This window comes from Streptomyces sp. NPDC059852 (assembly GCF_042731455.1).
In the GTDB taxonomy this organism is placed as follows: domain Bacteria; phylum Actinomycetota; class Actinomycetes; order Streptomycetales; family Streptomycetaceae; genus Streptomyces.
Genome location: NZ_JBHWJK010000030.1, coordinates 1 through 54,391, shown reverse-complemented (window position 1 = coordinate 54,391; position 54,391 = coordinate 1). Strand labels below are relative to the sequence as shown.

Sequence of the window (54,391 nt, the reverse complement as noted above, 5' to 3'; positions counted from 1 at the left end):
CCGGGTCGCCCCCTACGCGACCTACGGCACCGAGGAGTTGGCCGAGAACATGCTGCGGGCCCTCACCGGCCGCACCGCCTGCCTCCTGCGCAACCACGGCACCGTCGCCCACGGCGCCACCCTGGACCAGGCGTACGACCGCACGGCCCAACTGGAATGGATGTGCCGCGTCTGGCTCACGGCGTCCTCGGTCCCGGGCCTGACCCCGGCCCTCCTGTCCGAGGAACAGGTCGCGGAGGTGGGGAACCGGCTGAAGGGGTACGGCCAGCGGGGCTGACGGCCCGTCGGCGGCACCCTGGGTCACCTCATGGCCACCCGGCCGCTTTCCCCTGCCCGGCTCCAGGCACCCCGCCGCCCGCCCGCGCCGTACGGGGTGCGGGCCGTGGCGGCGGGGACGCACGGCCGGGGGCTCCCCGCGCGGTGGCGCCCCCGTCACCCCGTCCCGCCCTCCCACTGGCCGTCGGGCCGGTCGTTCCGGACACTGGACGGGTGCGCACTGTCCGAACGACGGCCGCAGCCGTCTCCGTGGCCCTGGCCGCCGGCGCCGCGAGCGTCGCCGCCGGGCGGCTCGCCAGCGGCGCCGCCCTGACGGCGACCCCCGGCCGCCCGCTGCCCACCGAACCCCGGCTCACCGTGCACGCCACGGCCGCCGGGCAGATCACCCTCACCCGCGACCTGGCCTCACTGCGCCCCGGCACGTACGGCCTGGCCGGTGACGGCTCGCACGCCGTCGTCGGCCCGGTCCTCGACGACGCGCAGCACTCCGCCGACACCGTGGTCCGCCGCCTGGAGCGCGTCACCCACGGCACCCTGAAGCCCGGCGACAGCGTGTGGCTCACGCCCAACGTGTACGTCGGCAACCCGCGCGCCACCCTCGGCCTCGACCACGCCGACATCGACATCCCGGGCGAACTCGGCTCGCTGCCCGCCTGGTTCGTGCCCGGCGCCCGGGGCACCTGGCTCATCGCGGTGCACGGCCTGGGCACCACCCGCGAACACGCCATGAACCTCATGCGGCCCCTCAACGCCCGCCACGTCCCGGTGCTCGCCCTCGCCTACCGCGGCGACCTCGGCGCGCCCCGCCCGCCGGACGGCCTGCACCACTTCGGCGAGACCGAGTGGCGCGACGTCGACGCCGCGATGCGCTACGCCGTGCGCTACGGCGCCCGGAAGATCGTCCTGCTCGGCTGGTCCACCGGCGCCACCATGGCGCTGCGCGCCGCCGCCCGCTCCAGTCTGCGCGACCGGATCGCCGGGCTCGTCCTGGACTCCCCGGTGCTCAGCTGGGAGACCACGCTGCGCGCCCTCGCCGCGGCCCGCCACACCCCGAACGCCCTGCTGCCCCTCGCCGTCCGCGCCGCCCAGGGCCGCGCGAACCTGACCGCCGACCGCTCCGGCACCGACGCCTTCGAGGGCGTCACGGTCCCCACCGTCGTCTTCCACGGCCCCGGCGACCGGGTGGCCCCCTGGACCCTGTCCCGCCGCCTGGCCAGGGCCCACCCCGACCTCGTCACCCTGCACACCGTGCGGGACGCCCCGCACGCCGCCATGTGGAACGCCGACCCCGGCTTCTACGAGGAGTCGCTGCGCCGCTTCATGACGCCGCTGGTCTGAGACGTCCCCGCGGGACCGGCCCGCCCGGCCGGTCCCGTGCCATTCCGTTTAAGGCCGTACCGCTGGCCTGTTCCGGGTGCCCGGCACCCGTCGGGCCCCTCGCGCCGGCCCTCCCCGGAGCCCCTCGGGGCATTCCGTTTGGGTTTTCGGACCGTCAACCGGAAGACTGCACCCGTGACGTCCCGTATCCCGCGCGACTCCAGGCTTCGACTCGTCCGCCCGCGACCCCTGGCCGCCGCCCCCGGAGCAGTGAACCAGCGGCGCCCGCGCCGACCCGCGCCCCGGCCGCCGGAGGGCACACCGGCCCGGTCCGAGCTGGCCGGAATGGCACGCTCCCTCCTCGCCGGCGCGGTCCGCGTCGCCCTCTGGGCCGACACCGCCCTGCGCCCCGGCCGTACGAACGCGAACCCCGACGGCAAAGGCACCCTCTCCGACGAGACCGCCGAACACGCCTCCCGCGCCCTCGGCCTGAGCGTCGCTCAGGTCCGCGCCGACTGGGACACCGCCCGGCTCGCCGGCCTCGTCGAGGTGCACGGCGACAGCGCCCGCCCCAGCTGGCGGCTGCGTGCCTGGGACCGCGACGACAGCGCCGTCCTGCGCGGCTGGGTCGCCCTCTTCGACGCCTGGTCGCTGGCCCACCCCGAGCCCGCCCACCTCCACCACGCGGCCGTCGCCGACGTCGTCTCGGCCCTGCCCCAGGTGCTGTCCTTCCTCCAGCTGTCCGCCGGGCCGGTCCCCGTCGAGCAGCTCCTCGACCTGCTGGAGCAGCGCGTCACCGAGCTGCGCACCGAACGCTGCGAGATCGCGTACGGGCCGGGCCCCGAGCCGCTCCCCGACGCGAGACCCGTCGAGGACACCCCGCTCGCCCCGCTGCTCGACTGGGCCCTCACCGCCCTCGCCTCCGTCGGCGCCCTCACCTACGGCGACGGCCAGGCCACCCTGACCCCGCTCGGCAGCTGGGCGGTCTGGGTCAAGCTGGAGCAGATCTGCGTGGCCGCCCAGAGCCCCGCCGGGAACATCGAGCGGTCCGCCGAGGACATGCTGCGCGGCTGCGCCCAGCTGCGCCCCAACGCCGCCCGCGACGAGTACCGCGCCTGGCTCGCCGCCCGCCCCGTCGGCAGCGCCGTCACCGAGCTGCTGGCCGCCGCCCGCGGCGACGACGCCCTGCTGCGCGGCCTCGCCTTCGAGGCGCTGCGCGTGGTCGGCGCCCCCGCCGAACCCGACGTCCGCGCGATCGCCGACGAGCCGGCCCTGCGCCCCTACGCCCTGCTGTGGCTCGCCGAGCACGACGGCGCCGACCCCGAGGACGCCCACGAGGTGCTGACCCGCGAGGAGGCCACCTGGCTGTGGGTGGACACCGCCGCAGCCGTCGCCGACCACGGCGAGGCCCCCATGCTGGTGCGGCACCTGGAGTCCGCCGTCCAGCCGACCGTGCCCGCCCTCCTCGACGAGGTGCGTGCCGTCGGCCACCCCCGCACCGTGCAGGTCCTGGTCGCCCTCGCCGCGGCGCACCCGGACCCGGCCCTCGCCAGGGCCGTACGCCGGGCCGCCTTCCAGGTGCACACCGGCGGAAGCTGAGCCGGGCCCGCGCCCCTCAGCCGCCCGTGCCCGCCGGGGGGGGCGCGTCGACGTCGTCCACGACGGCGTACACCCCGGCCGGGCCCGCGCCCTCCATCACCCTTTCGTGCGCCGGCGACCCCGGGCGCTCGTCGCCGCCGCCGGTGTGATGCACGACCCGTCCCGGGTCGTCCGAAGCCGGAAAAACTGGTTGCACCGCCCCGTTAGACTGGCCCCATGGCCATTCTCCTCGCGCATTAGACGGCGGGACTGTCCTCAGCCGCCCATACCGCCACCTAGCCCCGCCCTGGAGTCTGACCGTGATCTCCGCCACCGGTATCGAGCTGCGCGCCGGCGCGCGCGTCCTCATCGAGTCCGCGACCTTCCGCGTCGCCAAGGGTGACCGCATCGGCCTCGTCGGCCGCAACGGCGCGGGCAAGACGACCCTCACCAAGTGCCTGGCCGGCGAGGGCATCCCGGCCGCCGGACAGATCACCCGCTCGGGCGAGGTCGGCTACCTCCCGCAGGACCCCCGCACCGGCGACCTCGACGTCCTCGCCCGCGACCGCATCCTCTCCGCGCGCGGCCTCGACGTGCTGATCCGCAAGATGCGCGACAACGAGCAGCGCATCGCCAACGGCCAGGGCGCCACCCGCGAGAAGGCCCTCAAGCAGTACGAGCGCCAGGAGACGGAGTTCCTCACCAAGGGCGGCTACTCGGCCGAGGCCGAGGCCGCCACCATCGCCGCCGCGCTCAACCTGCCCGACCGGGTGCTCGGCCAGCCGCTGCACACCCTCTCCGGCGGTCAGCGCCGCCGTATCGAGCTCGCCCGCATCCTCTTCTCCGACGCGGACACCCTGCTCCTCGACGAGCCGACCAACCACCTCGACGCCGACTCGATCGTCTGGCTGCGGGACTACCTGAAGACCTACCGCGGCGGCTTCATCGTGATCTCCCACGACGTCGACCTGGTCGAGACCGTCGTGAACAAGGTGTTCTACCTGGACGCCAACCGCGCCCAGATCGACGTCTACAACATGGGCTGGAAGCTCTACCAGCAGCAGCGCGAGGCCGACGAGAAGCGCCGCAAGCGCGAGCGCCAGAACGCCGAGAAGAAGGCCGCCGCGCTCAACGCCCAGGCCGACAAGATGCGCGCCAAGGCCACCAAGACGGTCGCCGCGCAGAACATGGCCCGCCGCGCCGAGCGTCTGCTGTCCGGTCTGGAGGAGGTCCGCCAGTCCGACAAGGTCGCCAAGCTGCGGTTCCCCGAGCCCGCCCCCTGCGGCAGGACCCCGCTCACCGCCGAGGGCCTGTCGAAGTCGTACGGCTCCCTGGAGATCTTCACCGACGTCGACCTGGCCATCGACAAGGGCTCCCGCGTCGTCATCCTCGGCCTCAACGGCGCCGGCAAGACCACACTGCTGCGCCTTCTCGCCGGAGTGGAGCAGCCGGACACCGGCGCGGTCATCCCCGGCCACGGCCTCAAGATCGGCTACTACGCCCAGGAGCACGAGACCCTGGACCCCGACCGCACCGTCCTGGAGAACATGCGCTCGGCGGCCCCCGACATGGACCTCGTCGAGGTCCGCAAGGTGCTCGGCTCGTTCCTGTTCTCCGGCGACGACGTCGACAAGCCGGCCGGCGTCCTCTCCGGCGGTGAGAAGACCCGGCTGGCCCTCGCCACCCTGGTCGTCTCCTCGGCGAACGTTCTGCTGCTCGACGAGCCCACCAACAACCTCGACCCGGCCAGCCGCGAGGAGATCCTCGGCGCGCTGCGCACCTACAAGGGCGCGGTCGTCCTCGTCACCCACGACGAGGGTGCCGTCGAGGCCCTGCAGCCGGAGCGGATCATCCTGCTGCCCGACGGTGTCGAGGACCTGTGGGGCGCCGGCTACGCGGATCTCGTCGCCCTCGCTTGATCGAATACGTGATCCACGGGCTATGGATCATTCGGCCCACGGGTGATCCACCATCTGTGTGAGATCTCCTCGTACCGAGGTGTGTAGTACATCGATTTCGCGCCCCCGTCGGTTATCGGCGGGGGCGCGCGTATGCCAGGACGCTGACCTGGGAATTCATAAATGAACCCGTTCGGCTGTACGGACGGGAGCGCTCGGAATTCGCTATTCCGCATGTGGGGACGCGCTCCTGTCGTCACAACCATGTCTCACGGACCTTGCCGAATGGGTGGCCATGTGGCCCCGGAGGGGTGATCATGAGGAGACCAGAGCGCACTTCCCATGAGGAGGCACGGGTGGCCGAGACTCTGAAGAAGGGCAGCCGGGTGACCGGCGCCGCGCGCGACAAGCTCGCGGCAGACCTGAAGAAAAAGTACGACTCCGGTGCGAGCATCCGGGCACTGGCCGAGGAGACCGGCCGCTCGTATGGCTTCGTCCACCGGATGCTCAGCGAATCGGGCGTCACGCTCCGTGGGCGTGGCGGGGCGACGCGAGGCAAGAAGGCCGCATCGTCCTGATCCCGGGCGGTCCATCGTCTTCGATGGTGACCACCCGGCCGGTCCGCCCCTGAGCCCTTGAGGGGCCCGGCGGGACTCCGGATCGACCGGGTGGTTACTGTGCAGTCACTTGGTGGGTGCCCCACGGCATCCGCAGGCTGACCGCACGCATCGGAGGCACCCCATGGCTTCGCCCGACCAGGACATCGCTCCCCTGCTCGACAAGGACCACGTCCGGCTCACCGTCGACGGCGCGATCGCGACGGTGACCCTGACCAACCCGGCCAAGCGCAACGCGCAGAGCCCCGCCATGTGGCGGACGCTCGCCGAGGCCGGTCGGGTCCTGCCGGGCAGCGTGCGCGTCGTCGTGCTGCGCGGAGAGGGCCAGTCCTTCTCCGCGGGACTCGACCGCAAGATGTTCACGCCCGAGGGGATCGAGGGCGAACCCTCCTTCATCGACCTCGCGCGCAGCAGTGACGGCGAGCTCGACTCCGCGATCGCGGGGTTCCAGGAGGCGTTCACCTGGTGGCGGCGCAACGACCTGGTGTCCATCGCCGCCGTGCAGGGCCATGCCATCGGGGCGGGCTTCCAGCTCGCGCTCGCCTGTGACGTGCGCGTCGTCGCCGACGACGTGCAGTTCGCCATGCGTGAGACCAGCCTCGGGCTGGTGCCCGACCTGACCGGCACGCATCCGCTCGTCGGGCTCGTCGGCTACGGCCGCGCGCTGGAGATCTGTGTGACGGGCCGCTCCGTGTCGGCCGAGGAGGCCGTGGCGAGCGGGCTCGCCAACCTCGCCGTGCCCGCGGACCAGCTCGACGACGCCGTACGGGACCTGGCCGGGGCGATCGTCGCCGCGCCGCGGGACGCCGTCGTGGAGACCAAGGCGCTGCTGCGCGGTGCCACCGACCGCACCTACGACGAGCAGCGCGGCGCCGAGCGGGCCGCGCAGGCACGCCGTCTGCGGGACCTGGCCGGCCTCGGCGAGTGAGCCGCGCGCCGGTCAGCCGACGGAGGTGACCACCACGGCCACCGTCGGCCGGTCCGCGAGGGCCCGGCCCACGCGCTCGCGCACCTCCCGGGCCACCTCCACGGCCCGGTGGTCCGCGGCGACCGCGAGCTCCACACGCACATGCCGGTGCGGCAGGGCGGCCCCGTCCTGCTGCGTCCCGACGTGCACCGAACGGCCCGGCCCGCCCAGCGCGCCGGTCAGCCCGCTCACCCCGGGCACCGCCAGGACGACGGCCGTGACGCGCTCCTCGTCGGGGTTCGCGGGCCGCGCCGGGGGCACCGGCTCGGCCGACCGGCCGGCCGCCGGGCTCTCGTCGCCGCCGTCCTCGTCGAACAGGGCCGTCACCCGCAGATCCACCTCGGTCACCGTCAGACCGAGGTGATCCGAGGCGGCCGACAGCGCCGCGCGCAGCCGGTCCGCCGTGACCGGCAGCGGCTCGGCGCCGGCCGCCGCGCACTCCGCCGTGATCCGCAGCGGCCCCGGCGGCAGGGCGCTCGGCGGGGGCGGCACGACCGGCTCGGCGGCGCCGCCCGGATCGGCCGGCCTGATCCGCAGCGCGCCCAGCCGGGCACCGCGCACCGGCTCCGCCGCGCGCCGCAGCACCGCCGCGGCCGCCGTTTCGAAGATCCACGCGCCGTCGCGCGCGCCGCCCAGCGGCAGCAGCCGTCCGAGCCCGATCTGCTGCCGTACCGCCCGCTGCCACCGGTCCGCCGTCGTCATTCCTCCAGACTGCCGTATCCGTGGCGCGGTATCCCGTAACCATGCTTACGGTGGTCGAGGGACGACCACCGAAAAGGACGGACGGCCATGACCGAGATGACGGAGCAGAAGATCCAGGGGCACGGGCGCGGCGGCACGGACACCGGGGCCCGGGGCAGGACCACCATCGCCGACGGCGTCGTGGAGAAGATCGCCGGAATGGCCACCCGCGACGTGGAAGGCGTGCACGCGATGGGCAGCGGCCTGTCGCGGACCTTCGGCGCCATGCGGGACCGGGTCCCCGGCGGCGGGACGGACAAGTCGGTCACCCGCGGGGTCAAGGCCGAGGTCGGCGAGAAGCAGGCCGCGCTCGACCTGGAGATCGTCGTCGAGTACGGGGTGTCCATCGCCGACGTCGCCGGCGACGTGCGCGAGAACGTGATCAACGCGGTGGAGCGGATGACCGGCCTCGAGGTCGTCGAGGTCAACATCGCGGTGAGCGACGTGAAGCTGCCGGACGAGGAGGAAGAGGAACCGGAGCGCCGCATCCAGTGAGCCACCGGGGCAGGGTCCGTGAAGGCGCCGAGAAGCTGAGGAGCGCAGCATGAGCATGGCCGTGGTCGGCATGATCGCCGGCATGGCACTGGCCTTCGCCGGGTACTTCGGCGGATTCGGCGCCTTTGTGCTGGTGGCGGCCCTGGGTGCCGTCGGGTTCGCCGTCGGCCGGTTCCTGGAGGGTGACTGGGAGCTCGGCGACTTCTTCCGCCCCCGCGACGAACGGCGGCGGTGACGGCCGTGAGCGGCGGGGCGGCGGAGGTCCGCAGACCCCCGGCCGAGATCGCGCCGGGGGAGCGGGGCTCCCTGCGGATCGCCGACCGGGTGGTCGCGAAGATCGCCTCGCAGTGCGCCCGGGAGGCCGTGGGACCGCCACCCCAGGGCGCCGAACGCCCCTACGCCAACGTCGTCGTCGCCCATGACACCGTCCGCGCCCGGGTCCACGTGGAGCTCGGCCACCCCACCGACATCGGCGCGCGCTGCGCGGCCGTGCGTCGCCATGTCACCGAACGGGTAGGCGCGTTGGTGGGCATGGAGGTGACCGAGGTCGCCGTGCACGTCGAGCGGCTGCACCCGGCGTCCGCGCGGGACACGGCACAGGGGAGGACGCGATGAGCGAGTCCCGGGGACAGGAGGGCGCCACCGAGCGGCTGCCGGTCCTGGAGAAGACGACCGGGTCCGGCGACGGGGCCGGCGACCACGGGCAGTCGACGTCCGCCGCCGACCACGAGCCCCCGCCCCCGGCCGGCCGCGCGGGCCGCTTCTGGTCGCCCCGCCGCGTCCCCGCCGCGCTCACCGCGCTGGTGCTCTTCGTGGGCGCCGGCTTCTTCCTGTACGACATCGCCTCCGTACGGGCCGGCCGGCCCGCCATGCGCTGGCGCCGCGAACTCGCCGACCAGCTGGCCCACCGCCCCCTCGACGACACCTGGGTGCTCGTCGGCGCCGGACTGGTCGCCGTCCTCGGTCTGTGGCTGCTGCTCCTCGCGCTCACCCCCGGTCTGCGGCGGATCCTGCCGATGCGGCGCACCCACGCCGACGTCCGCGCCGGGCTGCACCGCGACCTCGCCGCACTGGTCCTGCGCGACCGGGCGATGGAGGTCTCCGGCGTCCAGTCGGTGCGCGTGCGCGTGCGCCGGTCGAAGGCGGAGGTCCGGGCCGTCTCGCACTTCCGCGACCTGGACGACGTACGCGCCGAGCTGGACGCCACGCTCGCCGAGACCGTGCGGGGGCTGGGGCTGGCCCGGCGGCCCGCCCTGTCCGTGCGGGTGCGGCGCCTCGGACGGAAGGGGTGAGGGCCGTGCTCAGGACCGTGAACCGGGTGTTCGTCGGGCTCGCCGGACTGGTGCTGCTCGTGATCGGCGGCTCGGTGTTCGCCGTGGGTCTCGGCGCGCCCGCGCCCTCCTGGTGGATCCACGACGACCGGCACGACGTGCTGCTCAGCGACGCCGAACGGACCCGCTGGCGGGACGACGACTGGTGGTGGCCCGTCGTCATCGCCGTCCTCGCGGTGCTGGTCCTGCTCGCCCTGTGGTGGCTGACCGCGAACCTGCGCCGGCGCCGCCTCACCGAGGTCCTCGTCGACACCGGCGACGGCGAGGGCGCGCTGCTGCGGGGCCGCGCCCTCGCGGACGCCCTCGCGAGCGAGACCGCCGCCCAGGAGGGCGTGCAGCGCGCCCGCGTCCGTCTGCGGGGCAGGCGCACCGCGCCCGAGACCCGCGTACGGCTGCTGCTGGAGCCGCACGTGGACCCCGGGGCGGCGCTCGACGAGTTCACCGACGGGGCCCTGGCCCACGCCCGCACCTCGGCGGGGCTGGCGTCCCTGCCCGCGGAGGTCCGTATGAAGGGCGTCAAGCACGGTGCGGAGCGGGTGAGTTGACGGCCCGCGTCCGCACGGCGCTCAGAACCCGTGCCGCATCCCGCCGTCCACCGGCAGCATGACGCCCGTCAGATAGGACGCGGCCGGGGACAGCAGGAACGCCGCCGCCCGCCCGAACTCCTCCGGACGGCCGTAGCGGCGCAGCGGGATGCGCGACTCGTTCGCCGCCCGGGTGGCCTCCGGGTCGGCGGACAGCGCGTCCAGCTCCCGCACCCGGTCGGTGTCGATCCGCGCCGGCAGCAGTCCCACCACGCGGATGCCGCGCGGCCCCAGCTCGTCCGAGAGGGACTTGGCGAACCCGGCGAGCCCCGGCCGCAGTCCGTTGGAGATGGTCAGCCCCGGGATCGGCTCGTGCACCGAACCCGACAGCACGAACCCGATGACCCCGCCCTCGTCGAGCTCGGCCGCCGCCGTGCGCGCCAGCCGGACCGCGCCGAGGAACACCGACTCGAACGCGGCCTGCCACTGCTCGTCCGTGTTGTCCGCGACGAACCCGGCGGGCGGGCCGCCGACGCTCACGAGGACGCCGTCGAAGCGGCCGAACGCCTCGCGCGCGGCGGCGACGAGCCGTTCCGGCGCCCCGGGGTCGGCGTTGTCGACGGCCACGCCGACCGCGTCCGGCCCCAGGTCGGCGGCGGCCGCGGCGACCCGCTCCTCGTCCCTGCCGGTCAGGACGACCTTCGCCCCGTCGGCCACGAGTTCCCGTGCCGTCGCGTTGCCCAGGCCGCGCGTGGCACCCGTGACGACGTACACCCGGTCCTTCAGTCCAAGATCCATGGTCCCTATCCTGCCCCGCCGTCCCCGGACAGGGCGAGGGCGGTGTTCACCAGGCCGATGTGGCTGAAGGCCTGCGGGAAGTTGCCCAGCTGGTGCCCGGCGACCGGGTCGTACTCCTCGGCCAGCAGGCCCACGTCGTTGGCGAGGCCCACCAGGTGGTCGAACAGCTCGCGCGCCTCCTTGGCGCGGCCCGCCCTGTGCAGCGCCTCCGCCAGCCAGAACGAGCAGGCGAGGAAGGCGCCCTCGCCGCCGGGCAGCCCGTCGATCGACTGCCCCTCGGTGCTGTAGCGGCGCAGCAGCCCGTCATGGCTGAGCTCGGCGCGGACCGCGTCGATCGTGCCGATGACCCGAGGGTCGTCGGGCGGCAGGAAGCCCACGCGGGGGATGAGCAGCACGGCTGCGTCCAGCTCCCGCGAGCCGTAGGACTGCGTGAAGGTGTTGCGTTCGGGATCGTAGCCCCGTTCGCACACCTCCCGGTGCACCTCGTCGCGGAACGCGCGCCAGCCCTCCAGGTCGCCGTGGAGCTTCGGGTTGTGCTCCAGGGTGCGCACCGCCCGGTCCGCGGCCACCCACACCATCACCTTGGAGTGCACGAAGTGCCGGCGGCCGCCCCGGACCTCCCACAGACCCTCGTCGGGCTGGTGCCAGTGCGCGCGCAGCCACTCCACCAGGGCCACCTGGATCGCCCACATGTGCGGCTCGTTGGGCAGGCCGGCCTCACGGGCCAGCGCGAGGGTGTCCATGACCTCGCCGTACACGTCGAGCTGGAGCTGGTTGACGGCCTCGTTGCCGATGCGCACGGGCGCGGAGCCGTGGAAGCCGGACAGCCAGGGCACCTCGAACTCGGGCAGCCGCCGCTCACCGGCGAGCCCGTACATGATCTGCAGGTCGGCCGGGTCGCCGGCGACGGCCCGCAGCAGCCAGTCCCGCCAGGCCTCGGCCTCCTCCCGGTAGCCCGCCGACAGGCCGACGTTCAGGGTGAGGGTGGAGTCGCGCAGCCAGCAGTAGCGGTAGTCCCAGTTGCGCACCCCGCCCATCTCCTCGGGCAGCGAGGTCGTGGCGGCGGCGACGATCCCTCCGGTGGGCCGGTAGGTGAGGGCCTTCAACGTGATCAGGGAGCGGACCACGGCCTCCCGGTAGGGGCCGTCGTACCGGCACTGCCGCACCCAGGCCCGCCAGTCCCGGACGCTGACCTCCAGCGCCTCGTACGGGTCGATGAGCGCCGGACGGGGCCGGTGCGAGGGGTGCCAGGTCAGGACGAACGCGACCTTCTCGCCCTCCTCGACGGTGAACTCGGCGTGGGTGCCGAAGTTCTCGCCCCAGGTGTGCACCTGCGGTTCGCTGCGCAGCCAGGCCGAGTCGGGGCCGGCGACGGCCACCCGGTGCCCGTGCGACTCGCGCACCCAGGGCATCACGGCGCCGTAGTCGAAGCGCAGCCGCAGGACGCTGTGCACGGTGACCCGGCCGCGCAGCCCCTCGACGATGCGCACGAGGTCGGGGGCCTCGTCGCGCTGGGGCATCAGGTCGGTGACCCGGATCGCGCCGTCGGCGGTCTCCCACTCGGTGTCCAGCACCAGGGTGTCAGGGCGGTAGGCGCGGCGGGTGCAGGGCCCGTCGACGCCCTTCGGGGCGATCCGCCAGTGGCCGTTGTCCTCGTCGCCGAGCAGCTTGGCGAAGCAGGCGGCCGAGTCGAAGCGGGGCAGGCACAGCCAGTCGACCGAACCGTCCCTGCCGACCAGGGCCGCCGTCTGCTCGTCGCCGATCAGGGCGTAGTCCTCGATGCGGGGGTGCACGCAAGTGCGGATTCCCCGGGGGGTACACCGCCAATCAGGCGGGAGCCCCGGGAGTGACCGGTGCCACAGCCGACGTCAGGCCGTGGGTGCCGCGGCGACCGGCTCGGCGTCGGCCGGCTCCGAGGCGCCCGCCGCCCGTTCGCGGGCCTCGCGCCGGGCCAGGATGAACCAGCCCAGTGGGACGCCGGCCGCGAACAGCCACCACTGCAGGGCGTACGCGTAGTTCAGCGCGGCGTTCTCGTCGCCGGGCGGGCCGATCGGCTCGGGGCGGTCGCCCTTCGGCGCGGGGGCCGTCTGCACGATGTAACCGCCGAGCACCGGGGCGGCCAGGCGCCGGGCCTCCTGCCCGCTGCTGATCAGCATGACCTGGCGGTCGGGCAGGCCCTTGAGGTCCTTGATGCCGCTGGCCTCGGTCGTCTCGTCGGGCATCAGACGGCCCGAGACGGTGATCCGGCCGCTCGGCGGCGCGGGGATCTTCGGGAAGGCCGTCTGGCTGGGGCCGTCGGCCGGGATCCAGCCGCGGTTGACCAGCAGTACCCGGCCGTCGGTCAGCACGAACGGGGTGAGGACGTGGAAACCGACCTTGTCGTCGGAGTTGACGCGGCGCCGGACGACGACCTCGTGCTCGGGGTCGAAGCGGCCCTCGGCGGTCACGGTGCGGTAGCGCTGCCCGGTGGTCACGGAGTGCCCCGGAGAGGTCAGCCGCTCCACCGGCACCGGCTTCGCGTCGAGGGCGGCGGCGACCAGGTCGTTGCGGGCGGCGCGCTCCTCGTAGCGGTGCATCTGCCAGAAGCCCAGCCGGATCATCGTGGGGATGAGGAGCAGGGCGATCAGCGTGAGGATCACCCACTGCCGGGACAACAGGAAGCGGTACACCCCACGACCGTACAACTCGGTCGAGGGGTGCGTTCACGCGGGTACCGGGTCACACCTTGTCGACGATGCCCGCCTTTCCCTCCGCGCGGGCGCAGTGGGCACCGCAGTACCAGTTGCCGTCGGCCTCCACTCCCTGCCCGATGATCTGCACACGACAGTGCTCGCAGATGGGTGCCATGCGGTGGATCGCACAGGAGAAGCAGTCGAAGACGTGCACCGCGCCCTGCGCGTGCACCTCGAAGGTCATGCCGTAGTCGTTTCCGCACACTTCACATGTCGCCATGCGCCACAGGGTGGGCCCCCGCCGCGGCGGGGGCGAGAGGGCTCCGGGCGAGTCGCGCGTCAATCACCCGTCCGTACGGTCACCCCTCCGTGGCCGGTTCCACATCCTCCAGGAGCTGACCGAACGCCGCCTCGTCCACCACCGGCGTCCCGTACTGCCGGGCCTTGAGCACCTTCGAGGTGCCCGAGTCCGGGTCGTTCGTGACGAGCAGGCTGGTCAGCCGGGACAGACTCGTCGACACATGGAGCCCGGCCTCGACCGCCCGGTCCTCCAGCAGATCGCGCTCGGTCGACGTGTCCCCGGAGAAGGCGACCCGCATCCCCTGCTTCAGCCGCCCGCCCTCCTCGTAGCGCCCCGGGTTCGGGTAGGGGCAGGCGGGCCGCTTGCGGGACGGGCGCCAGCTCGTCGGGCGGTAGCCGCCGGCCCCGCCCGGCTGCCGGCCGATCCGGGGCACCGCCGTGTCCCGCCACTCCGTCAGCGGAAGGCACTCCTGCAGCGGCAGCCGTACGCTGCCCGCCGCCGCGGCCCGCAGGCTCGGCCGGAACGCCTCCGCCAGCACCCGCGCGTCGTCCAGCGCGTGGTGCGCCCGGCGCTGGACGACGCCGAAGTGCGCGGCCAGCGTCGCCAGCTTGTGGTTGGGCAGGGGCAGGCCCAGCTCCTTGGACAGCGCGATGGTGCACAGCCGCTGCCGCACGGGCGCCTGCCGCTCGGCGCGCGCGTACTCCCGGGCGATCATCTGCCAGTCGAAGACGGCGTTGTGCGCCACGAGCACGCGGCCGTCGAGCCGGGCCGCGAACTCCTCGGCTATGTCCGCGAAGAGAGGGGCGCCCTCCAGGGCCTCGCTCGTCAGACCGTGGATCCAGACGGGCCCCGGGTCCCGCTCCGGATTGACCAGCGTGTACCAGTGGTCCTCGACCTCGCCCAGCGCGTCCAGCCGGTAGACGGCGGCGGAGATGATCCGGTCGTCCCGGGCGAGGCCGGTGGTCTCCACGTCAACGACCGCGTATCCCTGCGGATACGCGGCCGGCCACGCAGCCGGGGAGGACGCTGTGGTCGTCGGGTCTTCGAGCATGGTCACTGAGGATACGGCCCGGGACTGACAGCCCCGGCCCTCAGGTCCCCTGCCCCGCCCGCCTGTTCGGGCCCGGCGAACAGACGGGCGCAACCGGGCGGCGGACGCGCGGTGTTGGCCCGCGCCGGCGATCCGCGGGCCGGCCCGGGAGCGTCGGTACGTCCCCGATGTCCCCGGCGGTGCGATCCTCCCCATATGACCGAACCGAAGCGCGACCAGGCCCACCGGGGCACCCTGGGGGAGCGGTTGAACTGGCTGCGCGCGGCCGTCCTCGGCGCCAACGACGGCATCGTGTCGACGGCCGGCCTCGTCGTCGGCGTGGCCGGCGCGACCGACACCCGTCCGGCCCTGCTCACGGCGGGCCTGGCCGGACTGCTCGCCGGATCGATGTCGATGGCGGCGGGGGAGTACGTGTCGGTCTCCACCCAGCGCGACTCCGAGCGGGCCGCACTCGCCCAGGAGCGACGCGAGCTGACGGAGCGTCCGCAGGAGGAACTGGAGGCGCTGGCGGACCTCCTGCGGCGCCGGGGGCTGTCGCGCGAGGTGGCCCGCGAGGCGGCGGTCCAGCTGACGGAACGGGACGCCCTGCGGGCCCACGCGCGCGTGGCGCTCGGCATCGACCCCGACGCGCTGACCAACCCCTGGCACGCGGCCTGGGCCAGCTTCCTGGCGTTCACGGCCGGCGCTCTGCTGCCCCTGCTGGCGATGGTGCTGCCCCCGGCCGACACCCGCCTGTCCGTCACCGTCGTCTCCGTCCTGGCCGCCCTGGCCCTGACCGGATGGAGCAGCGCCCGCCTCGGCGCCGCCGCCCCCGCCCGGGCCGTCCTGCGCAACATGGCGGGCGGCGCCCTGGCCATGGGCGTCACCTACGCGGCGGGCAGCGCGCTGGACGTCGCCGGGGTGTAGGCGAGGCGGGCCCGGGGCCCACGCCCACGCCCCGAAGCGCGCCGACCGGTGACCGGGACGTACGGTGAGACGCGCGCCCGACCACCCCCGGGCGCCGCCCGCCCCGGGCACCCGCACACCCCACGAGAAGGACCCTCGTCATGCGAGCCACCACGATCCACGCCCCCTTCGACATGCGGGTCGAGGACGTGCCCGACGCGGCCGTCCAGCGACCCACGGACGCCGTGGTCCGGGTGCTGCGCGCCTGCATCTGCGGCAGCGACCTGTGGGCCTACCGGGGCGAGTCGGCCCGCAAGCCGGGACAGCGCATCGGCCACGAGTTCCTCGGGCTCGTCGAGGAGACCGGCTCCGAGGTGAGCGGACTGCGGCGCGGCGACCTCGTCGTCGCCCCCTTCATGTGGTCCGACGGCGTCTGCGACTACTGCCGCGAGGGCCTGACCACCTCCTGCGAGCACGGCGGCTTCTGGGGCTCCGTCGGCTCCGACGGCGGCCAGGGCGAGGCCGTCCGGGTGCCGTTCGCCGACGCCACCCTCGTCCGGCTGCCCGGCGACGCGGCCTCCGACGACCACCTGCTCTCGGCGCTGCTGACCCTCTCCGACGTCCTCGGCACCGGCCACCACGCCGCCCTCGGCGCGGGTGCCCGGCCCGGCGCCACGGTCGCCGTCGTCGGCGACGGCGCGGTCGGGCTGTGCGCGGTGCTCGCCGCCCGCCGGCTCGGCGCCGAACGGATCATCGCCCTCGGCAGGCACCCGGACCGCACCGCCATCGCCCGCCGCTTCGGCGCCACCGACGTCGTCGCCGAGCGCGGCGACGCGGCGGTCGAGGCCGTCCGCGAACTCACCCGCGGCCAGGGCGCGCACGCCGTCGTCGAGGCCGTCGGCACCGAGCAGTCCATGCGGACGGCGGTCGGCGTCACCCGCGACGGCGGCGCCATCGGGTTCGTCGGCGTGCCGCACGGCAGCGGCACCGGACTCGACCTCGGTGTCATGTTCGACGGCAACATCGCGCTGCGCGGCGGTGTCGCCCCGGTGCGCACCTACATCCCGGAGCTGCTGCCCGACGTCCTGGACGGCACGATCGACCCGTCGCCCGTCTTCGACCTGACCGTCGGCCTGGACGGCGTCCCGGACGGATACCGGGCGATGGACGAGCGCACCGCCCTCAAGGTCATGGTCACGCCCTGACGCCTCACCAGCGGATCGGCACCGGCAGCGCCGTCAGCAGCCCCGACAGCGCGACCACCCCGGCCAGCGCGACGACCTCGGCACGCGCGGGCGTGCACGCCGTCAGCGGATCGGCGGCGCGGCGCAACCGGATCCGGGCCCACAGCGCCAGCCCGGCGACGACGACCATCAGGATCACCTTCGCCAGCAGGGCCCGCCCGTACGCCGTCGCCGTGAGCTGGGTCAGGATCGTCTCCGCCGGCATCCGGCGCAGCGCACTGCACACCCCGGTGGCCGTCAGGGCGACGAGCAGCGCGGCCGCCACGCGCGCGTACAGCCCGAGCAGGGCCGCGCCCGCCTCCCCGGCACCCCGGCCGCGCAGGGCCCGCAGGACGTACAGCAGTCCGCCCACCCACAGCGAGGCGCAGGTCAGATGGACCAGGGTCAGCGCGGAGCCGAGCAACGGGTCGTACTCGGTGGTGGGATGGGCGCGCAGCGCCTCGGCGACGACCAGCGCGCCCAGCGGCCACACCTGGGTGCCGGGGCGCCGCGACAGCGCGCAGAGCCCGGCCACCACGAACGCGTTGACCTCCAGCAGTGCGAGCTTGCCGTCGCGCGTGGCGTAGAGCCCGCCCACGTCGAGGTCGGCGGGGCTGTGCGGCACCAGGTTGCCCGTGGAGACGACCGAGGCCAGCCCCAGGGCCGCGACGAAACCCACGGCGGCGGCGTGGGGCGCCCACGTACGCGGCAGCGCCGGTGGAACCCCCGGCACCGACCGCGCCAGCCGTCGTACGAACAGCTCGCCCAGCGGGACGCACAGCGCCGCGAACAGCACCGTGCGCAGCAGGCCGATCCCGGCCGTGCCGGGCGCTGCCGCCTCCCCGGTGCCGCGCAGCGCGGCGGACGGCCCGAGCAGCGGGACGCACGCGGCCGCGGCGACCAGGACCAGGACGGCGACGGCCCGGCCCACGCCGGGGCGGGGCCCGCTCCCCTCGGGTATGTCGGTCGAGGATCTCGTCAACGTCACCTCAAGATCTTCACAAACCATCGCAGAGGCGCACAAGCGCCGGAAAAGAACTGACGGAAGACCATTCCGCCGGTGTCCCGGGGGTTCAGAGCCACCTGGCCGGATCGGCGCCCCACACTCCCGGAGGCCGCGCCCAGTCGCGCGGGCCGCCCTCGAAGGAGACCGGCGGCAGGGCGTACCGCAGCCGGCCCGGCGGACCGTCCCGCTCGGCGAGCCAGGCGTCCGGGGCCTCGTACACCGCGTCCCCGGCCGGCCCTCGGGCGACCTCGTGGGTCAGCCAGTGTGCCGTACGCGCCAGCGACAGGCTCAGCCGGGAGCCGCGCCCGTCCTCGCTCCGGTCGGTCAGCGCCCGCAGCACGGCCGCCGCCAGCAGATAGCCCGTGCCGTGGTCGAGGGCCTGCGCGGGCAGGGCGCCCGGCCGCTCGGCCGACCCTTCCGTCACGGCGATCCCGGTGGCGGCCTGTACGAGGCTGTCGAACCCGCGCCGCCCGCCCCAGGGCCCGTACGCGCCCCACGCCGACAGCTCCGCAACGACCAGTCCGGGCCGGCGCTCGGTCAGCGCCCGCGCCGACAGCCCGAGCCGGTCCAGGGAGCCCGGCCGGTATCCGGTGACGACCACGTCCGCCGCCGCCAGCAGTTCCTCCAGGGCGCGCCGGTCCACCGCCGCGTCCAGCAGCGCCGAGCGCTTGCCGAAGCCCGTGTCGGTGTGCTGGTCGGCGAGTTCGGGCAGCCGTGGCGGGTCCACGCGCAGGACGTCGGCGCCGAGCAGGGCCAGCGTGCGGGTGGCGACCGGTCCCGCGATGACCCGCGTCAGGTCCAGGACCCGCACCCCGGCGGCGGGCAGCAGGGGAGTGCCGTCGAGCGGCGGCAGCGCACGCGCGCGTGCCGGGGCCGTCCGCTCCCGTCCGACCAGCGGGCGCCGTGCCACCTCCACCGCCTGTTCGTGCGCCGCCCACTCGGCGGGGGTGCGCAGCGCCACCGCGAGACCGCCGGCGGCGTACACGGCGTCCTCCACCTCGCGCGCGGGCCGCTCCGCGACGGCCGCGGCCACGGCGTCCGGGTCCTCCCGGGAGACGCCCAGCGCGGCCGGCAGAGCGGCCCGGTGGTGCGGATAGTTGGCGTGGGTGCGCACCCAGCCGTCGGCGGCCGGCCAGAACCGGGACAGCGGCGCGAACCAGACGGGGGCGCGCCCGTCGACCAGCAGGTGCCGTTCGCTGACGAACGCCGTGGCGATCGCCCCGTCGTCCAGCCGTACCGCGGGCACCCCGGCGAGCCCGGCCCGCCGGGCGCCCGCCTCCGCGGCGGCCAGGGCGCACGCGCCCACACAGGCGCGCGCCGCCTCCCGCACGGGAAGGCGCGCGGTGAGCGCGCCCTCCCGCACGACGGCCGACACGCGTTCCAGCAGGGCGGGGTCGCCGCCCACCGCCGACCAGGCGGATTCCAGTGCGGTCATGACCGCACTATGCGCCATACGGCTCAGTCGACGGCGTCCAGGGCGTCGACGATGCCCGCTCCGTAGAAGCCGTTGAGCCGCTTGCCGCCCTCGCACACCGCGTCCTGGGTGCCGTCGCCGTTCTGGTCGTACGACGCCGGGCAGCCCGGGTTGTCCGCCTGGGCCTTCAGCAGAGCCGTCAGCTGGGCCGGAGTGGCCTTCGGGTAGCGGGACTTCAGCAGCGCGGCGACGCCCGCGGTGTGCGGGGAGGCCATCGAGGTGCCCTGGAGGTAGCCGTAGCCGCCCTCCGGCAGCGTGGACAGGATGCGCCCGTTCTTCGACGGCGTGTCCGGGATCTGGTAGCGGCCGTCACCGCCGGGCGCGGCCACGTCGACGACCCGGTTGCCGTACGACGAGTAGTACGACTTGAGGTTCTGCACGCCGGTCGCGCTGACCGTCACGACGCCCGGCAGCTGCGTCGGGATGTCGAGGCACACCGACGGGTCGACGGTGCGCGGGCCCGGGGTGGTGTCGTTGGGGCTGGAGGTGTCCTCGATGGCGTCCGAGGCCAGGTCGTGGTTGCTGTTGCCCGCCGACGCGACGTGCAGGGTGCCCTTGCGCTGGGCGTACAGCTGGGCGCGGTCGACCGCGTCCACGATGGCCTTCTGGTCCGGGTCGGTCTTGCAGTTGTACATCCACGGGTCGACGTAGTAGCTGTTGTTCGTGATCTCCACGCCGTGGTCGGCGGCGAACACGAAGGCACAGACGACGTTCTCCGGGTAGAACAGCCCGTTGGCCGGGTCGCTCACCTTGATGCCGGCCACCTTGACGCCGGGCGCGACACCGGCGACGCCGACGCCGTTGCGGGCCGCGGCGATCTCACCGGCCACATGGGTGCCGTGGTAGTCCCCGCTCGTGTACGGCCGCCAGGCGCCCTCGCTGGTGTCCGCCTTGCCGCCGACGCAGTTGGCCGACTGGGAGGCGGAGAAGTTGGGGGCGAGGTCCGGGTGGGTGTCGTCGACGCCCGTGTCGATCACGGCGACGGTCACCTTGCGGCTGCCCGGGTTGATCAGCGCGGCCTTGTCGGCGCCGATCGCCCGCAGGTCCCACTGGTCCGCCTCCAGCGGCTCCGGGGCGCCCTCGTCGCTTCCCGTGGCCGTCTTGGCGGCGCCGGCGATCTTGGCGGCCTGCTGCTTCGTCAGGGGCTCCACGGGCCCCTCGTCGGTCGCGCCGGCGGTGGTCAGCGGCGCCGTACGGGTCGCTCCCGCGGACTGCACGCCGCGCACCGCCCGTATCGTGCGGGCGAATTCGGGGTTCGCCGAGTGGACGACGATGACACCGATCCGGTCGTAGGCGACGACCACGGTGCCGCCGGCCGCCCGGATCGCCTTCTTCACGGACTCGATCGTGCGGTGGTCCGTCCTGGTGTTGACGACGTACGCCAGGGAGGACGCGTCCGCGGCCTGCGCGGTGGGCTCCGCGAGCGGGGCCGCGGACGACGCCGTCGGCAGGAAGCCGAGCGTGGCGGTCAGCGAGAGGACCAGCGGGACGGCGAGGCCGAGACGGCGTCTGGACCGCAGATGAGTCATGGGATCTCCACATCATCCGGAACGGAACGGCCCGGGACGCGGGATGACGCCCGGGCAGGTACATGACGAGTGGTGCAGCCCGAAGCTATCCCCGAACTCCCTGGCCAGCAATCCGGACGCGGCTTCTTCGGAAAGAAGCAGCGGGAGTTGAACCGGTCCTCACGCGGCGCCGTGACCTTGGGCAGGAGGCGCGAGCCCGGTCGTGCCCTCTTTTGGATCACCCGCCGTGGCCCTACCATCGCCAGCCGGTCACGTGATCCATGTCACTGCGAAAGACAGAGCCGTCATGTCCGTACCCACCCCGTCCCCGACCCCCGAACCGCCCTCGAGCCCAGAACCGTCCCCGTCCACCGCCGCACCGGCGCCCGCAACGCGAGGAGACTCCGTGGCCACCGACGCACCGCCCCCCTCGAAAGAGACACACCGGCTCCCCACCACCGAGGAGTTCAGCGAGGTGCAGAAGAGCGCGGAGTTCGCCGAACTGCGCAGCTCCTACCGCTCCTTCGCCTTTCCGCTGACGGTCGCCTTCATCGTCTGGTACCTGCTGTACGTCCTGCTGTCCAACTACGCGGGCGGCTTCATGGGCACCAAGCTGGTCGGCAACATCAACGTCGCGTTCGTCTTCGGAATCGCCCAGTTCGTCACCACGTTCCTCATCGCCTGGTGGTACGCGCGGCACGCGAACGCCAAGCTCGACCCCAAGGCCGAGGCCATCAAGACACGTATGGAGGGCGGCGCATGAGCCCCGCGATGACCCTCGCGGCCAACGAGGCCAGCGAGCACCGGACGCTGATCATCACCCTGTTCGCGCTCTTCGTGGTCGCGACCCTCGTCATCACCGTCTGGGCCGGCCGCCAGACCAAGGACGCCGCCGACTTCTACGCCGGCGGCCGGTCCTTCAGCGCCTTCCAGAACGGCCTCGCCGTCTCCGGCGACTACATGTCCGCCGCGTCCTTCCTCGGCATCGCCGGCGCCATCGCGATCTTCGGCTACGACGGCTTCCTGTACTCCATCGGCTTCCTGGTGGCCTGGCTGGTCGCGCTGCTCCTGGTGGCCGAACCGCTGCGGAACTCCGGCCGCTACACGATGGGCGACGTCCTCGCGTACCGGATGCGCCAGCGGCCCGTCCGCACCGCCGCCGGCACCTCCACGATCGTCGTGTCGATCTTCTACCTGCTGGCGCAGATGGCCGGCGCCGGCGTCCTGGTCTCCCTGCTGCTCGGCATCACCTCCGACGCCGGCAAGATCCTCATCGTCGCCCTCGTCGGCGTCCTGATGATCGTCTACGTCTCCATCGGCGGCATGAAGGGCACGACCTGGGTCCAGATGGTCAAGGCCGTGCTGCTCATCGGCGGCACCATCCTGATCACCTTCCTGGTGCTGCTGAAGTTCGACTTCAACATCTCCGACCTGCTCGGCAAGGCCGCCGACAACAGCGGCAAGGGTGCCGCCTTCCTGGAGCCCGGCCTGCAGTACGGCGCCAACGGCACCTCCAAGCTGGACTTCATCTCCCTGGGCATCGCCCTGGTCCTCGGCACCGCCGGTCTGCCGCACATCCTGATCCGCTTCTACACGGTGCCCAACGCCAAGGCCGCCCGTAAGTCCGTGAACTGGGCCATCGGCATCATCGGCGTCTTCTACCTGATGACCATCGCCCTCGGCTTCGGCGCCGCCGCGCTGATCTCCCAGGACGAGATCATCGCGTCCAACCCGTCCGGCAACACCGCGGCCCCGCTGCTCGCGCTGCATCTGGGCGGCGTCGACTCGGCCTGGGGCGCCATCCTGCTCGCCACCATCTCGGCGGTCGCCTTCGCGACGATCCTCGCGGTGGTCGCCGGCCTCACCCTGGCGTCGTCCTCGTCGTTCGCGCACGACATCTACGCGAACGTCATCAAGAAGGGCACCGCAACGGAGAAGCAGGAGGTCAGGGCCGCACGCCTGGCCACCATCGGCATCGGCGCCGTCTCCATCCTCCTCGGCGCCCTCGCCCGCGACCTCAACGTCGCCGGCCTGGTCGCCCTGGCCTTCGCGGTCGCGGCCTCCGCCAACCTGCCGACGATCCTCTACAGCCTGTTCTGGAAGCGGTTCACCACCCAGGGCGCCCTGTGGTCGATCTACGGCGGCCTGATCGTCGCCGTCGGCCTGGTGCTCTTCTCACCGGTCGTCTCCGGCGACCCGAAGGCGATGTTCCCGGACGTCGACTTCGCCTGGTTCCCGCTGAAGAACCCGGGCATCATCTCCATCCCGTTCGGCTTCCTGATGGGCTGGCTCGGCACGATCCTCTCCAAGGAGGAACCGGACGCAGGCAAGTACGCGGAACTGGAAGTCCGCTCCCTGACGGGCACGGGCGCACACTGATCCCTGTTTCCTGTTCCCTTCCGGGCGGCCACGTCGCATGATGCGCGACGTGGCCGCCCGGCGTGCCGGGGACGAGTGGAAGGCAGGGAGGTTGTGAGTTCGGAGGAACAAGCCCTCGGGGCGGAGAGCTGGCGGGCCTTGGTCGCGGTCGAGCAAGAGGTCGCGCGGCGTCGCGCCGAGGTGAATCAGCTGCCCTCGCGCGTGGACCTGCTGGCAGAGGCGCTCACCAGCAGCTCGGCGTGGGATCGGTCTGTCGCTCTGGATTTCCTGCGCGTCTTCCCGGACGATGTCCCCGCGCTGCTCCATCTGCTCACCGACCTCTCGTTGTCGGCGGCGTGGACTCAGCCCGCACGAGAGGCGATTCGGGCGGCCAGGAGTGAGATCGACCCCTCACATTTCACGCGCGTGGCGCTGGAGTGCCTCTCCGGCGCCGATGCCGAAGACCAGGTGACACTGGCCGACGTGCTCGCCGAGGTCGGGGCGGGGGAGGCTCTGGCTGCCGTGATCGGCGAAGCCGCCCGGAGCGGCGATGTGGACGAGAAGGGCGAGGGTTCATCCGGATGAGTGTCAGTGGGGCTCAGGCGGCGGCCTTCTTCCGGGAGGTCGCCCGGACTCGTACCGTCTGGTGGGTCCGGGACGGCGACGGCAGTCCGACCCCGGCGTCGAGTTCCGGACGGCCCGCTTTCCCCTACTGGTCGTCGGAGGCCCGCGCCCAGCGTGCCGCCGAGCTGTGGGGGCCCGCGTTCCGGGCCGTCCCGATGCCGCTGGACCACTGGCGCAGCGCGGCCCTGCCGGATCTCGCCGAGGACGACCTCCGGGTGGGGATCAACTGGAGTGGGCCGCGCCTGACCGGATGGGACTTCACCGTCGCCGACGTGGTCAACCGGCTTGCGCACGCCCTCGCCGAGCCGCCGTACGACCTGTAAGGACCCGCCCTCCGGCCCCCGCTCGTACGTCCCTACCACCACCCCCGTCCCACGTCGTGGGATCGGACCCGTGTCACTGTCCGTGCGGTCACGTAGGCTCGCAGGTGACGGACGTACGTCGAGAACTGGTCATGACCAGGAGGGGGCCCACGTGCTCATCGACACCTACGGCCGGGTGGCCACCGACCTGAGGGTCTCGCTGACCGACCGCTGCAATCTGCGGTGCACGTACTGCATGCCCGAGGAGGGCCTGCAGTGGCTCGCCAAGCCCGATCTGCTCACCGACGACGAGATCGTGCGGCTCATCGACATCGCCGTCACCTCACTCGGCATCGAGGAGGTCCGCTTCACCGGCGGTGAGCCCCTCCTGCGCCCCGGACTCGTCGGCATCGTCGAGCGGGTCGCCGCCCTCGAGGCCCGCCCCCGGATGTCCCTCACGACGAACGGGATCGGCCTGAAGCGCACCGCCACCGCCCTGAAGGCCGCCGGCCTGGACCGGGTCAACGTCTCCCTGGACACCCTGCGCCCCGACGTCTTCAAGACCCTCACCCGCCGGGACCGCCACAAGGACGTCCTGGAGGGCCTGTACGCCGCCCGCGAGGCCGGACTGACCCCGGTCAAGGTCAACTCCGTGCTGATGCCGGGCCTGAACGACGACGAGGCCCCCGACCTGCTCGCCTGGGCCATCGAGCACGACTACGAGCTGCGTTTCATCGAGCAGATGCCCCTGGACGCCCAGCACGGCTGGAAGCGCGACGGCATGATCACCGCCGGGGACATCCTCACCTCCCTGCGCACCCGCTTCGAGCTGACCGAGGAGGGCGCGGAGAAGCGGGGCTCGGCCCCCGCCGAGCGGTGGATCGTGGACGGCGGACCGCATGTCGTCGGCGTGATCGCCTCCGTCACCCGCCCCTTCTGCTCGGCCTGCGACCGCACCCGCCTCACCGCCGACGGCCAGGTCCGCACCTGCCTCTTCGCCCGCGAGGAGACCGACCTGCGCGCGGCCCTGCGCTCCGGGGCGCCGGACGAGGAGATCGCCCGGATCTGGCGCCTGGCGATGTGGGGCAAGAAGGCGGGCGCGGGCCTCGACGACCCGTCGTTCGTACAGCCGGACCGGCCGATGTCCGCCATCGGGGGATAGGGCTCGAGGGCTCCTCGGGGACAGGGGCTCAGGCCTCCCGCGCCTCCCACTCCTCCAGCGGCACGACGTCCTTCAGGAACCCTCGCACCCCGAGGAACTGCGACAGATGCTCGCGATGCTCCTCGCACGCCAGCCACGTCTTGCGCCGCTCCGGCGTATGGATCTTCGGGTTGTTCCACGCCAGCACCCACACGGCGTCGGCACGGCAGCCCTTCGCGGAACAGACAGGGGTCTCGAGGGTCTCGTCACTCACGATTTCGTCTCACCGATTTGCGCACAAAAAGGCGACGCCGAGCAGCCACGGGGGGAGCTGCCCGGCGTCGGTCCGTCGCTCCGACGGGGGATGCGGAGCGCCTACGAAGTATGTCACGGGTAACCCGCCGCCCGGCACCTGAACAACACTATTGATCTGAGGTTTTACTGAGGTCGGCGCACCCCGGTCCGCCCCCGGTCTTCCGGAGTGCAACGCTCCGCGAGATCACGCCCGGTCGCGCGGTTCGCTTTGTCCGCCGGGTCCCGCGGCGCCCGCCACATCTTCCGGAGACGGTTCCGCGAAACCGTCGTTCGTCCGCGACGGATCGATCATGGGACGCGTCGGCATGGCCACGAAGGTCGACGGGAGCGACGGCGCGTTCTCCCGCCCCGCGTTGGCGATCACCACGGCGATGTACGGCAGGATCAGCCCGAGCACCAACGCCACGATGGCCACGTGCCGTTCGACGTTCCACAGCGAGGCCGCGAGGATCACGGACAGGGTGCGGATCGACATGGAGATGACATAGCGGCGCTGACGACCGCGCACGTCCTCCTGCAGCCCGGCCCGGGCTCCGGTGATCCGGAACACCTCGGCGTTGCCGCCCGCATGCAGCTTCCGCATCAGATTCCACCATCCGCCCGCATCGGACTCTCCCCCTGCTCTCACCCGTCCACCGCCGGTCGGAGGGCCGGACCGGGACAAGTCCCACCGTACGCCTCGCCTGCGCCGCCTACGAGACCGGGTCTCCCGGTGCCGGGACCGGACCGTCTGCGCCCTCCCCCGTACGGCGGTGCCCGGCATGCGGCGTACCCCGACCGGCCCCAAGACTGGCCGTACTGCTCAGTCCGAGCCGTACAAGGAGGCAGCCATGGGCTGGTTGTGGGCGATCATCGTGGGATTCGTGCTGGGCCTGCTGGCCAAGGCACTGATCCCGGGCAAGCAGCACAGCCCGCTCTGGCTGACCACGATCTTCGGCATCCTCGGCGCGATCGTCGGCAACTCCGTGGCCAGGGCCTTCGGCGTCGAGTCGACCCGCGGCATCGACTGGAGCAGGCACATCTTCCAGATCGTCGCCGCGGTGATCATCGTCTACGTCGGCGACATGCTCTACATGGCGACGCTGGGCAAACGCAAGAAGGAGCGGGCCTGAGACAGACGCGGTGAGGGGCCCTCGCGGAAGCGGGGGCCCCTCGGGCGTGTGCCCATGCGTCGCTCAGGCGCCGGTGACCTCGACCGCCGCCAGGTTCTTCTTGCCGCGCCGCAGCACCAGCCAGCGCCCGTGCAGCAGGTCCTCCTTCGCGGGGACGGCGTCCTCGCCGGCCACCTTCACGTTGTTCACGTAGGCGCCGCCCTCCTTCACGGTGCGCCGCGCGGCCGACTTGCTCGCCACCAGACCCACCTCGGCGAACAGGTCGACCACCGGGCCGAGCCGCTCGACCTGGATGTGCGGCACCTCGGAGAGCGCCGCAGCCAGCGTCCGGTCGTCCAGGTCCGCCAGCTCGCCCTGACCGAACAGCGCCTTCGACGCGGCGATCACCGCGGCCGTCTGGTCGGCGCCGTGCACCAGCGTCGTCAGCTCCTCGGCCAGCGCGCGCTGCGCCGCCCGGGCCTGCGGACGCTCCTCGGTCTGCCGCTCCAGCTCCTCCAGCTCCTCGCGGGACTTGAAGGACAGGATGCGCAGGTAGGTCGAGACGTCCCGGTCGTCCGCGTTCAGCCAGAACTGGTAGAACGCGTACGGCGTCGTCATCTCGGGGTCGAGCCAGATGGCGCCGCCCTCGGTCTTGCCGAACTTGGTGCCGTCCGCCTTGGTCATCAGCGGCGTCGCCAGCGCGTGGACCTGCGCGTGCGGCTCCAGCCGGTGGATCAGGTCGAGGCCCGCCGTGAGGTTGCCCCACTGGTCGCTGCCGCCCTGCTGGAGCGTGCAGCCGTACCGCCGGTACAGCTCCAGGAAGTCCATGCCCTGCAGCAGCTGGTAGCTGAACTCGGTGTAGCTGATGCCCTCCTCCGACTGCAGCCGGCGGGCGACCGAGTCCTTGGTGAGCATCTTGTTGACGCGGAAGTGCTTGCCGATGTCCCGCAGGAACTCGATGGCGGACAGACCGGCCGTCCAGTCCAGGTTGTTCACCATCGTCGCCGCGTTGTCCCCCTCGAAGGAGAGGAACGGCTCGATCTGGGCGCGCAGCCGGTTCACCCAGTTCGCGACGGTCTCCGGGTCGTTCAGCGTGCGCTCGGCCGTCGGGCGCGGGTCGCCGATCTGCCCGGTGGCGCCGCCGACCAGCGCCAGCGGGCGCAGGCCCGCCTGCTGGAGGCGGCGCATCGTGAGCACCTGGACCAGGTGGCCGACGTGCAGACTCGCCGCGGTCGGGTCGAAGCCGCAATAGAACGTGACGGGACCGTCCGCGAGCGCCTTGCGCAAGGCGTCCTCGTCGGTGGACAGGGCGATCACGCCGCGCCACTTCAGCTCGTCGACGATGTCCGTCACGGTTCTCGTGTCTCCTTGATGATCTCGGGCAGTCGAGTGACAGCCGCCTACGAGGTTATACGCCCTGGCTGACAGAGCTCATGTTGAAATCGGGGACGCGCAGCGCCGGCATGGCCGCCCTGGTGAACCAGTCGCTCCACTCCCTGGGCAGGGTCTTCTCGGTGCGGCCCGCCTCGGTGGCCCGGCCCAGCAGGTCCACCGGCGACTCGTTGAACCGGAAGTTGTTGACCTCGCCCGCCACCTCGCCGTTCTCGACCAGGTACACGCCGTCCCGGGTGAGGCCGGTCAGCAGCAGCGTCGCCGGGTCGACCTCGCGGATGTACCACAGGCAGGTCAGCAGCAGACCGCGCTCGGTGTGCGCGACCATCTCCTCCAGCGAGCGGTCCTCGCCGCCGTCGAGGATCAGGTTGTCGATGCCCGGCGCGACCGGCAGCCCGGTCAGCCCGGCGCTGTGCCGGCTGGTCGTGAGGTTCCGCAGCTCGCCACGGTGCATCCAGTCCGTCGCCGCCAGCGGCAGCCCGTTGTCGAACACGGACTGGTCGCCGCCCGAGGAGTGGGCGATCACGAAGGGCGCGGACTCCAGGCCCGGCTCGTTCGGGTCGCTGCGCAGGCTCAGCGGCAGCTCCGTCAGCCGCTCGCCCACGCGCGTACGGCCACCGGGCTGGGAGAAGACCGTACGGCCCTCCACCGCGTCCCGCCCCGACGCCGACCACAGCTGGTAGATGAGCAGGTCGGCCACGGCCGTCGGCGGCAGCAGCGTCTCGTAGCGGCCCGCCGGCAGGTCCAGGCGCCGCTCGGCCCAGCCCAGGCGCACCGCGAGCTCGGCGTCCATGGCGGTGGGGTCGACGTCCTTGAAGTCGCGGGTGGAGCGGCCCGCCCAGGCCGAGCGGGTGCGGTCCGGCGACTTGGCGTTCACCTCCAGCGTGCCGTTGGGCTGGTCGTGCCGCAGCCGCAGCCCGGTGGAGCTGCCCAGGTACGTCGACACGAGCTCGTGGTTGGCGAAGCCGTACAGCTCCCGGCCGCCCGCACGCGCGCGTGCGAACGCCTCGCCGAGCGCCGGGGCGAAGTCGGCGAACACGGTGGACGACGTCTCGGCCGGGGCGTCGGTGAAGTCGGGCGACGCCGGTACGTCCGTGACCAGCGGCTGAGCGTCCTCGGCGGGGCCCGCGGCGCGCGCGGCGGCCTCGGCGGCCCGGACCAGGGGCTCCAGCTCGTCCACGGTCACCGCGGCCCGGGAGACGACACCGGAGGCGGTGCCCTCCTTGCCGTCGACGGTCGCGACGACGGTGAGCGTGCGCCCGCGCGTGACGCCGTTCGTGGTGAGGGCGTTGCCGGCCCAGCGCAGGTTCGCCGTGGACTGCTCGTCGGCGATCACGACACAGCCGTCCGCCCGGGACAGCTCCAGGGCCCGCTCGACGATCTCGTGCGGCTTGTGGGTACGGGCGCTCATCGGCCGGCCTCCTGCGTGGTGTTCAGAATGTTGACGCCCTTGAAGAGGGCCGACGGGCAGCCGTGCGACACCGCCGCGACCTGCCCGGGCTGGGCCTTGCCGCAGTTGAAGGCGCCGCCGAGGACATAGGTCTGGGGGCCGCCGACGGCCGCCATGGAACCCCAGAAGTCCGTGGTGGTCGCCTGGTAGGCGACGTCCCGCAGCTGCCCGGTGATCCGGCCGTTCTCGATCCGGAAGAAGCGCTGCCCGGTGAACTGGAAGTTGTAGCGCTGCATGTCGATCGACCAGGACCGGTCGCCGACCACGTAGATCCCGCGGTCCACGCTGCCGATCAGGTCCTCCGTCGACATCCCCGCCGGATCGGGCTGGAGCGACACGTTGGCCATGCGCTGCACCGGCACCCGGCCGGGGGAGTCGGCAAACGCGCACCCGTTGGAGCGCTCGAACCCGGTGAGCTTGGCGATGCGCCGGTCCAGCTGGTAGCCGACCAGGGTGCCGTTCCTCACCAGGTCCCAGGACTGGCCCGCGACGCCCTCGTCGTCGTACCCGATGGTCGCGAGGCCGTGCTCGGCGGTGCGGTCACCGGTGACGTTCATCAGGTCGGAGCCGTACCGCAGCTTGCCCAGCTGGTCGAAGGTGGCGAAGGAGGTGCCGGCGTAGGCGGCCTCGTAGCCGAGGGCGCGGTCCAGCTCGGTGGCGTGCCCGATCGACTCGTGGATGGTCAGCCACAGGTTCGACGGGTCGACGACGAGGTCGTACGACCCGGCCTCCACGCTCGGCGCCCGCATCTTCTCGGCGAGCAGCTCGGGGATCTGCGCCAGCTCGGACTCCCAGTCCCAGCCGGTGCCGGTCAGGTACTCCCAGCCGCGTCCGACGGGCGGCGCGATCGTGCGCATGGAGTCGAACTCGCCGCTGGACTCGTCCACCGCGACGGCCGTCAGCTGCGGGTGCAGCCGTACGCGCTGCTGGGTGGTGACGGTCCCGGCGGTGTCGGCGTAGAACTTGTTCTCGTGGACGGTGAGCAGCGAGGCGTCCACGTGGTTGACGCCGTCGGCCGCGAGCAGCCGCGCGCTCCAGTCGGCGAGCAGCCCCGACTTCTCCTCGTCCGGCACGGTGAACGGGTCGATCTCGTACGACGACACCCAGGTCTTCTCGCTGTGCACCGGCTCGTCGGCGAGCTCCACCCGCTCGTCGGAGCCGGCCGCCTTGATCACCTGCGCGGAGAGCTTCGCCATCGCCACGGCCTGCGAGGCGACCTTGGCGGCGGCGTCCAGGCTGAGGTCGACACCGGACGCGAAGCCCCAGGTGCCGCCGTGCACCACCCGCACCGCGTACCCGAGGTCGGTGGTGTCGGACGACCCGGCGAGCCGGGCGTCCCGCAGCCGCCACGAGGCGCTGCGCACCCGCTCGAACCGGAAGTCCGCGTGCTCGGCGCCCAGCGCACGCGCGCGGGCCAGGGCCGCGTCGGCCAGCGCGCGGAGCGGAAGCGCTGTGAAGGCTTCGTCGATGGTATGGGGCACGGGGGTCTCCCTGCTGTCGTGACCTGTCGGCACCGATCATGTCGCGCGGGCGGTGCCCGGGACCACACGTTTGCGGCTGCGGCCGGCGACTTTCTGTAGAGACCCGACAGTGACTCACCCGAGCCACTGTCGGTGCCCGAATGTCGTCCGCCCAGGCACGACCGATAGGTTTTCGGAGAAGCCGCCTGTCATCCAGCTGTCCGGGCGGATGTGTCAGACCCCTATCGAAAGGGTGATCCGTTGAGCCGCTCGGTTCTCGTCACCGGAGGCAACCGGGGCATCGGCCTCGCCATCGCCCGCGCGTTCGCCGAAGCCGGCGACAAGGTCGCCATCACATACCGCTCGGGTGAGCCGCCGGCCGCCCTGGCGGAGCTCGGCTGCCTCGCCGTCAGGTGCGACATCACCGACACCGAGCAGGTGGAGCAGGCCTACAAGGAGATCGAGGACGCGCACGGGCCCGTCGAGGTGCTCGTCGCCAACGCCGGCATCACCAAGGACCAGCTCCTGATGCGCATGTCCGAGGAGGACTTCACCTCGGTCGTCGACACCAACCTCACGGGCACCTTCCGGGTCGTCAAGCGCGCCAACCGCGGCATGCTGCGCGCCAAGAAGGGCCGCGTCGTGCTGATCTCCTCGGTGGTCGGCCTCCTCGGCGGCCCCGGCCAGGCCAACTACGCCGCCTCCAAGGCCGGCCTGGTCGGCTTCGCGCGCTCCCTCGCCCGTGAGCTGGGCTCGCGCAACATCACCTTCAACGTCGTCGCGCCCGGCTTCGTCGACACCGACATGACCAAGGTGCTCACCGACGAGCAGCGCGCGAACATCGTGTCGCAGGTCCCGCTCGGCCGTTACGCGCAGCCGGAGGAGATCGCCGCGGCGGTGCGGTTCCTCGCTTCGGACGACGCCTCGTACATCACTGGAGCCGTCATTCCCGTTGACGGCGGACTGGGAATGGGTCACTGATCACCATGAGCGGAATTCTCGAGGGCAAGCGCGTCCTGATCACCGGTGTGCTGATGGAGTCCTCCATCGCCTTCCACGCCGCCAAGCTGGCCCAGGAGCAGGGCGCCGAGATCATCCTCACCGCGTTCCCGCGGCCCACGCTGACCGAGCGCATCGCCAGGAAGCTCCCCAAGCCCACCAAGGTCGTCGAGCTCGACGTCACCAACGACGAGCACCTGGGCCGGCTGGCCGACATCGTCGGCGAGGAGCTCGGCGGCCTGGACGGCGTCGTGCACTCCATCGGCTTCGCCCCGCAGGACGCGCTCGGCGGCAACTTCCTGAACACGCCGTTCGAGTCGGTCGCCACCGCCATGCACGTCTCGGCGTACTCCCTGAAGTCGCTGACCATGGCCTGCCTGCCGCTGATGCAGAACGGCGGCTCGGTGGTCGGCCTCACCTTCGACGCGCAGTACGCCTGGCCGCAGTACGACTGGATGGGCCCGGCCAAGGCCGCCCTGGAGGCCACGAGCCGCTACATGGCCCGTGACCTGGGCAAGCAGAACATCCGCTGCAACCTGATCTCGGCCGGCCCGATCGGCTCCATGGCCGCCAAGTCCATCCCCGGTTTCGGCGAGCTGGCCTCCGTGTGGGACACCCGCTCCCCGCTGGAGTGGGACCTGAAGGACCCGGAGCCGGCCGGCCGCGGCATCGTCGCGCTGCTGAGCGACTGGTTCCCGAAGACCACCGGCGAGATCATCCACGTGGACGGCGGTCTGCACGCCATCGGCGCCTGATCCTCCGGCACCCCCTGGACGCCCCGTTCCCCGCCGCGCGCGGGGGGCGGGGCGTCACCCGTTCGGCCCACCCGGCCGGGCGGGGGAGACCGGCCGGCGGGCACTCTGGAGTACGCGTTCACCACGCGAACCCCTCACCCGCAACGGCCGAGGAGGTCCCCTTGTGCGCTTGTCCCGCCGCTTGGCCTCAACGACCGTCGCCGTCGCTCTCGTGCTTCCCCTGTCGTACGAGGCGGCGGCCCACGCCCCCGCACACGCGCCGGCCGCCAAGGAGCCGTTCGGCGCAGAATGCCGCATACGGGTCACCGGTTCCGAGGTGACCGCGTCGTGCCACAACCCCTATCCGAGGACGGACCGCGTCCGTCTGCACGTGGAGTGCGCCCGCTGGTGGGACCTGGACGCCGACGGCCGTCCGGTGCCGGCCGAGCCCGCGCAGACCGTGCGTCTGTCCGGCCGCTGCTGGAAGGAGGTCGACTCGGCCTGGGTCAGTCACCACCGGGACCGCTGAGGCGCCCCGGCCGGCACAGGAACGGATAGCTCGCCGCCTCCGCCGCGGCCGCCTCGGCGTCGCCCGTGCGGATCGCGTCCACCAGCCGGGCGTGGTCCATGTGCGTCTCCGGGGTCAGCCGCGGGCCGACGTCCTCGCGCAGCCAGTCCCGCAGCACCTCGCCGAGGTCCGCGTACATCGCGCTCATCACGTCGTTGTGGGAGGCCGCCACGACCGCGAGGTGGAAGGTGGCGTCGGCCGTCACGAACGCCTCCGCGTCGCCCGACTCCCACGCCTCCTCGCGCCGTACCAGCAGCGCGTCCAGCTGCTTGAGGTCCTTCTCGGTGCGCCGCTCGGCGGCCAGCTTCGCGGCGGCCGACTCCAGCGTGGCGCGCAGCTCCGCGATGTGCCGGGGGTCGGCGCCGGCGAAGCGGCGGTGCATCACGCCGGCCAGCTCGCTGGTCGCCACCACATAGGTGCCGGAGCCCTGGCGGATGTCCAGCAGCCCGTTGTGCGCGAGCGCCCGGACCGCCTCACGGACGGTGTTGCGGGCGACGCCCAGCTGCTCGACGAGCTCCGGCTCGGTCGGGATACGGGAGCCGACCGGCCATTCGCCCGACGTGATCTGGTTGCGCAGGGCCGCGATGACCTGCTCGGACAGGGCCGAGCGGCGGGGGTGGCTCAGGGGCATGACACACCTTCGCACGACAGGGGCGGGGCCGGGGAGCCCGAGGGTGGACAACCAATCATCCCATGATTCTATGATGGCTCCCATGGCACGCGAGGAGAACCGGGCGACGACGTCCACACGGATACGCACCCCCGAGACCCCCACCCCGGCGCAGCCCGCCCCGCGCGCGTGGACGACGCGGCTGCTCATCGCCGGCATCGTCCTCACCGCGCTCAACCTGCGCCCCGCCATCACCAGCCTCGGCGCCCTCCTCGAAGAGGTCCGCGACGCGCTCGGCATGAGCGGCAGCGTCGCCGGGCTGCTGACCTCCGTGCCCCCGCTCTGCTTCGCCGTCTTCGGCGTCACCGCGCCCCGCCTGGCCCGCCGCTTCGGCCCCGGCGCCGTCGTCTGCGCGGGCATGGTCGCCATCACCGCCGGCCTGCTGATCCGGCCCTACGCCGGCGGCACCGCGGGCTTCCTGGCCGCCAGCGCCCTCACCCTCATGGGCATCGCCGTCAGCAACGTCCTGATGCCCGTCATCGTCAAGCGCTGGTTCCCCGACCGGGTCGGCTCCATGACCGGCCTGTACTCCATGGCCCTCGCCCTCGGCACCGCCTCCGCCGCCGCCGTCACCGTCCCCATGACCGAAGCGCTCGGCGGCAGTTGGCAGACCGGCCTCGCCGTCTGGGGAGGGCTCGGCGCGGCCGCCGTCCTGCCCTGGCTGCCCTTCGTACGGGACAGGGGCACCGCGCCCGCCCAGGACCCGCACGCGCGCGTGGACGCCCCCCGGCTGCGCGTCACCCGCAGCCGCACCGCCTGGGCCCTCGCCGTCTACTTCGGCCTCCAGGCCACCGGCGCCTACATCACCATGGGCTGGATGGCGCAGATCTTCCGGGACTCCGGCGTGCACGCCGGCACGGCCGGGCTGCTGCTCGCCGTCACCATGGTCATGGGCGTGCCCCTCGCCTTCGTCATCCCGCGCCTGGCCACCCGCCTGCCCCACCAGGGCCCCATCGTGCTCGTGCTGGGCGCCTGCGGCCTCGCCGGCTACGCCGGGCTGTACCTGGCGCCCGCCGGCGGCTCCTGGCTCTGGGCCCTGCTGCTCGGCATCTCGAACTGCTCGTTCCCGCTGGCCCTGACCATGGTCGGCATGCGGGCCAGGACCAGCGCGGGCGTGGCCCAGCTCTCCGGCTTCGCCCAGAGCACCGGCTATCTGATCTCCATCCCCGGGCCGCTCCTGGTGGGCGTCCTCTACCAGCACAGCGGCGGCTGGGGCCTGCCCATCGCGCTGATGGCGGGCCTCATGATCCCGCAGATGGCGGTGGGCGTCCTCGCCGGACGCGACCGTACGGTGGAGGACGAGGCGACGCGCTGAGCGCACCCCCACCGGGGCCGGGGGAGCCGGGGGTGCGAGACTGGCCGTATGCCCGTGCTCGACCCGAACCCCCAGAACGGCCAGAAGAAGCTGCTGCTGGTCCTCGGCGCGTTCCTCGCCATCTTCGTGATCATCGGAATCATCGCGACGATCGCCTCCCCCTGACCCGGCCGCCCCGCCGGACCCCACCCGCCCCCGCCGACCTCCGGGGGTGGGGCTAACCCCCCATCCCCTAGGGGGTGAGTGTCAGGGTCAACTGGGTGGATCACCGGATGGGTTGGCGGCCCCGTGCTCCGTACCTTCGAGAGGTGCCCGCCCGAAGGCGGCCACGGAGGACCGAGGACCCACGGAGGCAGCATGTCGGCCCCTACGCACACCCCGCCCCGACCGGCGGCCACGGGCCGTGCCGACATCCGGCTGCCCTGGTGGGCCCTGGCCCTGCCGACGCTCGCCTTCGTGACGCTGCTGCTGCTCATCCTGAACCCGTCCGAGGCGCAGGCCGCCCCGGCCGAGCCCGGCATCGGTCTCCTCCTCGAACGGGTCCAGCAGCTGGTCACGCGCTGAGCACCCCCGGAGGCGCCCCGTCAACTCCCTGCGCCCCGTGGCCTGTTTCATGCGAAGCTGGATCTCATGAGCGTCGCAGAACCCCGCAGGATTGTGATCTTCCGGCATGCGAAAGCCGACTGGCCCCAGGTGGCGGACCACGAGCGTCCCCTCGCCGAGCGGGGCCGCCTGGACGCGGCCGAGGCCGGGCGCAGGCTGGCGGACACCGCCATCCCGTTCGACCTGGCCCTGTGCTCCACCGCCGTCCGCACCCGTGAGACCTGGAAACTCGCCGTCCACGAGTTCCAGCACCGGCCGAAAACGGTCTACGAGGAGCGGATCTACGAGGCCTCGCCCGGCGAGCTGATCGCCGTGCTCAACGAGACCCCCGACGACGTGCGGGACCTCCTGCTGATCGGCCACAACCCCGGCGCCCAGGGCCTCACCGAGGTCCTCGCCGGCTCCGCCGAGGGCGACGCCCGCGACCGGATGACCCGCCGCGGCTTCCCGGCCGCCGCCTACGCGGTCCTCACCTTCACCGGCACCTGGAAGGCCCTGGAGCCCGGCGTGGCCACGCTGGTCGACTACTGGGCGCCCTCCGAGTGACCGACGCGCACGCGAAGGGCCCGGCGCCGTCCCGGCGCCGGGCCCTCGTGCGTGCGGGCCGGCCCGGGTCACGGGCGCGGTCGCGGGGCGTCACTCCCCGTCGAGGATGTCCGCCGCCTCGACCTCCTCGCGGGTGACGCCCAGCAGATACAGGACGGTGTCCAGGAACGGCACGTTCACCGCCGTGTGCGCCGCCTCGCGGACCACCGGCTTCGCGTTGAAGGCGACACCGAGCCCGGCCGCGTTCAGCATGTCCAGATCGTTGGCGCCGTCACCGATCGCCACCGTCTGTGCCAGCGGGACACCCGCCTCGGCCGCGAAACGGCGCAGCAGCCGGGCCTTGCCCGCGCGGTCCACGATCTCGCCCGTGACCCGGCCCGTGAGCCGGCCGTCGACGATCTCCAGCGTGTTCGCCTGGGCGAAGTCCAGCCCGAGGCGCTCCTTCAGGTCGTCGGTGACCTGCGTGAACCCGCCCGACACCACGCCCACTTGGTAGCCGAGCCGCTTCAGGGTCCGGATCAGCGTGCGCGCGCCGGGCGTGAGCCGCACCTCGCTGCGCACCTTGTCCACCACCGAGGCGTCCAGCCCCTCCAGCAGCGCCACGCGCGCGTGCAGCGACTGCTCGAAGTCCAGCTCCCCGCGCATGGCGGCCGCCGTGACCTCGGCGACCTTGTCCTCACAGCCGGCGTGCGCCGCGAACAGCTCGATGACCTCGTCCTGGATGAGCGTCGAGTCGACGTCCATGACGACCAGGCGCTGGGCACGGCGGTGCAGACCGGCCGCGACGACCGCGATGTCCACGCCCAGGGCCGCCGCGTCCGGCGCCAGAGCGGTGCGCAGCGGCTCGGTCCCGGCACCGGAGACGGCGAACTCCACCGCCGTCACCGGGTACTTGGCGAGCCGGAAGATACGGTCGATGTTGGCGCCGGACCCGGTGATCCGGGAGGCGATCGCCGCCGTCGCCTCCGCGGTGAGCGGGTGCCCGAGCACGGTCACCAGGGAGCGGCCGACACCGCGCGGACGGTTGTCGCCGAGGCCGGAGATGATCTCCGCCTGCATCTTCATCGACTCCGCCCAGCTGTGGACGGTCGCCCGCAGATCCCCCTCGAGCCCGGCCGGCGGCTCGGTCACGAGCGCGCACAGGGTGATCCGGCCACGGGTGACGACCTGCTCGATGTCGACCACGTCGACCGCGTAGGCCGCCAGCGTGTCGAAGAGTCCGGCCGTGATGCCCGGCCTGTCCTTCCCGAAGATCTTGACGAGAAGGGTGGGGAGGTCTGAGGTCTGCGAAGCGCTCATGGTGCCTCCACCGTATCCGGCACTCCGTGCCGAGCGCCCCCGAGGTCCGCCTGACGGACACGGAACTCCCGGCGACACACGGATGACGGGAAAACGGCGCCCCCGACGCCGAAGCCCCTACCGGCTGCCCTGTCGCCTGCCCTTCGGCGTCCCGAAGACGGCGGTCCGCCGGGAGGCCGCGCCTCCCTCCAGTCCGCGCGCCGCCCGACGCCGAGGGCTCCTACCGCCCGCCCTTCGGTGTCCCCGGTGGCGGGGGAGGGGGCGGCGGTCCGTCGTCGGTGCCGTTGGGGCCGCGCGCCCGCCGCCGGGGCGGCTCGATCGGCCGTACGACCGTGGGGGCGCCGTAGACGTCCCCGCCCCGGGGAGGGGGCGGCTCACCCGGGGGCCGCGCCTCCCCGGGCTCCCGCGCGCCCCCATCTGGCTCCCCGCTTCCGGAGGCCCGGGGCGGCCGGGCGTCCTCGGGCTCGCGCAGGGCGTCCGGCACCCGCAGATACGGGTTCGTCGCCGGGTTCGGCGGCCGGTGGGGAGTACCGGGCGTGTACGGCCCCGCGCCGCTCCCGTACCCCGGCCCACCGGCCGAACCCGCTCGCGCGAGGGGTGCCGCCCGCACCCCCGCCGTCCCCGCCAGGCGTGCCGCCAGCGCTCCCAGGGCACCGGCCCCGGCACCCCAGGCGGCCCCCAGCAGCAGTGCCATGGCCAGGCTGCCGCGCAGCTCCACGCCCGCGCCGAACGCGTCGAAGCCCAGTACCGACAAGGAGGCGTCCGCGGACAGCGCGGTGAGCCGGACGAGGAGGGCCAGGGCCAGTGCCGTGGCGGTCCCCAGCCGCAGCGCGCAGCGCCCGGCGAACCGCACCGCCCCCGGATCCCGTACGTCCCCGGGAGCCGTCACCGGGGTGCGGACCGCCGTCAGCACGCCCGCGAGCAGCATCATCAGGGCCGCCGCCACCCCCAGCAGCCACACCCGTCCGTCCAGCTCCGCCAGCCGGCCCAGCGTCACGGACCGGTCGCCGCCGCCGGCCAGCAGGTCGTCCAGCGGGTCGGGGAGCAGCCGGGTCAGCGGGCCCGTCGCCCGGCCGTCGAACGGGACGAACAGGCCGAGCGGCACGCCGAGCCACACCCCGTTCGGGGCGCCGAGCAGCGCGGCTCCCGCGATCCGCTTCGGATGGTCGTCCCCGATCGCCGCGTAGGCGGCCGCCGCGAGCCCGGCGGCGACCGCGATCAGCAGCACGGTGACGAGGGCGGACACGGCGGGCCGTACGACGCGGTGCACGGCCTCCCAGCCGCGCGGCAGCGGCGTCCGGCGCGACGCCAGGAGGGCGATCAGGAGTACACCGGCGCACCAGGCCAGACCGCCGAGCAGGGTCGGCGCCGTGTCCACCGTGAAGCCGACCGCGGCCTTCGCGCCGACGAGGTCGCCGATCCGGTCCGGCAGCAGCCCTCCGACGTCCCCGAGCCCCGGGACCTCGACGCCCCCGCCGGCCCCGGGCACGTCGTCGAGGCCCAGCGCACCGCCGTCGATCGTGACGACGTCGTGCCCCGCCCAGGCCAGCCCGCCCAGCATCGCCACGAACAGGGCGGCCACCGTGCCCACGCGCGCGAGGAGTTCGGACGGCGCGATCACCTCCCCCGCGGACCGCAGGGACCGCAGGAACAGCCACGCCAGCAGCAGCGCGCCGACCAGGCCCACGCCCAGTGGCGCGATGTCGATGGCCGTCGCCGCCTGCGCACCGGTCAGCCCGAAGGCGGACACGTCTCCGGACGGGGTGACCGAACCACCCGCCCCCAGCGCCACCACCGCCGCGGACATCGGGCCCAGCGAGGCCGTCGCGTCCGCGCCCAGCAGATGCAGCCCGAGGGCGGCGGTCCCCGCCATCCCGATCAACGCCCAGCTCACGGACACGACCGCGGACAGCAGGACGTCGCCCCACGGCGGCCCGGTTCCCGGCCCCGAGGCCCCGACGTTCGTGGACGCGCTCATGGCAGACCCCCCGATCCGCGACGCGCGGACGGTCGCCGCGCATGTCCCCCTCGCGTGGATTACCACTCTCCGGACTGATTTCCACCCCGTCAACGGAACCAGCGGAACCGCATACGCGTGCTCCTCACAAGGTCCGACTTTCGGTCAGGGGGCGGAGCCTGGAATAGTTCCCGACGATGTTCGACATCCCTAGACTCCCTGTGACGGGGGTAACTCGGGGGACTACTCAGTGGGGCATGGAGTGCCGGAACTCGTACTGGAATTGAATGGACGGACCTGGACGCTCGACCCGTCCAGGCCCTACACCCTGGGACGCGATCCCCAGGGCGACATCGTGCTCGACGACGCCAGGGTCTCCTGGCGGCACGCCACGATCAGCTGGAGCGGCCGCAGTTGGGTCATCGAGGACCACGGCAGCACCAACGGCACGTTCGTGCAGGGCCATCGCATCCACCACCTGGAGATCGGCCCCGGTTCGGCCGTGCACCTGGGCAACGCGACCGACGGGCCGCGGCTGACCGTGTCCGGTGCCGCGGCCTCCGCCGCCCCGCAGCAGGCGCAGCCGCAGCAGCAGCCGTACGCCGCGCAGGGCGCGCAGCCAGGCTGGGGCCAGGCGCCCGCACAGCCGGCGCCGCAGCAGCAGGGCGGGCAGGCCGGCTGGCAGGAGCCCCAGCAGCGGGACGCGCACATCCCGCAGCAGCAGGGCGCCGGCGGTGGCGCGGGGGCGCCGCCGGTGTACGGCGACCGCAGCCCCACCACGTTCCATCAGTTCTCCATCGGCCGTGTGATGCGCATCGGCCGTGCGCTGGACAACGACCTCGTCGTCTCCGACCTCCAGGTCTCCCGCCACCACGCCGAGTTCCACTCGACGCCGGACGGCCGGATGGAGATCCGTGACCTCGGCGCCCACAACGGCACCTACGTCAACGGCCAGCCGATCGGCAAGGGCGGCTCCCAGCTGCTCGGCCCGACCGACATCGTCGGTGTCGGCCACTCCACGTTCCGTATCGTCGGCGACCGCCTCGAGGAGTTCGTCGACACCGGTGAGGTCTCGTTCTCGGCCCGCCACCTGACGGTGACCGTCGACGGCGGCAAGCAGATCCTCAAGGACGTCTCCTTCGGCGTCCCCGAGAAGTCCCTCATCGCGGTCATCGGCCCGTCCGGCTCCGGCAAGTCGACGCTGCTCAAGGCGCTCACCGGCTACCGGCCCGCCAACCAGGGCGACGTCCTCTACGACAACCGCAACCTCTACAAGCAGTTCGCCGAACTGCGCCAGCGCATCGGTCTGGTCCCGCAGGACGACATCCTGCACAAGGAGCTGACCGTCAAGAAGGCCCTCAAGTACGCGGCCAAGCTGCGCTTCCCCGCCGACACCACGACGGCCGAGCGCGAGGCGCGGATCGACGAGGTGCTGCGCGAGCTGAAGCTGGACATCCACAAGGAGAAGAAGGTCACCTCCCTCTCCGGCGGCCAGCGCAAGCGCGTCTCGGTGGCCCTTGAGCTGCTGACCAAGCCGTCGCTGATCTTCCTCGACGAGCCGACCTCGGGCCTCGACCCGGGCATGGACCGCGATGTGATGCAGCTGCTGCGCGGCCTCGCCGACGACGGCCGTACGGTCCTCGTCGTCACGCACTCCGTGGCCGAGCTGGCGCTGTGCGACAAGCTGCTGGTGATGGCGCCGGGCGGCGCGGTCGCCTACTTCGGCCCGCCGGAGGAGGCGCTGAACTTCTTCGGCTACGACACCTGGGCCGACGTCTTCTCCGCCTTCGAGAACTACCGCGACTACGACTGGGCGGGACGCTGGAAGGGCTCGCAGCACTACCAGATGTACGCCGCGGACATCGACGCGATAGCCCCGCAGTCCGTACAGATGCCGCCGATGCAGGCGATGAAGCCGCCGAAGCCGCAGGGCTGGATGTCCCAGTTCGTCACGCTGGTGCGGCGCTATGTGTCGGTGATCGTCTCCGACAAGGGCTTCCTGGCCCTCATGGTGATCCTGCCGGGCGTCCTCGGCGCGGTGAGCCTGCTGATCGACTCCGGCAAGGGGCTGCTGCCGAACCCGGCGAACCCGCAGACCGGGCGGATCATCCCGAACGGCACGGCCACGACCGTCCTGCTGATCCTCGCCGTCGGCGCCTGTTTCGCCGGCGCCGCGAACTCGGTGCGGGAGCTGATCAAGGAGCGGGTCATCTACGAGCGGGAGCGCGCGACCGGCCTGTCGCGTTCCGCGTACCTGATGTCCAAGGTGTTCGTGCTCGGCGTCATCACCGTGCTCCAGGGCCTGATGGTCGGCGTCATCGGCTTCTCCAGCCGGGAGATCCCCGAGGAGGGCCTGGTCTTGGGGAACCTGACGCTGCTCGAGCTGTCGGTGCCGATCATGGCGCTGGGCTTCACCTCGATGATGTTCGGCCTGATCATCTCGGCCCTGGTGAAGACCGCCGAGAAGACCATGCCGCTGCTGGTCATGTTCGCGATCATCCAGGTGGTGTTCACCGGCTGTCTCTTCGCGCTGAACGGCTCGATCGGCGCGAACCAGATCTCGTTCCTGATGCCGTCGCGCTGGGCGGTGGGCGCGGCCGGCGCCACGCTCGACTTCAACAAGATCAGCCCGCCCGACAAGGGCGAGAGCGGCGATCCGCTGTGGGAGCACACCGTCGGCGCCTGGACCATGGACATGCTGGCCCTGATCGCCCTCGGCGTGATCTGCGGCATCTTCGTGGCCCGCTTCCTGCGGCGCCACGAGCCGGAGGTCATGCGGAAGTAGTCCGCGAAACGGCGCGGTCCGGACCCCGCGAGGCGAAGCGCGGCACCCCACCGGGGTGCCGCGCTTCGGCGTGTCGCTGAGACCGAGAGGTCCGCCGAGTGCCTCAGTACGCGCTGTTGACGTTGTCGATCGAACCGTAGCGGTGCGCCGCGTAGTTGGCGGCGGCGGTCAGGTTCGCGACCGGGTCGTACTGGCTCCAGGCGGTGCCCGGGACGTGGTAGGTGTCGAAGGTCGGCTTGATGATCTGCAGCAGACCGATCGACGGGACGCCGTTGATGGCGTTGATGTCCCAGTCGTTGATGGCGTTCGGGTTGCCCGAGGACTCGCGCATGATGTTCTTGTGCAGACCGTGGTAGGTGCCCGGGATCTTGTGCTTCTTCATGATGTCCAGGGCCTCACGGATCCAGCCGTCGAGGTTGTTCGGGTAGGTCTTCGCGGCGACCTGCTTGACCTCGACCCGCTTGGCGGACCGGCTGGCGGCCTCCTTCGCCTTGCGGGCGGCCTCGGCCTTCTTCGCGGCGGCGGCCTTCCTGGCGGCGGCCTCGGCGGCCGCCTTCTTCTTGGCCGCGGTCTCGGCGGCGGCCTTCTTCTTCGCCGCGGCGTCCGCGGCGGCCTTCTTCGCGGCGATCTCCTGCGCCTTCACCGACTTCGAGGCGAGCTGGTCGGTGACGCTGCCCTTCACGTCCTTGATCTGCTCGTTGCTGTACGCCACCTTGCCCGTGGGGGCTTCGGCCGTGTTCGTCCCGGCGTTGCCGGGGACGGTGGCGGAGACGGCGATGGCGGCGGCACCGAGCGTGGTGACTCCGGCCATGGCGATCTTGTGGCGCTTGGTGATCGGGCGACTGAGGATGCGGTTCTTGGCGTTCTTGAGCATGGCAGTGGGGACCTCTCTGAGTTGCGGGAGGTCGCTCGCTGTCCGGCGGGGACACGGGTGCTTCCTGCACAAACGCCGCGGGCTGACCCACGGCGCTGAGCGACGAGAGCAATTCTTAGCGGCCGCAAAAACGCGTGGCAAAGGTGTGACGTACGATCCTCGATAGGAGACCCAGGAGGGGCAAAATAGGACAGTCAGGACTGTCTGGGCCGCTCAAAAGGGACACAGCCACCTACTACGGACTTTCGTACGTGACCTGCACCCTATGCGCGGGCTCACACGGCGGCCGCCTCGGTCTTACGCGCAGTTGCTGACGCAACGCTCTGCGTGAGGCTCTTCCGGGGGCAGGACGAGATGGACGTCCCCGAACTCGTGCCACAGGTACCGCCCGTGCAGCGCCTGCGCGTAACCCGACTCGACCGCGGCCCGTCCCGCGACCGCCTCCAGCATCAGCAGATGCGACGCCTCCGGCTCGTGGAGCCCCGTCAGCAGGCCGTCCACCACCCGCACCCCCCGCTCCGGGGTGACCACGAGGTCCGTCCAGCCCTCCCGCGCGCGGACGGCGCCGTCCGCGTCCACCGCCGACTCCACGGCCCGCACGGCCGTCGTCCCGACCGCGACGACCCGGCCGGACCCCGCCCGCGCCGCCCGGATCAGCCGTGCCGAGGCATCCGGCACCCGGAACCGCTCCGGATACGGCGGCTCGTGCGCCTCCGCCGACGCCACCCCGGTGTGCAGCGCGACCGGCGCGAACTGCACCCCCCGGCTCACCAGCTCCGCCACCAGCCCCGCCGTGAAGGGACGCGCCGCACTCGGCATCTCCGCACTGCCCGCCCCGTCGGCCGACGGCAGCGCGAACACGGTCCTGTACACGGACAGCGGCTGGTCCCGCTCCGTATAGGCGTAGCGGATGGGCCACCCGTGCGCCCGCATCACCCCGAGCACCCGCCCCGGACCGGCAGACCCGCCCTCATCCGTCACCGGCCGCGCCCACCACAGCCGCCCGCCCGCCCGGTCCAGAGGCTCCTCCAGGAGCAGCCGCAGACCGCCGGGCAGACACACCTCCGTCCCCGCGGGCCCGCCCGTACGCGCGCGCGTGGTGCCCCGCCCGTCGGGATCCCGCAGCTCCACGGCCCAGCGCCCGTCGTCCCCGCGCGTGGAGAAGTGCACCACCACGCGCGTGCGCCCGATCAGGCCGTCCACCGCGGCGGGCAGCGTCTCGGACGTGTTGACGACCAGCACGTCCCCGGCCCGCAGCAGCCCCGGCAGCTCACGGAAGACGTGATGACTCACCTCCGTGCCCCGGGACACCAGCAGCCGTACGGCGTCCCGGTCCAGCCCCGGCCCCCGCTGCTCGGCCGGCACCCGCGCCGACAGCTCCGGCGGCACCCGCACCATGAGCGTCACCGCCGGCCTCCCATCAGGCCGGACGCCGTGTACCGCCCGCCGGGCGGCCGCTCGTCCAGCAACCGCAGGAACCCCGGCACCACCGCGTCCGGCTGCGGACGCGGACCGTCGTCGGCCGGTACGGCCGCCGCGTACAGGTCCGTGGCCATGTCCCCGGGGTCCACCGCCCACACCCGCAGCCCCGGCTCCTCCGCGCCCAGCACCGCCGCCAGCTGGTCCAGCGCGGCCTTCGACGCCCCGTACCCGCCCCAGGTCCCGTACGCCTCGACGGCCGCGTCCGAGCTGACGGCGATCACCGAGCCCGCCGCGGACGCCCGCAGCAGCGGCAGCGCCTCCTGGACGAGACCCAGCGCGGCCACCACGTTCACCTCCAGCGCCCGTCGCAGCCCCTCCAGCGGCAGCGCGTCCAGCCGGACCAGAGGCTCGGCGCCCAGCGCGCTCGCGTTGCTCACCAGCAGATCGACACCGCCCAGCCGCCGGGCCGCCCCGACCAGCGCCGCCCGGTGCTCCGCCCGCGTCACGTCCCCCGGCACCGCCGTCACGCGCGTGCCGTGCCGCCGCAGGGCGGCCGCCGCCCGTTCCAGCGCCCCGGCCGTCCGCGCGTCCAGGACCAGATCCCAGCCCCGCCCGGCCAGCCCCTCCGCGAGCGCCCGCCCCAGCCCCTTCGAAGCCCCAGTGATGATCGCGACCGGCATGACAACCGTCCCCTCGTCTCCCCGACCGCCGTGGACCCGGCGGTGCCCTCACGCTAGGAACCGGCCCGCCCCGGCCGCCTCGGACGCGAGCCGCAACCACCGGGGCCGTTCGCCCTACGCCCCGAGCACGGGGGACCGAGGACCTAGGTCCGCCGCCCCAGCCCCCCGCCGTCACCGGTCCGATCCGCCTGTCGGACCCCGCCGGTACCGTGAGGACATGAGTCAAGTCCCCCGGTCCGGCCTCGCCGCGGTGAGTGCCGCGCTGCTGGCCATGAGCAGGCATCTCGAGGTGCGCGACGTCCTGAAGACGATCGTCGCCTCGGCCCGCGAGCTGCTCGACGCGCAGTACGCCGCGCTCGGCGTCCCCGACGACCACGGCGGCTTCGCCCAGTTCGTCGTGGACGGCGTCAGCGACGAGCAGTGGAAGGCCATCGGCCCCCTGCCGCGGCAGCACGGCATCCTCGCCGCCATGCTCCAGGAGGCCAAGGTCGAGCGTCTCGCGGACGTCCGCAAGGACCCCCGCTTCGAGGGCTGGCCCTCCGCCCACCCCGACATGTCCGACTTCCTCGGCCTGCCGATCCGCGACGGCGACGAGGTCATCGGCGCGCTCTTCCTCGCCAACAAGAACTGCCCGAAGCAGGACGGCGGCTGCGGCTTCACCGCCGACGACGAGGAGCTGCTCGCCATCCTCGCCCAGCACGCGGCGATCGCCCTCACCAACGCCCGCCTCTACGAGCGCAGCCGCGAGCTGACCATCGCCGAGGAGCGCTCCCGCCTCGCCCACGAGCTGCACGACGCCGTCAGCCAGAAGCTGTTCTCCCTGCGCCTGACCGCCCAGGCCGCCACCGCCCTGATCGACCGCGACCCGGCCCGCGCCAAGGGCGAACTCCACCAGGTCGCCGCCCTCGCCGCCGAGGCCGCCGACGAACTGCGCGCCGCGGTCGTGGAGCTGCGCCCCGCGGCCCTCGACGAGGACGGCCTCGTCGCCACCCTGCGCACCCAGATCCAGGTCCTCGACCGCGCCCACAGCGCGCGCGTGACCTTCGCGGGCCGCGGGGTGAGGGCCCTGCCCGCCGCCCAGGAGGAGGCCCTGCTGCGCGTCGCCCAGGAGGCCCTGCACAACGCGCTGCGGCACTCCGGCGCCCAGCACGTCGACGTCACGCTCGACCGGCGCGGCGCCGGAGCCGTGCTGCGCGTCACCGACGACGGCGCCGGCTTCGACCCGAGGACGGTGCGCCGTGCCGGGCGCCATCTGGGCCTGGTCTCCATGCGGGACCGGGCGAGCGGGGTCGGCGGCACGCTGACCGTGGAATCGGCGCCCGACAAGGGCACCACGATCGAGATGGAGGTCCCCGGTGGCTGACGCAATCAGGGTGCTGCTCGTCGACGACCACCAGGTCGTCCGCCGGGGGCTGCGCACGTTCCTGGAGATCCAGGACGACATCGAGGTCGTGGGGGAGGCCGCCGACGGCGCCGAGGGAGTGGACCGCGCCGAGGAGCTGCGGCCCGACGTCGTCCTCATGGACGTCAAGATGCCGGGCATGGACGGCGTCGACGCCCTGCGCAGACTGCGCGAGCTCGGCAATCCCGCGCGGGTGCTGATCGTCACCAGCTTCACCGAGCAGCGGACGGTGATCCCGGCCCTGCGCGCGGGCGCCGCCGGGTACGTCTACAAGGACATCGACCCGGAGGCGCTCGCCGGGGCCATCCGCTCGGTCCACGCCGGCCACGTCCTCCTCCAGCCGGAGGTCGCCGGCGCCCTGCTCTCCCAGGAGGAGAACGGCGGCGGACAGGGCAGGGCGGGGTCGCTGACCGAGCGGGAGCGCGAGGTGCTCGGCCTGATCGCCGACGGCCGGTCGAACCGCGAGATAGCACGGGCGCTCGTCCTGTCGGAGAAGACCGTCAAGACGCACGTCTCCAACATCCTCATGAAACTGGACCTCTCCGACCGCACCCAGGCCGCCCTGTGGGCCGTACGCCATGGCGTGACCGGCTGAAACGCTCTGCGCAAGGGGTCACGGAGGGCGATCCGGAAGGTTCCCGTCCGGGCTGAGATTCATACCGTCGTGGGAATGTCCCCCGGATGGCCGCATCCTTCCCGGATCTCCGGCGTTCTCCAGTGCGTGCTGCGGCGACTGCCGCGGCGATCGCTAGGAGGGCTTGAAAGTGAAGAACCTGAAGAAGGCAGCGGCCGTGACGATGGTGGCGGGTGGCCTGCTGGCCGCCGGTACCGGAATGGCCTCCGCCACCGACGCGCACGCCGACGGCAAGGCCGTGGGCTCGCCGGGCATCGTCTCGGGCAACCTGATCCAGGCCCCGATCCACATCCCGGCGAACGTCTCCGGCAACAGCGTGAACGTCATCGGCGTCCTGAACCCGGCCTTCGGCAACCTGGCCGTCAACAAGTGACGCCTCGCCGAACCAGGCAGTGACCTCAGGCCTCCCGGGCGCCTCCCCGGGAGGCCGATCCGCAGACACTGCCCCGCGTGACGGGCCCTTCACATCGTTCATGTGAGAGGGCCCTCGCCCGTGCACACCGGCTCGGTTCAGCGTGCCTCGCGCTGCTCCACAGCGGCGTTGTACGCCGCCACCTGCGCCCGCCGGGCCACCCGCTCGACGGGCCGCAGGGCCTCGGCCCGCGCCCGCATCTCCGCCGAGCTCACGGCGCCCCCGTGCCCGTTCTCCTGCGCCAGCGAGATCAGCAGACCCACCCGCCGCGCCAGCTCCAGCACCCGGACCGCCCGCGGCGGATACCCCGGCGCCAGGACCTCCCGCCCCCGCTCGGCCCGGGCCCGGTACGCGTCGATCGCCGCCTCGGCCACCGGCCCCGACGCGGCCACGTCCAGCTTCGCCAGCACCTCGGTCGCGTCCCGCAGACCTTCCGCCAGCTCCCGCTCGGCCTCGCCCAGCGACGGCACATCGGCGGGCGGCGCCTCCCGCACGGGCAGCACCTGCCAGACGACCTCCACATGGACGTCGCCCTCGGGCCCGGCCTCGTACACCTCCGGCACCAGCCCGAAGGCCGCCCCGTGGCAGACCACCGCCTCCTCGGCCTCCAGGGCCCGCGCGTTGAACTCGGGCGGTCCGCTCAGCCCCAGCGGATGCCCCGGCGCGGGCAGCGCCACCCGCAGCCCGGTGACCCCGAGCCGTCGCAGCCGCCCGAGGGCCAGCGTCAGCCCGACGGGCGCCGGCTCGCCGGGCAGCCCTTCCACCCGGTGCACGGCGTCGTCCCCGACGATCTGGAGCACAGCGTCATCGGGTGAGACAAGTCCGGCGAAAAGGGCATTGCCCCAAGCGGCGAGGCGTCCTGAGCGCGGTTCCGAGAACATGCCACCACCCTAAGGACCGGACCGATGGAAGGATGGGCCGGACCGGTGGCGTAGATTTCCTTGAGGGGCTGCGCCTACAGGCGCACGCGACCACCGAGACGCCGAGACCGGTCACAGCAAGGGGAGACAACGCGCTCATGAGCGATGTTCTGGAGCTTCAGGACGTAACCGTGGTCCGTGAGGGCCGGGCTCTCGTGGATCAGGTCTCCTGGTCGGTCAAGGAGGGCGAGCGCTGGGTCATCCTCGGCCCGAACGGCGCCGGCAAGACCACCCTCCTGAACGTCGCCTCCAGCTACCTCTACCCGACCAAGGGCACCGCCACGATCCTCGGCGAGACCCTCGGCAGGCCCGGCACCGACGTCTTCGAGCTGCGTCCCCGCATCGGCGTCGCGGGCATCGCCATGACCGAGAAGTTCCCCAAGCGCCAGAGCGTCCTCCAGACCGTCCTCACGGCCGCGTACGGTATGACCGCCACCTGGAACGAGGACTACGAGGAGGTCGACGAGCAGCGGGCCCGCGCCTTCCTCGACCGCCTCGGCATGACCGAGTTCGTCGACCGGAAGTTCGGCACCCTCTCCGAGGGCGAGCGCAAGCGCACCCTCATCGCCCGCGCCCTCATGGCCGACCCCGAGCTGCTCCTCCTCGACGAGCCCGCCGCCGGCCTCGACCTCGGTGGCCGCGAGGACCTCGTCCGCCGCCTCGGCCGCCTCGCCCGCGACCCGATCGCGCCGTCGATGCTCATGGTCACCCACCACGTCGAGGAGATCCCCCCGGGCTTCACCCACGTCCTGATGATCCGTCAGGGCAAGGTCCTCGCCGCGGGCCCGATGGAGCTCGAACTCACCTCCCGCAACCTCTCCCTCTGCTTCGGCCTCCCGCTCGTCGTCGAGCAGGTCGGCGACCGCTGGACGGCCCAGGGCCTTCCCCTGTCCTGACCCCGCCCCGCACGACCGGCGCCCTGTCCGTGACAGGGCCCCCGGGCCTACCATGACCATGTGGAAATCGACGCGTGGGTTTGGTGGTTGATCGGCGCGGCAGCGCTCGGCATCGGGCTCGTCATCACCGCGATGCCCGAACTCGGCATGCTGGCGGTGGGCGCCGTCGCGGCCGCCCTGGTGGCCGGTTTCCTCGGCGGTGACGCCGTCGCCCAGGTCGTGGCCTTCGTCGTCGTGTCCACCGCCCTCATCGCCGTCGTGCGGCCCATCGCCAACAGACACCGTGCGCAGCGACCCCAACTCGCCACCGGCATCGACGCGTTGAAGGGCAGGCAGGCGGTCGTACTGGAGCGCGTCGACACCTCCGGCGGGCGGATCAAACTCGCCGGCGAGGTCTGGTCGGCCCGCGCGCTCGAGACCGGCCGCACCTACGAAGTGGGCCAGGAAGTGGACGTCGTGGACATCGAGGGGGCCACGGCCATCGTCATGTGACCTCGTACGACGCAAGTGACGCGAAGCCCTCACGAGGCACGCGAGGGTCTGTCAGACTCGTCAGCAAGATCTTCAACAGCCGCAAGGTCTTCCGAAGTTGGCGCAGTTGCCGCAGTGGAGAAGGGGTACGGGGAAACGACGATGGAACCGGTCATCATCGTCCTGGTCATTCTGGTGGTGTTGGTCTTCATCGCCCTGATCAAGACGATCCAGGTCATCCCGCAGGCGAGCGCGGCCATCGTCGAGCGCTTCGGCCGTTACACGCGGACACTGAACGCGGGCCTCAACATCGTGGTCCCGTTCATCGACACCATCCGCAACCGCATCGACCTGCGCGAACAGGTCGTGCCGTTCCCGCCGCAGCCGGTGATCACCCAGGACAACCTGGTCGTGAACATCGACACCGTCATCTACTACCAGGTGACCGACGCCCGGGCCGCCACCTACGAGGTCGCCAGCTACATCCAGGCGATCGAGCAGCTCACCGTCACCACGCTCCGCAACATCATCGGCGGCATGGACCTGGAGCGGACCCTGACCTCCCGTGAGGAGATCAACGCGGCCCTGCGCGGCGTCCTCGACGAGGCCACCGGCAAGTGGGGCATCCGCGTCAACCGTGTCGAGCTGAAGGCCATCGAACCGCCCACCTCCATCCAGGACTCGATGGAGAAGCAGATGCGCGCCGACCGTGACAAGCGCGCCGCGATCCTCACCGCCGAAGGTACGCGCCAGGCCGCCATCCTCACCGCCGAAGGTGAGAAGCAGTCCCAGATCCTGCGCGCCGAGGGCGAGGCCAAGGCGGCCGCCCTGCGCGCGGAGGGCGAGGCCCAGGCGGTCCGTACCGTCTTCGAGGCCATCCACGCCGGCGACCCCGACCAGAAGCTGCTCTCCTACCAGTACCTCCAGATGCTCCCGAAGATCGCCGAGGGCGACGCCAACAAGCTCTGGATCGTCCCCAGCGAGATCGGCGACGCCCTCAAGGGCCTGTCGGGCGCGATGGGCAACTTCGGCGGCCTGGGCGGCGGTTCGGGCAACGGCGGATCGACGGGCATCCCCGGCCAGGCGACGGAACGCCGAGAGAAGCCGTCCATCGACTGAGGCGGTTGCCGCGGTACGTCGAAAGGGCCCGACTTCTCGAGGAAGCCGGGCCCCTTCTGCCGCCCACGGGCGAACGACGGCCGGCTACGCCGCGTCCATCCCCAGCCAGTCCGGCAGAGCCGCGAACTCGTCGACCCCCAGCGCCAGCAGCATCGCGTCGGCGGGAGTGGGCTCGAACGGCTCCCGCAGCAACGGCATCCCCGCCTGCTCAGGCGTCCGGTCGGCCTTGCGGTGATTGTCCTCCGCGCATGAGGCGACCGTGTTCAGCCAGGTGTCCTGCCCGCCGTGCGACCGCGGCACCACGTGGTCCACGGTCGTCGCCCTGCGGCCGCAGTACGCGCACCGGTGCCGGTCCCTGACCAGCACACCCCGCCTCGACCACGGCGCTTGTCTTCGGAACGGCACCCTCACGTACCGGCACAGCCTGATCACCCGCGGCGCCGGTATGTCCACCGCGGATCCGCGCATGCGCAGTTCGGGGTGGGCCTGCTCGACGACGGCCTTGTCCTGGAGCACCAGCACGACGGCTCGGTTCAACGTCACCGTCGACAGCGGCTCGAAGCTCGCGTTCAGTACCAGCGTCTCCCGCATTGCAGCCCACCTCCCGTGCACACCGCCCACCCCCTGGCGGGCTGGGATCAACTCTGGCCGGGCACGCCGAGATGGACAACGAAATAAAAAGTGCCCGCCCCCGATCACTTCCATGACCGGGGGCGGGCAAACGTTCCATGAACGTCAGGATTCCGCGGGCACCTCGTACTCGGCGATCAGGTGCGCCCGCGCGAGCGTGTGGAACCGCAGATTGAACCCGACGGCGGCCGGGCTGGCGTCCGAGTCCGGACCGAGCTTCTCCTGGTCCACGGCGTACACCGTGAACACGTACCGGTGCGGCCCGTCCCCGGGCGGCGGCGCCGCCCCTCCGAAGTCCTTCGACCCGTAGTCGTTCCGCACGTGCACGGCGCCCTCCGGCAGCCCCTCGAACGAGCCGCCGCCCGCACCCGCCGGCAGCTCGGTCACCGAAGCCGGGATGTCGAAGAGCACCCAGTGCCAGAACCCGCTCCCCGTGGGGGCGTCCGGGTCGTAGCACGTCACGGCGAAGCTCTTGGTGCCCTCCGGGAAGCCCTCCCAGCGCAGCTGCGGCGACGTGTCGCCCGCCGCGTGGACCTGGGCGTCCTTCAGGGTCCCGCCGTCCTGGACGTCCTCACTCGTGACCGTGAAGGACGGCACGGGCGGATGGAAGTCGTGGGGGAGCGGCCGCCGCTTGAGCTCGGACACTTCGATACCTCCTGACGAAACAGTGGAATCAGCAGTTCCGAGCCTAGAACCAGTTGCGCTTGCTGCCGACCTCGGACAGCCACTGGTTGAGGTACGCCGCCCAGTCGGTCGTGTGGAAGTCGTCCAGACCCACCTGGAAGGAACGGAAGGTGTCGCTGCCCTCGCTGAAGAGGCCCGGCCTCTTGTCCATCTCCAGCACGACGTCCATCGCGTTCGCGTCCGCGACGAAGCTCAGCTCGACCTGGTTCAGACCGCGGTACTGCTGCGGCGGGAAGAACTCGATCTCCTGGTAGAAGGGCAGCTTCTGCCGCGTACCGCGGATGTGACCGCGCTCCATGTCCGCGTTCTTGAAGCGGAACCCGAGCTGGATGAACGCGTCGAGGATCGCCTTCTGCGCGGGCAGCGGGTGCACGTTGATCGGGTCCAGGTCGCCGGAGTCCACGGCACGCGCGATCGCCAGCTCCGTCGACACACCGATGTTCATGCCGCGCAGGGCCTGCCCGTCGATCATGGTGATCGGCGTCTCCCACGGGATCTCCAGCCCGAACGGCACCGCGTGCACCGCACCGGCCTGCAGCTCGAACGCCCCTCCCAGCCGCACCTTCGTGAACTCGATGTCCTGCTTGTACTCCGAGTCCTGCGACTCGACCTCGACCCGCGCCTGCAGGCCGACGGCCAGACCCTCGATGTCCTGGTTCACGGACCCGCCCTGAATCCGCACCTCGCCCTGGACGACACCGCCCGGGACGACGTTGACCTCGGTCAGCACCGTCTCGACCGAAGCACCGCCGGCCCCCAGGCTCGCGAGCAGCTTCTTGAACGCCATGACTCTCCTCAACTCAGAGTGGATCCCTGATCCGTACAAACGCGATCCGGCCGTGGCCGGTTCCGCGATCCACCCTGACAAGGCGTGCGCTCCCAGACCACCCCGTGGCGACCACGCCGTCTCCACTACGCTCGGACGGCATGATCGTGACCCCCGACCGTACGCCCCCGTCCCGGCCCCGCACCGACCGGCGGCCGGTATGAACGTCGAAGACCTGGCCCACCCCGCCGAGGAGGTCGCCCCCAGGCTGCTCGGCGCGGTCCTCACCCACAGGACCGCCGAGGGCACCGTCAGCATCGCCATCACGGAGACGGAGGCGTACTCCGGCGCGGCGGACCCCGCCTCGCACGCCTACCGGGGCATGACAGCCCGCAACGCCGTCATGTTCGGACCGGCGGGACACCTGTACGTCTACCGGTCCCACGGTCTCCACTGGTGCGCGAACATCGTCACGGGCACCGACGGCATCGCCTCGGCCGTCCTCATCCGCGCCGGCCGCGTCATCGAGGGCGAGGACCTGGCCCGCGAACGCCGAGGGCCGAAGGTGGAGGACGCCCGTCTCGCCCGGGGCCCCGGCAACTTCTGCCAGGCGCTCGGCATCACGGCGGCGCACGACGGCGCGAACCTCCTGACCGGCACCTCGGTCACGCTGTCCCGGGGAGAACCGGTGCCCGGCGACCTCGTCCGAGTCGGCCCCCGGGTCGGGGTGAGCAAGGCCCACGACTGGCAGCACCGCTTCTACGTGGCCGGCGACCCGACGGTCTCGGCGTACCGGCTGAGCCCCAGGGCCAAGCCGTCCACCGAACCGAGTTGACGCGCCATGGCGGGTCGCGTAACGTAGCCCAAGCCGCTGAAGCGGGTACTGCGAAGTCAGCAGCCGTAGCGGCCAACCCACTACCTAGTACAACCCCTTGAACGGGGTCGATTCTGGCGTCCCCGTATGCCCGAATTCGATTCCGGGGAGCTCGATTATGAATCGGGCGGGGGAATCGGCTAACGTAGTGAATGTCGAAAGGCCGACAGGCGAAAGCCAGAGGCCCTCGGCAATCCCGCCGACAGGGAATCGGATCGAAAAGGATCTGATAGAGTCGGAGACGCAAGACCGAAGGGAAGCGCCCGGAGGAAAGCCCGAGAGGGTGAGTACAAAGGAAGCGTCCGTTCCTTGAGAACTCAACAGCGTGCCAAAAGT

At 72.5% G+C, this 54,391-nt stretch carries 59 protein-coding genes (1 of these 59 cut by a window edge); 34 read left to right on the top strand and 25 right to left on the bottom strand.

What is annotated here, in order from left to right; translation table 11 throughout:
- The 3 genes from ACFV46_RS29045 to ACFV46_RS29035 form a co-directional block, all read left to right on the top strand.
- Positions 1–277: the end of a class II aldolase/adducin family protein gene (locus ACFV46_RS29045; protein ID WP_361931073.1), read on the top strand. Its footprint begins 425 nt before the window's first position; the window shows 277 of its 702 coding nt (coding positions 426–702); its start codon lies beyond the left edge, outside the window; the stop codon is at positions 275–277.
- A gap of 212 nt (positions 278–489) precedes the next feature.
- On the top strand, positions 490–1,614 hold the full coding sequence (locus tag ACFV46_RS29040; protein WP_361931071.1) for an alpha/beta fold hydrolase: 1,125 nt from the start codon (positions 490–492) through the stop codon (positions 1,612–1,614).
- Between the two features lie 174 nt (positions 1,615–1,788).
- On the top strand, positions 1,789–3,192 hold the full coding sequence (locus ACFV46_RS29035; RefSeq protein WP_361931068.1) for a hypothetical protein: 1,404 nt from the start codon (positions 1,789–1,791) through the stop codon (positions 3,190–3,192).
- 16 nt (positions 3,193–3,208) lie between these two features.
- On the opposite strand, the gene ACFV46_RS29030 is transcribed toward ACFV46_RS29035, so the two are convergent.
- On the bottom strand, positions 3,209–3,346 hold the full coding sequence (locus tag ACFV46_RS29030; RefSeq protein WP_385500433.1) for a hypothetical protein: 138 nt from the start codon (positions 3,344–3,346) through the stop codon (positions 3,209–3,211).
- 145 nt (positions 3,347–3,491) lie between these two features.
- On the opposite strand from ACFV46_RS29030, the gene ACFV46_RS29025 reads away from it, so the two are divergent.
- The 3 genes from ACFV46_RS29025 (at position 3,492) to ACFV46_RS29015 (ending at position 6,614) form a co-directional block, all read left to right on the top strand.
- A complete protein-coding gene (locus tag ACFV46_RS29025) occupies positions 3,492–5,090 on the top strand; it encodes an ABC-F family ATP-binding cassette domain-containing protein (RefSeq protein ID WP_361931065.1) in 1,599 nt (532 codons plus the stop codon).
- 335 nt (positions 5,091–5,425) lie between these two features.
- Positions 5,426–5,647 (top strand): helix-turn-helix domain-containing protein, encoded by a 222-nt coding sequence (locus tag ACFV46_RS29020; protein ID WP_004002281.1) that lies wholly within the window; start codon positions 5,426–5,428, stop codon positions 5,645–5,647.
- 163 nt (positions 5,648–5,810) lie between these two features.
- Positions 5,811–6,614 carry an enoyl-CoA hydratase/isomerase family protein gene (locus ACFV46_RS29015; protein WP_385500431.1) on the top strand — a complete coding sequence of 268 codons (804 nt, stop codon included), beginning with the start codon at positions 5,811–5,813 and terminating at the stop codon, positions 6,612–6,614.
- 12 nt (positions 6,615–6,626) lie between these two features.
- On the opposite strand, the gene ACFV46_RS29010 is transcribed toward ACFV46_RS29015, so the two are convergent.
- Positions 6,627–7,355, bottom strand: coding sequence for a nucleopolyhedrovirus P10 family protein (locus tag ACFV46_RS29010; protein ID WP_385500430.1), 729 nt, complete (start codon positions 7,353–7,355; stop codon positions 6,627–6,629).
- An 87-nt stretch (positions 7,356–7,442) separates the two neighbouring features.
- Here ACFV46_RS29010 and ACFV46_RS29005 point away from each other — a divergent pair, with 87 nt between their 5' ends.
- The 5 genes from ACFV46_RS29005 to amaP are packed head-to-tail and all read left to right on the top strand — an operon-like array spanning position 7,443 to position 9,765.
- Positions 7,443–7,889, top strand: coding sequence for an Asp23/Gls24 family envelope stress response protein (locus ACFV46_RS29005; RefSeq protein ID WP_376727904.1), 447 nt, complete (start codon positions 7,443–7,445; stop codon positions 7,887–7,889).
- 49 nt (positions 7,890–7,938) lie between these two features.
- The gene (locus ACFV46_RS29000; RefSeq protein ID WP_055621361.1) at positions 7,939–8,124 is read left to right on the top strand and encodes a hypothetical protein; all 186 of its coding nucleotides are present in this window, start codon (positions 7,939–7,941) and stop codon (positions 8,122–8,124) included.
- A complete protein-coding gene (locus tag ACFV46_RS28995) occupies positions 8,121–8,504 on the top strand; it encodes a hypothetical protein (RefSeq protein ID WP_361931057.1) in 384 nt (127 codons plus the stop codon). Before ACFV46_RS29000 ends, ACFV46_RS28995 begins: the two co-directional genes overlap by 4 nt.
- Positions 8,501–9,181, top strand: coding sequence for a DUF6286 domain-containing protein (locus ACFV46_RS28990; protein ID WP_385500429.1), 681 nt, complete (start codon positions 8,501–8,503; stop codon positions 9,179–9,181). The genes ACFV46_RS28995 and ACFV46_RS28990 overlap by 4 nt, the downstream gene beginning before the upstream one ends.
- Positions 9,178–9,765: an alkaline shock response membrane anchor protein AmaP gene (amaP, locus tag ACFV46_RS28985; protein WP_385500428.1), complete on the top strand. Its 588-nt coding sequence runs from the start codon at positions 9,178–9,180 to the stop codon at positions 9,763–9,765. Before ACFV46_RS28990 ends, amaP begins: the two co-directional genes overlap by 4 nt.
- Before the next feature lie 21 nt (positions 9,766–9,786).
- Here amaP and ACFV46_RS28980 read toward each other — a convergent pair whose 3' ends face one another.
- From ACFV46_RS28980 to ACFV46_RS28960, 5 genes are all read right to left on the bottom strand, one after another.
- Positions 9,787–10,542, bottom strand: coding sequence for an SDR family oxidoreductase (locus ACFV46_RS28980; RefSeq protein WP_361931049.1), 756 nt, complete (start codon positions 10,540–10,542; stop codon positions 9,787–9,789).
- Between the two features lie 5 nt (positions 10,543–10,547).
- Complete coding sequence (locus ACFV46_RS28975; protein WP_385500426.1) at positions 10,548–12,335, bottom strand: glycoside hydrolase family 15 protein; 1,788 nt, start codon at positions 12,333–12,335, stop codon at positions 10,548–10,550.
- A 75-nt stretch (positions 12,336–12,410) separates the two neighbouring features.
- Entirely contained in the window at positions 12,411–13,211 is an 801-nt protein-coding gene (locus ACFV46_RS28970; RefSeq protein WP_361931043.1) for an SURF1 family protein, read from the bottom strand.
- A gap of 49 nt (positions 13,212–13,260) precedes the next feature.
- Positions 13,261–13,494 (bottom strand): hypothetical protein, encoded by a 234-nt coding sequence (locus ACFV46_RS28965; protein ID WP_385500425.1) that lies wholly within the window; start codon positions 13,492–13,494, stop codon positions 13,261–13,263.
- A gap of 79 nt (positions 13,495–13,573) precedes the next feature.
- Entirely contained in the window at positions 13,574–14,566 is a 993-nt protein-coding gene (locus tag ACFV46_RS28960; protein WP_385500424.1) for a DEDDh family exonuclease, read from the bottom strand.
- Between the two features lie 195 nt (positions 14,567–14,761).
- Here ACFV46_RS28960 and ACFV46_RS28955 point away from each other — a divergent pair, with 195 nt between their 5' ends.
- Both ACFV46_RS28955 and ACFV46_RS28950 read left to right on the top strand, forming a co-directional pair.
- Complete coding sequence (locus ACFV46_RS28955; RefSeq protein ID WP_361931037.1) at positions 14,762–15,472, top strand: VIT family protein; 711 nt, start codon at positions 14,762–14,764, stop codon at positions 15,470–15,472.
- Positions 15,473–15,612: 140 nt separating this feature from the next.
- On the top strand, positions 15,613–16,656 hold the full coding sequence (locus ACFV46_RS28950; protein WP_361931034.1) for a zinc-dependent alcohol dehydrogenase family protein: 1,044 nt from the start codon (positions 15,613–15,615) through the stop codon (positions 16,654–16,656).
- 4 nt (positions 16,657–16,660) lie between these two features.
- On the opposite strand, the gene ACFV46_RS28945 is transcribed toward ACFV46_RS28950, so the two are convergent.
- The 3 genes from ACFV46_RS28945 to ACFV46_RS28935 all read right to left on the bottom strand — a co-directional run bounded on the left by ACFV46_RS28945 (position 16,661) and on the right by ACFV46_RS28935 (position 20,683).
- On the bottom strand, positions 16,661–17,662 hold the full coding sequence (locus ACFV46_RS28945; RefSeq protein WP_376727900.1) for a CopD family protein: 1,002 nt from the start codon (positions 17,660–17,662) through the stop codon (positions 16,661–16,663).
- Positions 17,663–17,747: 85 nt separating this feature from the next.
- Positions 17,748–19,115: a CoA transferase gene (locus tag ACFV46_RS28940; protein ID WP_385500423.1), complete on the bottom strand. Its 1,368-nt coding sequence runs from the start codon at positions 19,113–19,115 to the stop codon at positions 17,748–17,750.
- Positions 19,116–19,138: 23 nt separating this feature from the next.
- Positions 19,139–20,683 (bottom strand): S8 family serine peptidase, encoded by a 1,545-nt coding sequence (locus ACFV46_RS28935; protein ID WP_385500422.1) that lies wholly within the window; start codon positions 20,681–20,683, stop codon positions 19,139–19,141.
- Positions 20,684–21,068: 385 nt separating this feature from the next.
- Here ACFV46_RS28935 and ACFV46_RS28930 point away from each other — a divergent pair, with 385 nt between their 5' ends.
- From ACFV46_RS28930 to moaA, 5 genes are all read left to right on the top strand, one after another.
- Entirely contained in the window at positions 21,069–21,425 is a 357-nt protein-coding gene (locus tag ACFV46_RS28930; protein ID WP_361931023.1) for a DUF485 domain-containing protein, read from the top strand.
- Entirely contained in the window at positions 21,422–23,041 is a 1,620-nt protein-coding gene (locus ACFV46_RS28925; protein WP_361931020.1) for a cation acetate symporter, read from the top strand. The genes ACFV46_RS28930 and ACFV46_RS28925 overlap by 4 nt, the downstream gene beginning before the upstream one ends.
- 93 nt (positions 23,042–23,134) lie before the next feature.
- Positions 23,135–23,605, top strand: coding sequence for a hypothetical protein (locus tag ACFV46_RS28920; protein ID WP_376727897.1), 471 nt, complete (start codon positions 23,135–23,137; stop codon positions 23,603–23,605).
- A complete protein-coding gene (locus ACFV46_RS28915; RefSeq protein WP_385500421.1) occupies positions 23,602–23,967 on the top strand; it encodes a DUF2750 domain-containing protein in 366 nt (121 codons plus the stop codon). The genes ACFV46_RS28920 and ACFV46_RS28915 overlap by 4 nt, the downstream gene beginning before the upstream one ends.
- A gap of 151 nt (positions 23,968–24,118) precedes the next feature.
- A complete protein-coding gene (gene moaA, locus ACFV46_RS28910; protein WP_361931017.1) occupies positions 24,119–25,108 on the top strand; it encodes a GTP 3',8-cyclase MoaA in 990 nt (329 codons plus the stop codon).
- Between the two features lie 28 nt (positions 25,109–25,136).
- On the opposite strand, the gene ACFV46_RS28905 is transcribed toward moaA, so the two are convergent.
- Together ACFV46_RS28905 and ACFV46_RS28900 are read right to left on the bottom strand one after the other, a co-directional pair.
- Positions 25,137–25,361 carry a hypothetical protein gene (locus ACFV46_RS28905; protein WP_361931014.1) on the bottom strand — a complete coding sequence of 75 codons (225 nt, stop codon included), beginning with the start codon at positions 25,359–25,361 and terminating at the stop codon, positions 25,137–25,139.
- Positions 25,362–25,586: 225 nt separating this feature from the next.
- Positions 25,587–25,985 carry a DUF3099 domain-containing protein gene (locus tag ACFV46_RS28900; protein ID WP_361931011.1) on the bottom strand — a complete coding sequence of 133 codons (399 nt, stop codon included), beginning with the start codon at positions 25,983–25,985 and terminating at the stop codon, positions 25,587–25,589.
- Between the two features lie 247 nt (positions 25,986–26,232).
- On the opposite strand from ACFV46_RS28900, the gene ACFV46_RS28895 reads away from it, so the two are divergent.
- Positions 26,233–26,514 carry a GlsB/YeaQ/YmgE family stress response membrane protein gene (locus ACFV46_RS28895; RefSeq protein WP_361931008.1) on the top strand — a complete coding sequence of 94 codons (282 nt, stop codon included), beginning with the start codon at positions 26,233–26,235 and terminating at the stop codon, positions 26,512–26,514.
- Positions 26,515–26,577: 63 nt separating this feature from the next.
- Here ACFV46_RS28895 and tyrS read toward each other — a convergent pair whose 3' ends face one another.
- From tyrS to ACFV46_RS28880, 3 genes are read right to left on the bottom strand one after another with little or no spacing between them, the layout of a single operon-like run.
- On the bottom strand, positions 26,578–27,846 hold the full coding sequence (gene tyrS, locus ACFV46_RS28890; protein WP_361931005.1) for a tyrosine--tRNA ligase: 1,269 nt from the start codon (positions 27,844–27,846) through the stop codon (positions 26,578–26,580).
- A gap of 55 nt (positions 27,847–27,901) precedes the next feature.
- Entirely contained in the window at positions 27,902–29,296 is a 1,395-nt protein-coding gene (locus tag ACFV46_RS28885; protein ID WP_385500419.1) for a metallopeptidase TldD-related protein, read from the bottom strand.
- Positions 29,293–30,816, bottom strand: a complete 1,524-nt coding sequence (locus ACFV46_RS28880) for a TldD/PmbA family protein (RefSeq protein ID WP_361930999.1) — start codon at positions 30,814–30,816, stop codon at positions 29,293–29,295. The genes ACFV46_RS28885 and ACFV46_RS28880 overlap by 4 nt, the downstream gene beginning before the upstream one ends.
- 240 nt (positions 30,817–31,056) lie before the next feature.
- Here ACFV46_RS28880 and fabG point away from each other — a divergent pair, with 240 nt between their 5' ends.
- The 3 genes from fabG to ACFV46_RS28865 all read left to right on the top strand — a co-directional run bounded on the left by fabG (position 31,057) and on the right by ACFV46_RS28865 (position 33,057).
- Positions 31,057–31,776 (top strand): 3-oxoacyl-[acyl-carrier-protein] reductase, encoded by a 720-nt coding sequence (fabG, locus tag ACFV46_RS28875; RefSeq protein WP_361930997.1) that lies wholly within the window; start codon positions 31,057–31,059, stop codon positions 31,774–31,776.
- 5 nt (positions 31,777–31,781) lie between these two features.
- Positions 31,782–32,549 (top strand): enoyl-ACP reductase FabI, encoded by a 768-nt coding sequence (gene fabI, locus ACFV46_RS28870; RefSeq protein WP_361930994.1) that lies wholly within the window; start codon positions 31,782–31,784, stop codon positions 32,547–32,549.
- Positions 32,550–32,712: 163 nt separating this feature from the next.
- Positions 32,713–33,057, top strand: a complete 345-nt coding sequence (locus ACFV46_RS28865; RefSeq protein ID WP_361930991.1) for a hypothetical protein — start codon at positions 32,713–32,715, stop codon at positions 33,055–33,057.
- On the opposite strand, the gene ACFV46_RS28860 is transcribed toward ACFV46_RS28865, so the two are convergent.
- Positions 33,035–33,727 carry a FadR/GntR family transcriptional regulator gene (locus ACFV46_RS28860; protein WP_361930988.1) on the bottom strand — a complete coding sequence of 231 codons (693 nt, stop codon included), beginning with the start codon at positions 33,725–33,727 and terminating at the stop codon, positions 33,035–33,037. The genes ACFV46_RS28865 and ACFV46_RS28860 overlap by 23 nt on opposite strands.
- 70 nt (positions 33,728–33,797) lie before the next feature.
- Here ACFV46_RS28860 and ACFV46_RS28855 point away from each other — a divergent pair, with 70 nt between their 5' ends.
- From ACFV46_RS28855 to ACFV46_RS28840, 4 genes are all read left to right on the top strand, one after another.
- Positions 33,798–35,081 carry a CynX/NimT family MFS transporter gene (locus tag ACFV46_RS28855; protein WP_385500417.1) on the top strand — a complete coding sequence of 428 codons (1,284 nt, stop codon included), beginning with the start codon at positions 33,798–33,800 and terminating at the stop codon, positions 35,079–35,081.
- A 48-nt stretch (positions 35,082–35,129) separates the two neighbouring features.
- A complete protein-coding gene (locus tag ACFV46_RS28850) occupies positions 35,130–35,246 on the top strand; it encodes an SGM_5486 family transporter-associated protein (protein ID WP_086872398.1) in 117 nt (38 codons plus the stop codon).
- A gap of 192 nt (positions 35,247–35,438) precedes the next feature.
- A complete protein-coding gene (locus ACFV46_RS28845; RefSeq protein WP_151783334.1) occupies positions 35,439–35,645 on the top strand; it encodes a hypothetical protein in 207 nt (68 codons plus the stop codon).
- A gap of 66 nt (positions 35,646–35,711) precedes the next feature.
- Positions 35,712–36,230 (top strand): histidine phosphatase family protein, encoded by a 519-nt coding sequence (locus ACFV46_RS28840; protein ID WP_376727892.1) that lies wholly within the window; start codon positions 35,712–35,714, stop codon positions 36,228–36,230.
- Between the two features lie 90 nt (positions 36,231–36,320).
- On the opposite strand, the gene serB is transcribed toward ACFV46_RS28840, so the two are convergent.
- Together serB and ACFV46_RS28830 are read right to left on the bottom strand one after the other, a co-directional pair.
- Positions 36,321–37,529, bottom strand: a complete 1,209-nt coding sequence (gene serB, locus ACFV46_RS28835; protein WP_151783332.1) for a phosphoserine phosphatase SerB — start codon at positions 37,527–37,529, stop codon at positions 36,321–36,323.
- Between the two features lie 220 nt (positions 37,530–37,749).
- Complete coding sequence (locus ACFV46_RS28830) at positions 37,750–39,507, bottom strand: streptophobe family protein (protein ID WP_385500415.1); 1,758 nt, start codon at positions 39,505–39,507, stop codon at positions 37,750–37,752.
- Positions 39,508–39,748: 241 nt separating this feature from the next.
- On the opposite strand from ACFV46_RS28830, the gene ACFV46_RS28825 reads away from it, so the two are divergent.
- A complete protein-coding gene (locus tag ACFV46_RS28825) occupies positions 39,749–42,271 on the top strand; it encodes an FHA domain-containing protein (protein WP_361930975.1) in 2,523 nt (840 codons plus the stop codon).
- Between the two features lie 103 nt (positions 42,272–42,374).
- On the opposite strand, the gene ACFV46_RS28820 is transcribed toward ACFV46_RS28825, so the two are convergent.
- The 3 genes from ACFV46_RS28820 to ACFV46_RS28810 form a co-directional block, all read right to left on the bottom strand.
- Positions 42,375–43,145, bottom strand: a complete 771-nt coding sequence (locus ACFV46_RS28820) for a transglycosylase SLT domain-containing protein (RefSeq protein ID WP_361930973.1) — start codon at positions 43,143–43,145, stop codon at positions 42,375–42,377.
- Between the two features lie 297 nt (positions 43,146–43,442).
- Positions 43,443–44,552, bottom strand: coding sequence for an S-adenosylmethionine:tRNA ribosyltransferase-isomerase (locus ACFV46_RS28815; protein WP_385500412.1), 1,110 nt, complete (start codon positions 44,550–44,552; stop codon positions 43,443–43,445).
- On the bottom strand, positions 44,549–45,247 hold the full coding sequence (locus ACFV46_RS28810; RefSeq protein ID WP_385500410.1) for an SDR family NAD(P)-dependent oxidoreductase: 699 nt from the start codon (positions 45,245–45,247) through the stop codon (positions 44,549–44,551). The genes ACFV46_RS28815 and ACFV46_RS28810 overlap by 4 nt, the downstream gene beginning before the upstream one ends.
- Positions 45,248–45,464: 217 nt before the next feature.
- Between ACFV46_RS28810 and ACFV46_RS28805 the strand changes: the two genes are divergently transcribed.
- From ACFV46_RS28805 to chpE, 3 genes are all read left to right on the top strand, one after another.
- Complete coding sequence (locus ACFV46_RS28805) at positions 45,465–46,610, top strand: GAF domain-containing sensor histidine kinase (RefSeq protein WP_385500409.1); 1,146 nt, start codon at positions 45,465–45,467, stop codon at positions 46,608–46,610.
- The gene (locus tag ACFV46_RS28800) at positions 46,603–47,244 is read left to right on the top strand and encodes a response regulator transcription factor (protein ID WP_361930965.1); all 642 of its coding nucleotides are present in this window, start codon (positions 46,603–46,605) and stop codon (positions 47,242–47,244) included. Before ACFV46_RS28805 ends, ACFV46_RS28800 begins: the two co-directional genes overlap by 8 nt.
- A 169-nt stretch (positions 47,245–47,413) precedes the next feature.
- Positions 47,414–47,656 carry a chaplin ChpE gene (gene chpE / locus ACFV46_RS28795; protein ID WP_062671371.1) on the top strand — a complete coding sequence of 81 codons (243 nt, stop codon included), beginning with the start codon at positions 47,414–47,416 and terminating at the stop codon, positions 47,654–47,656.
- 137 nt (positions 47,657–47,793) lie between these two features.
- Here the strand turns inward: chpE and ACFV46_RS28790 are convergent, their stop codons facing one another.
- A complete protein-coding gene (locus ACFV46_RS28790) occupies positions 47,794–48,576 on the bottom strand; it encodes a hypothetical protein (protein WP_361930962.1) in 783 nt (260 codons plus the stop codon).
- Between the two features lie 137 nt (positions 48,577–48,713).
- Here ACFV46_RS28790 and ACFV46_RS28785 point away from each other — a divergent pair, with 137 nt between their 5' ends.
- The 3 genes from ACFV46_RS28785 to ACFV46_RS28775 all read left to right on the top strand — a co-directional run bounded on the left by ACFV46_RS28785 (position 48,714) and on the right by ACFV46_RS28775 (position 51,101).
- Positions 48,714–49,511, top strand: coding sequence for an ABC transporter ATP-binding protein (locus tag ACFV46_RS28785; protein ID WP_361930959.1), 798 nt, complete (start codon positions 48,714–48,716; stop codon positions 49,509–49,511).
- Between the two features lie 60 nt (positions 49,512–49,571).
- Positions 49,572–50,003, top strand: a complete 432-nt coding sequence (locus ACFV46_RS28780) for an NfeD family protein (RefSeq protein WP_376727887.1) — start codon at positions 49,572–49,574, stop codon at positions 50,001–50,003.
- Between the two features lie 141 nt (positions 50,004–50,144).
- A complete protein-coding gene (locus ACFV46_RS28775; protein WP_361930954.1) occupies positions 50,145–51,101 on the top strand; it encodes an SPFH domain-containing protein in 957 nt (318 codons plus the stop codon).
- An 84-nt stretch (positions 51,102–51,185) separates the two neighbouring features.
- Here ACFV46_RS28775 and ACFV46_RS28770 read toward each other — a convergent pair whose 3' ends face one another.
- The 3 genes from ACFV46_RS28770 to ACFV46_RS28760 all read right to left on the bottom strand — a co-directional run bounded on the left by ACFV46_RS28770 (position 51,186) and on the right by ACFV46_RS28760 (position 53,202).
- Positions 51,186–51,692, bottom strand: a complete 507-nt coding sequence (locus tag ACFV46_RS28770; RefSeq protein WP_385500406.1) for an HNH endonuclease — start codon at positions 51,690–51,692, stop codon at positions 51,186–51,188.
- A gap of 144 nt (positions 51,693–51,836) precedes the next feature.
- A complete protein-coding gene (locus ACFV46_RS28765) occupies positions 51,837–52,376 on the bottom strand; it encodes a YbhB/YbcL family Raf kinase inhibitor-like protein (protein WP_361930951.1) in 540 nt (179 codons plus the stop codon).
- Positions 52,377–52,419: 43 nt separating this feature from the next.
- Positions 52,420–53,202 (bottom strand): sporulation protein, encoded by a 783-nt coding sequence (locus ACFV46_RS28760; protein ID WP_361930948.1) that lies wholly within the window; start codon positions 53,200–53,202, stop codon positions 52,420–52,422.
- Positions 53,203–53,401: 199 nt separating this feature from the next.
- Between ACFV46_RS28760 and ACFV46_RS28755 the strand changes: the two genes are divergently transcribed.
- A complete protein-coding gene (locus tag ACFV46_RS28755; protein WP_385500404.1) occupies positions 53,402–54,016 on the top strand; it encodes a DNA-3-methyladenine glycosylase in 615 nt (204 codons plus the stop codon).
- Positions 54,017–54,391: the final 375 nt, after the last annotated feature.

What these genes read in the sequence shown, in the direction of transcription:
- ACFV46_RS29015 (WP_385500431.1), top strand. Translation starts at nt 5,811, where the DNA reads ATGGCTTCGCCCGACCAGGACATCGCTCCCCTGCTCGACAAGGACCAC.
- ACFV46_RS29010 (WP_385500430.1), bottom strand. Translation starts at nt 7,355, where the DNA reads ATGACGACGGCGGACCGGTGGCAGCGGGCGGTACGGCAGCAGATCGGG.
- ACFV46_RS29005 (WP_376727904.1), top strand. Translation starts at nt 7,443, where the DNA reads ATGACCGAGATGACGGAGCAGAAGATCCAGGGGCACGGGCGCGGCGGC.
- ACFV46_RS29000 (WP_055621361.1), top strand. Translation starts at nt 7,939, where the DNA reads ATGAGCATGGCCGTGGTCGGCATGATCGCCGGCATGGCACTGGCCTTC.
- ACFV46_RS28990 (WP_385500429.1), top strand. Translation starts at nt 8,501, where the DNA reads ATGAGCGAGTCCCGGGGACAGGAGGGCGCCACCGAGCGGCTGCCGGTC.
- ACFV46_RS28980 (WP_361931049.1), bottom strand. Translation starts at nt 10,542, where the DNA reads ATGGATCTTGGACTGAAGGACCGGGTGTACGTCGTCACGGGTGCCACG.
- ACFV46_RS28965 (WP_385500425.1), bottom strand. Translation starts at nt 13,494, where the DNA reads ATGGCGACATGTGAAGTGTGCGGAAACGACTACGGCATGACCTTCGAG.
- ACFV46_RS28960 (WP_385500424.1), bottom strand. Translation starts at nt 14,566, where the DNA reads ATGCTCGAAGACCCGACGACCACAGCGTCCTCCCCGGCTGCGTGGCCG.
- ACFV46_RS28955 (WP_361931037.1), top strand. Translation starts at nt 14,762, where the DNA reads ATGACCGAACCGAAGCGCGACCAGGCCCACCGGGGCACCCTGGGGGAG.
- ACFV46_RS28950 (WP_361931034.1), top strand. Translation starts at nt 15,613, where the DNA reads ATGCGAGCCACCACGATCCACGCCCCCTTCGACATGCGGGTCGAGGAC.
- ACFV46_RS28940 (WP_385500423.1), bottom strand. Translation starts at nt 19,115, where the DNA reads ATGACCGCACTGGAATCCGCCTGGTCGGCGGTGGGCGGCGACCCCGCC.
- ACFV46_RS28935 (WP_385500422.1), bottom strand. Translation starts at nt 20,683, where the DNA reads ATGACTCATCTGCGGTCCAGACGCCGTCTCGGCCTCGCCGTCCCGCTG.
- ACFV46_RS28925 (WP_361931020.1), top strand. Translation starts at nt 21,422, where the DNA reads ATGAGCCCCGCGATGACCCTCGCGGCCAACGAGGCCAGCGAGCACCGG.
- ACFV46_RS28915 (WP_385500421.1), top strand. Translation starts at nt 23,602, where the DNA reads ATGAGTGTCAGTGGGGCTCAGGCGGCGGCCTTCTTCCGGGAGGTCGCC.
- ACFV46_RS28900 (WP_361931011.1), bottom strand. Translation starts at nt 25,985, where the DNA reads ATGCGGAAGCTGCATGCGGGCGGCAACGCCGAGGTGTTCCGGATCACC.
- ACFV46_RS28895 (WP_361931008.1), top strand. Translation starts at nt 26,233, where the DNA reads ATGGGCTGGTTGTGGGCGATCATCGTGGGATTCGTGCTGGGCCTGCTG.
- ACFV46_RS28885 (WP_385500419.1), bottom strand. Translation starts at nt 29,296, where the DNA reads ATGAGCGCCCGTACCCACAAGCCGCACGAGATCGTCGAGCGGGCCCTG.
- fabI (WP_361930994.1), top strand. Translation starts at nt 31,782, where the DNA reads ATGAGCGGAATTCTCGAGGGCAAGCGCGTCCTGATCACCGGTGTGCTG.
- ACFV46_RS28860 (WP_361930988.1), bottom strand. Translation starts at nt 33,727, where the DNA reads ATGCCCCTGAGCCACCCCCGCCGCTCGGCCCTGTCCGAGCAGGTCATC.
- ACFV46_RS28855 (WP_385500417.1), top strand. Translation starts at nt 33,798, where the DNA reads ATGATGGCTCCCATGGCACGCGAGGAGAACCGGGCGACGACGTCCACA.
- ACFV46_RS28850 (WP_086872398.1), top strand. Translation starts at nt 35,130, where the DNA reads ATGCCCGTGCTCGACCCGAACCCCCAGAACGGCCAGAAGAAGCTGCTG.
- ACFV46_RS28845 (WP_151783334.1), top strand. Translation starts at nt 35,439, where the DNA reads ATGTCGGCCCCTACGCACACCCCGCCCCGACCGGCGGCCACGGGCCGT.
- ACFV46_RS28840 (WP_376727892.1), top strand. Translation starts at nt 35,712, where the DNA reads ATGAGCGTCGCAGAACCCCGCAGGATTGTGATCTTCCGGCATGCGAAA.
- serB (WP_151783332.1), bottom strand. Translation starts at nt 37,529, where the DNA reads ATGAGCGCTTCGCAGACCTCAGACCTCCCCACCCTTCTCGTCAAGATC.
- ACFV46_RS28830 (WP_385500415.1), bottom strand. Translation starts at nt 39,507, where the DNA reads ATGAGCGCGTCCACGAACGTCGGGGCCTCGGGGCCGGGAACCGGGCCG.
- ACFV46_RS28820 (WP_361930973.1), bottom strand. Translation starts at nt 43,145, where the DNA reads ATGCTCAAGAACGCCAAGAACCGCATCCTCAGTCGCCCGATCACCAAG.
- ACFV46_RS28810 (WP_385500410.1), bottom strand. Translation starts at nt 45,247, where the DNA reads ATGCCGGTCGCGATCATCACTGGGGCTTCGAAGGGGCTGGGGCGGGCG.
- ACFV46_RS28805 (WP_385500409.1), top strand. Translation starts at nt 45,465, where the DNA reads ATGAGTCAAGTCCCCCGGTCCGGCCTCGCCGCGGTGAGTGCCGCGCTG.
- ACFV46_RS28790 (WP_361930962.1), bottom strand. Translation starts at nt 48,576, where the DNA reads ATGTTCTCGGAACCGCGCTCAGGACGCCTCGCCGCTTGGGGCAATGCC.
- ACFV46_RS28785 (WP_361930959.1), top strand. Translation starts at nt 48,714, where the DNA reads ATGAGCGATGTTCTGGAGCTTCAGGACGTAACCGTGGTCCGTGAGGGC.
- ACFV46_RS28775 (WP_361930954.1), top strand. Translation starts at nt 50,145, where the DNA reads ATGGAACCGGTCATCATCGTCCTGGTCATTCTGGTGGTGTTGGTCTTC.
- ACFV46_RS28770 (WP_385500406.1), bottom strand. Translation starts at nt 51,692, where the DNA reads ATGCGGGAGACGCTGGTACTGAACGCGAGCTTCGAGCCGCTGTCGACG.
- ACFV46_RS28760 (WP_361930948.1), bottom strand. Translation starts at nt 53,202, where the DNA reads ATGGCGTTCAAGAAGCTGCTCGCGAGCCTGGGGGCCGGCGGTGCTTCG.
- ACFV46_RS28755 (WP_385500404.1), top strand. Translation starts at nt 53,402, where the DNA reads ATGAACGTCGAAGACCTGGCCCACCCCGCCGAGGAGGTCGCCCCCAGG.